Raw genomic sequence first — 55,750 nt, 5'->3', positions numbered from 1 at the left:
CGTGATCTACCGTGCGATGGGCTTCCCGACCCGCATGTTCACGGTGCTGTTCGCCATGGGCCGGCTGCCGGGCTGGATCGCGCACTGGCGCGAGATGCACGACGAGCCGGGCGGCAAGATCGGGCGGCCGCGACAGATCTACACGGGTTACGGCGAGCGGGACTACAAGTCGCTGGATAACCGCTGAACCGAACCGACTCGAGGAGTATTTCGATGACGAAGCCGGAAATCGAGTTCCAGGAGGGCCCGGCGCCCACGGACCTGGTGATCAAGGACCTGGTCGAGGGTGATGGCACCGAGGCTGTGCCGGGCGGCACCGTAGAGGTGCACTACGTGGGTGTCGAATACGACACCGGCGAGGAGTTCGACTCCTCCTGGAGCCGCGGCGAATCGATCGAGTTTCCGCTGCGCGGCCTGATCAAGGGTTGGCAGGACGGCATTCCCGGCATGAAGGTGGGCGGCCGTCGGCAGCTCACCATCCCGCCGGAACTGGCCTACGGCCCGGCCGGCACCGGACACCGCCTGTCCGGCCGGACGCTCGTTTTCGTCATCGACCTGCTCGACGCCAAGTAGGGCCCTTCGCTATTCGCCGCGTTCGCGTTGCCGCTTGCGGCGCTTGCCCTCGTGCATTGCCTGGACCCGGGCGACGGGGATCGTGTGCCCCTCGGCGAGCAGGTCCGCGGGCAGCGTCTGCGGCGCGGGCAGTTGCTCGGCCCATGGGTCGCGCTCACCCAGCGCGGCAGTGGCGGTGCGAATGGTGAAGTCGGACGGCGTGATTGCGTCGAGATCGGCCCAACTCACCGGAAACGACACGGGGACGCCGGGTCGCACGCGCGGGCTGTAGGCGGCGACCACGGTCGCGCCACCCGCGCGGGTCGAGTCGATGAAGACCTTGCCGTGCCGATCGTCCTTGACGAATGCCGTTGTCGCCAGAGCCGGGTCGAGTCGCTCTGCCCGCGCCGCGAGGGCGCGGGTCGCGGCCGCGGCGTCCTCGATGGAGTGCTCGGTGGTGATCGGCACGATCACGTGAATACCCTTCGCGCCACTGGTTTTCACTGCGCCCACGAGCCCGCTGTCGGTCAACGCGCGCCGCGCGAGCTGCGCCGCCCCCACCGCAAGCGCGAACTCGTCGTTGCCCGCCGGTGGATCGATGTCGAGCACCAGATGGGTGACCCGATCCGGGCGATCGACGCGCGTCAGCGTCGGGTGATACTCGACGGACCGCTGGTTGGCGAACCACAGCAGGGTTTTCCGGTCGTCGCACAGCGCGTAGGACACCTCGCGTTTGGACGCCGCCGCCCGAATCGGCACCGTCCGCACCCAAACCGGGGTGTACTTCGGCACGTTCTTCTGCATGAACGGTGCCTGTCCGGGCCGGACCCTGATCACCGAGAGCGGCCGCTCGCGCAGCTCGCCGATGATCCGGTCCGCGACCGCGTCGAGGTAGTCGACCAGGTCGCGTTTGGTCGCGTCCGCACCGTCGAACAGTGGTTGATCGAGGTGCGTGAGCGCGACGCCGGCCCGGCTCTCGCTTTCGTCGGCCATGGGTCCAACTTAGGCCGCACGCGCACCGGGCCAGGGTGATATCTCACGGCGCGAGTTGGAAGTCCGCGAAGTCGAAGCCAGGAATCACCACGCAACTCACCAGGCTCGCCTCGTCGCCGGCCGCGCGAGCGCGCTGCCAGTGCCCGGGTTCGACGACGATCTGCGGACTGTCCGGGCCGAGGAGCACGGTTGTCGGGTCGGTGGGCTCCACGCCGGGCGCGGCGAGTCCGAGTTCGACCGGGCTACCGCGGTGATACAGCCAGATCTCCGCGCCGCGCACGGTGTGCCAGGCGGACTGCTCGCCCGGCGGCAGCAGAAAAAGGATCGCGGTGCCCGCCGCCCGCTCGCCGATATACCCGGGCAGCGCCGTCTGGGGCAGCACGAGATCGCTGCGCCAGGTCTCGCGGTACCAGCCGCCCTCGGGATGCGGAGTGAGGTCGAATGCCTGCGCCCACTCGGGTAGTTGCGCCACTCGTCCACGGTAGGCGCTTGCACAGCCTCAATTCCGCGCCGACCATTCCTGGGATTCCACACCGGACACCGGCACCCGCAATCCGTCGAGCACGCGTGCGTACATCGTGGCCTTGATCTGGCCGAGTGAATCGCCACGCGTGCCGCTCAACGAGGATGCGCGTTCGATGGCCCGGTCCAGAAGGTCGTCCTGCTCGGCGATCTCGTCGACGAGTCCCAGATCGATTGCTTGGGCGCCACCGTATCGGCGGCCCGTGGTGAGCGCTTCGTGAAATGCCTTCGACGGTAGCCGTGCCCCCACCATGTCCACCGTGCCCGGACTGTATGCGGCGCCGATGTTGACTCCGGGGAAGCACAGATACCCGCGGTCGCGCCGCATGATCCGGTAGTCGTGCGTCATCACCCAGAAGGCAGCCGCGCCGAACGTGTGCCCCTGTATGGCCGCGATCGTCTGCATCGGCAGGCTCAACACGCGGGCGTACAACTCCTGCAGACCGTCGATAAAGGAATTGACCCGGTCGAGATTGTCCATGCCCCAGGACAGATCGGCGCCGGTCGAGTAGTACTTACCGGTGGCCGTGGTGACCAGCGCCGCCGGACCGGTCGACGCCGCCACCTCGTCGAGGAGATCCGCGACCTCGCTCACCCACTGCGGGTTGAATCGGTTCTCGGAATCGCGCTGCCCCTCGGATCCGAGATACAGCACGAACACCTCGTCGTGACGTTCGAGATAAGGCATCCGGTCAGGTTATCGGCGCTCGCCCGCCGATTCGGCCGTTTCGGCGACCCGGATCATCACATCGCCGCCCACGCATCCGGCTGCGAACCATCGAGGTCGGTGAACCCGTAAGCACGCGCGAGATCGGCGGCGGTGACCGAACGCTGATTCCACCGCGCCCGGTCGGGTTCGACCGCGAGCGCGGCGATGCCGCGACCGATGAACCGGGGAGATTCGGACGCCGCGAACCCTGGTGGCGCGCTGGGCAGACCATCGGCGCGATCGGGCACGAGCGCATCGCGCCAGTTAGCTTCGCCAACGCCGAACGCGTCGAGCATCATCTCCGACCGCAGCCAACCCGGTGTCACGGCGACCGCGGTGGCGGAATGCGGGCGCAGTTCGTGTCCGTGCGCGTACGCGAGGCGGTTGACCGCGTTCTTGACCAGGTCGTAGTAGACCGAAATCCGATAGTGCCCCGCGTTGTAGGCCGCGGTGCCGTCGGTGACCTCGACCAGCAGTCCGCCGGGACGTTCGATCAGCAGTGGCAGCAAGTAATGCGACGTGATGAGGTGGGTGTCGAGACCGAGCCGGAGAATGCGCAGACCGTCCTCGAGGTCCAGCTCCCAGATCGGCGTATCCCATTGCGCGGGGCCACCTTTGAGGACCTCCGCACCCCAGATGTCGTTGACCAGGACATCGACTGCGCCGTGCTCGCGCCGGACGCGGTCGGCGAGGGCGCCCACCTGTGCGGGATCGAGATGGTCGACCCGGGCCGCGACCCCGATGCCACCGAGCCTGCTCACCAGTTCCGCGGTTTCCTCGATGGTCTCCGGGCGGTCGTAGTCGGAGCCACCTGGGCTGTACGGACCTGGGCCGTGCACGCTGCTACGGCCGGTGCAGATGACCGTCGCACCGGCCTCACCGAGGCCGGCAGCGATCCCGCGGCCCGCGCCGCGGGTCGCGCCGGCCACCACCGCCACCTTCCCGCGCAGTGCGGCGGACCCAAGCGGTGGCGTCACGGGTCAGAAGTTGTGGCAGGTGTCGGCGATCTGCTGCGAGATCTGCTCGAACTCCGTGTAGCGCTGATCGTTGGTGATTTCTGCCGCGAGTCCGGGATTGTTGTCCAGATATCGCTGCGCTTCGGCGGCGCGATCCGCGGGCGCACGGTCGTAGACGCGTTGCAGGTCGGCCTTCGCCCGCGGGTACATGTCCAGTTGCGCCGCGAGTCGCGGTGAAGCGACGTGTGCCGCGGCGTCCACCTGCCCGAACGAACACGTGCTGTCCAGCAGCGGGTTGTCCAGCGGTCCCGCGGTGGCGGTACCGGAGGACAGGAACGCCCCGGTCGCGACGACGGCGCCGGCGATCAGGCCACTTCGCATGAGCCGGCTACGGGTTCGGGTGTTCCGCATGGTCTTCCTCCTCGAATGCGCGTGGTTCGGCACCGGGATACCCAGCCTCAGGAGCCGCGAATCTGTTCCGACAGCTGATCGAGGACGGCCGGATCCTCGATGGTGGACGGGATCGGGTAATCCTCGCCGTCCACGATCTGCCGCATCGTCTTGCGCAGAATCTTGCCCGAGCGGGTCTTCGGCAGTGCCGGGACGATAGTGACGTCGCGGAATGTCGCGACCGCGCCGATCTCCGCGCGCACCCGCTCGACGAGTTCGTCGCGCAGCCGCTCCGGCTCGATCTCGATTCCGGCCTTGAGCACGACATACCCGCTCGGCCGCTGCCCCTTGATCTCGTCGGCGATGCCGATCACGGCGCACTCGGCGACCGCTGGGTGCCCGGCGAGCACCGCCTCCATGCCGCCGGTGGACAGGCGGTGACCGGCGACATTGATGACGTCGTCGGAACGGCCGAGCACGAACACATAGCCGTCGGTATCGACGAATCCCGTGTCGCCGGAGAGGTAGTAGCCGGGGAAAGCGGTCAGATACGAGCGCACCAGCCGGTCCTCGTCGCCCCACAGCCCGGACAGGGTGCCCGGCGGCAACGGCAGTTCGAGCACGATGTTGCCTTCGGTGCCGGGCGGCACCTTTGCGCCGGTCGGGTCGAGGATGGCGAGCCGATAGCCGGGAACCGGGACCGAGGGCGAGCCCGGCTTGATCGGCAGCGCCTGCAGACCGCGCGGGTTGGCACAGATCGGCCAGCCGGTCTCGGTCTGCCACCAATGGTCGACCACTGGACACCCGAGCACCTGTGAGGCCCATTCGTAGGTGTCCGGGTCGAGCCGCTCGCCCGCCACGAACAGCGTCTCCATCAGCGAAACGTCGTATTTGCGCAGCTCACGCGCGGCCGGGTCCACCTTTTTGATGGCCCGCAACGCCGTCGGTGCGGTGAACAAGGCCTTCACCGCGTGCTCCTCGACGATCCGCCAGAACGCGCCGGCGTCCGGTGTACCCACCGGCTTGCCCTCGTAGAGCACCGTGGTCGCGCCGACGAGCAGTGGCGCGTAAACGATGTAGGAGTGCCCGACGACCCAGCCGACGTCGGACGCCGCCCACATCACCTCGCCGGGCCCGACGTTGTAGACATTGCGCATCGACCAGGCCAGCGCCACCGCGTGCCCGCCGTTGTCGCGCACGACGCCCTTGGGTTTGCCGGTGGTGCCCGAGGTGTAGAGCACGTACAGGGGATCGGTGGCCGCAACGGACACCGGCTCGGCGGGCTCGGCGTCGACCATCGCCTCGTCCCAGTCCCGCCACGGAATATCGGGCCCGCTGTGATCGGCTGCCGAGCCCGGTACCTGGGCGCGGCGCTTGACGATCACAGCCCTGGTCGCGGTCGACTCGGCGAGTTCGAGGGCGTTCGCCACGATCGGGAGGTAGGCGATCGTCCGGCCGGGTTCGAGCCCGCCGGAGGCGGTGATCACCAGCACCGGTTGGGCGTCATCGATCCGGCTGGCGAGTTCCTTGGCCGCGAACCCGCCGAACACCACCGAGTGCACCGCGCCGATCCGCGCGCAGGCGAGCATCGCGATCACGGCCTCGGGGATCATCGGCAGGTAGATGACGACGCGGTCGCCGGTCTGCACGCCGTAGGCGAGCAGCACGCCCGCAAACGTTGCGACCTCGTCGAGCAGTTGGTCGTAGGTGTAGGTGCGTTGGAGCCCGACCATCGCCGAGTCGTAGATCAGTGCGGTGCGCTCGCCGTGCCCGTCGGCGACGTGCCGGTCGAGGGCGTTGACGCAGGTGTTGAGCCGGCCGTCGGGAAACCACCGCGCAACCGGCGTGGCCGCGGAGTCGAGCGCCCGCTTCGGCGCAACGTCCCAGGCGATCGCCTCGGCGGCGGCGAGCCAGAACTGTTCGGGCTCATCGAGACTGGCGCGATAGGCCTCGGCGTACGGCCCTCTCGACTGCAGCGGTCTGCTCACGATGGTCCCCTCATTGATGTGGTAGTGATCACACTAGTGTGCCGGTGGCTACGCTCGGTTCGTGACAGCTTCCGCCCAGCGTGTTTCCGCCCGCGACCTGCTGGCGAGCCTGCTCGACCCGGGCAGCTTCGTCGGCTGGGATGCCCCGCCGATCGATCTCGACCCCGACGACGACTATCGCGCCGACCTCGACCGGGCGGCGGCGCGCGCGGGCACGGACGAAGCTGTGCTCACGGGGGAGGGACTACTGCGCGGGCGGCGCGTCGCGGTGCTCGCCTGTGAGTTCGGCTTCCTCGGCGGGTCGATCGGGGTAGCGGCGGCCGAACGGATCGTGACGGCGATCGAGCGCGCGACGACCGAAGGACTGCCGCTGGTCGCAACGCCGACCTCGGGCGGCACTCGGATGCAGGAGGGCACCGTCGCGTTCGTGCAGATGGTGAAGATCGCCGCGGCGGTGGCCGCGCACAAGGCGGCGCGCCTGCCCTACCTGGTCTACCTGCGCAATCCGACGATGGGTGGCGTGTTCGCGTCCTGGGGATCGCTCGGGCACCTGACGTTCGCCGAACCGGGCGCGCTGATCGGTTTCCTCGGGCCGCGGGTGTACGAGGCGCTGTACGGGCAGCCGTTCCCGGAGAACGTGCAGACGGCGGAAAACCTGTACCACAACGGTGTGATCGATGGTGTGCTGGCGCTCGCGCAGTTCCGGTTGCTTGCGCACCGCGCGCTGGTGGTGATGACCGGCGAGACGGCACAGCGCCCGATCGCGGATCCCGCGGCGGGCGCGGTACCCACCGACGACCCGGCGTGGGATGCGGTGCTGGCCTCGCGTCGGCCCGACCGGCCCGGTATCCGGGCGATCCTGCGGCACGCCACCGAGCGGGTGCCGCTGAGCGGCACCGGTCAGGGTGAGGCCGACCGAACGGTCCTGCACGCGCTCGCCCGGCTGCGCGGACGGCCGTGCGTGCTGTTCGGGCACGACCGTGACACGCACGCTGCCGACCCGGCCATGGGTCCGGCGGCGCTGCGGGAGGCTCGGCGAAGCATGAAACTCGCCGAGGAACTGGGGCTGCCGCTGGTCTTGGTGATCGATACCGCAGGTGCGTCGCTGTCACCCGAGGCGGAGGAAAGTGGGCTCGCCCCCGAGATTGCCCGCTGCATCGCCGATCTGGTCACGCTGGACACCCCGACGGTTGCGGTGCTGCTCGGGCAGGGCACCGGCGGTGGCGCGCTGGCGTTGCTGCCGGCCGACCGGGTGATCGCGGCGCAGCATGCCTGGCTGGCGCCGCTGCCGCCGGAGGGCGCGAGCGCGATCGTCTATCGCGACACCGACCATGCCCCAATGCTGGCCGCGAAGCAGCGCATCCGGGCAATGGACCTGCTCGCCGACGGCGTGGTGGATGGCGTGGTGCCGGAATACCCCGATGCCGCGGCGGAGCCGGTCGACTTCGCGCTGCGCGTCGTCGCGGCCATTGCCGCCGAAATCGACGGGCTCGCGGAAATGACTGCTGCGCAGCGGATCCAACGCCGGTCGCAGCGCTATCGGCGGCTCGGGCTGCCGCGGTAGCCGCGCGGCCTTTGGCGAAATCGAGCGACTTCAGCCATCGAGCAACTCCAGGTCCGCCTTGGTGACCAGGCGGGTGGACAGCGCGAACTCGACCAGCCGCACCCGCCTGTTCGACGCCAACTTGCCTGGGCCGCCGCGCAATCCGCTCACGCCGATTTGGGCGAACCGGTCGCAGATATTGTCGAGTTTGCGGTTGAACGTCGTCAGCGGCCAACCGAGGCGGGCTGCCGCGGCGCGTGAGCCGGGTATCGCGCCGGTGCTCGTGCCGTCCCGCTGCAGCAACGGTTCGGCGAGTGCCACGATGAGCGAGCGTTGCGTCTCGGTCAGCTGCGGTGGTTGTAGTGTCTGCTCGCCGGCCGGTGGCGTGAGTTCCGAAACGAGTTTGGGCCGCGCCGATTCGATGCACACCGCCAGTTCGTACGTGGTTGGTCCGGCGGTGAACACGACGGCGGCAGAGGAGAACAGCGGCAGTCGGGAGCCCGGCGGGAGGCTGGCCTGTAGCCCGGTGTCCGCGGTGATCACGAGCGCGGGCAACCGGTCGCCCTCGTTGATCAGCCACCAGAACCCGTCGATCGACTGCACGCTCAGGAATCGTCGATGCAGATACGGGTTGTCGTCGATGACGACGTCGGCGTCGCGGCCGATACGCAGCGGGGTCACGGGATCGAGTTCGTAGTGTTCGCCGCAGAACTCCAGGTACGCCTCGCACCGCTGCACGGTTGAACCTCGCTCGTCTCGCCTGTCCCGGTCGCTGCACGGACGCGGGCTGTCACTTGCTATATCGCGGTCCGCCGAGGAAGCGTTTACGGGGAGTTCTGCCCATGTACCAGGGCAGTTCACAGGCCCTACCGTCGCTGCGATCCCATTTCGCTCGACGGCATTGCGAGGCTCCCATGTACATACCAAACTCCCGCGGCGGTAGAGCCGTTGGCCGCGCCCTGCTCGGCGGGGCCGCGCTCGTGCTCATCGTGGGCAGCGCTGCCGCCTGCGGTTCGGACACGACCGGCACCGCCCGACCCGACCCGCTCGACCGCTTCGCGCATCAGCCGCTCATCTGGGGCTCGTGCGCCGACATGGGCGTCCCGGACGGCGATTACACGCGCGCTTTCGAGTGCACACGGGTGACCGTTCCCGTCGACTATGCCAATGCGGACGGCCCGACCGCGTCCATCGCGGTGTCGCGGGTACGTGCGACCGGCGCCAAAGTTGGTTCGCTGCTGGTGAATCCGGGCGGACCGGGTGGGTCCGGGCTGATCATGGCCGGCATCGGCGCGGATAGTGCGATCGGGGAACGCTTCGACGTGATCGGGTTCGACCCGCGCGGCATCGGTGCCTCGACCCCGTCGATCCGCTGCCTGACCGGGGCGGAGTGGGATGCCGAGCGAGCGGATGTCGACGTGGACAAGTCGCCGGCGGGCATCGCGGCCGCCGAACAGGAAAGTAGGGAACTCGCCGCGCGATGCGCCGACCGCACCGGAGCCGAATTCCTGAAGCATGTGGGCACCTACGAGGTCGTCCGGGACATGGACATCATCCGCGCCGCGCTCGGCGAAGAGAAGATGAACTACCTCGGGTACTCCTACGGCACCCGGATCGGCAGCACGTACGCCGAGACCTTCCCGACCCGCGTCCGGGCGATGGTTCTCGACGGTGCACTCGACCCGAACCAGGACTACATCGAGCAGGCAATCGCGCAGTCGGCCGGTTTCCAAAAGGCGTTCGACGCGTTCGTGGCCGAGTGCACCCAATACACCGAATGCCCGCTCGGGACCGATCCCGCCGCGGCCGACGAGCGCTATCAGGCGTTGGTTCGTCCACTCATCGCCACTCCCGTGCCGACCACCGATCCGCGTGGACTCGGGTACAACGACGCCACCACGGGAACCATTGCGGCACTGTACTCTCCGGGCGCATGGCCTACTCTTGCCGCCGGTTTGGAGGAACTGGCGCAGGGACGCGGTGACACGCTGCTCGCGCTCGCGGATCTGTACTCCGACCGGAGCGCGTCGGGCACCTACGGCAACCAGACCGACGCGCAGATCGCGGTCCGTTGCGTCGACGACCCGCGCGTGACCGACCCGGTCGTGCTCGGCCGTGCCGACACCGAGAGCCGCGCGGTGGCGCCGTTCCTCGACGACGGCTTCGGCACGGGCAGGGCTGCACAGGGCATCTGCGCGTTCTGGCCCGCGCCGGTCTCTGCGCCACCGGCACACGCCGTCGACGCGCCCGGACTGCCGAATGTCGTGGTCGTATCGACCACGGGCGATCCGGCCACGCCGCATGAAGCGGGTGTCGCGCTCGCCGATGAACTGCACGGCTCGCTGGTCACCTTCGAGGGCACTCAACACACCGTGGTCGCCGGCGGCACCTCGGCGTGCGTCGACGAAGCGGTCGATGCCTACCTGATCGAGGGCACGGCACCCGCGCCCGGGCTGACCTGCGGACCGGACGCGGCCTAGCGACGTCCGACTGCAGGATCACCGACGACCGACCGCGATCCGAGCGCGAATTGCGCAGTAATGCGCGGTAGACCGGTGCGGCGCTGCAGCGCCGCACCGGTCTTTCCCGCAACGACGCGGGCCGTCAGCGCGGTGACCAGGCTGCGGTCACCGCTCTCGTCGAGGTCGTCGGCGACGCGGTCGAGGAGGGCGGCGACACGCGCCGTGATCGGCACGGGTATCCCGGCGACCGGATCGACTGCCGGACCTGCCACACCATGGCGGGCAGCGCACCACACCGCTGCGCTGCCGATCTGGGCGTCGAAACGGGGGCCTTCCCTGCCTGCCGCGAGGTCGCGCAGCGCCGCGCCAACCAGCCCACGGGTGAGCGCCGCCTGTAGCAGCGCATGGTCGACGTCCAATCCGACGTCCGCTGCGCGTACCTCGATGGTCGGAAAGCGTGGGGAGGGGCGGGCCAACCAGAACGTCTGCCGCTCATCGACCAGGACACCACAGGCCACCAACCGGCCGGTCTGCTCGTCGAACTCGTGCGCGGACCCGAACCACGGTGGCAGCCCCCAGCCGGGGAAGCGCGATTGCTCGACCGCGCGCCAGCTCGCGTAACCGGAGTCGGCGCCGTCGTGGAACGGCGAATTGGCGCTCAATGCAAGCAAAGTCGGCAACCATGGGCGCAGATGGTTCGACACGGCGACGGCGATGTCGCGGTCGGGCACGCCGACATGAACGTGCAGCCCGCAGGCGTCGTAGTCGCGCACCACGCCGGCGTAGCGCTCCAGCACCAGGGCATGCCGGCCGCTGCGGGGCCGGGCGCCGTCATCGGCACGTCGGTGCAGTGGCGATCCGATCGGCAATATGCACAGCCCGCATTCGGCGCCCGCCGTCGCCAGCGCCGCTCGGGCGGCCGCGAGATCGTCGGACAGTTCGGCGAGCGTGGCGCGCGGCGGCGTGGCGGCCTCCACCTGCACCGGCTGCAGTTCCGGTTTCACCTCGGCGGCGGAAAGCGGTGCGATGCAGGCCAGCAGTGTTTGGGCGCGCGGCAGCGGGCGTCCGCTCGAGTCGGCGAGCAGAAACTCTTCCTCGATGCCGACCGTCGGGCCCGGCGCGGTCATGGTCGCGGGGTGCCCGCGCCGCCTGCTGCGAAAACGCGAGCCGGTTTCGAGTGCGCGGGTGCGGGGAACCTATCCGCCACAGCCCCCAGAGTCGAAAAGGTGAAGTACATGTCGACCGATGCCATTGTCCTTCTCAAGGACGACCACAAGGAAATCCGCAAGCTGTTCCGGCAGTTCCGCAACGCCGGCGACGATGCCAATGTCGAGAAGCAGCGCATCGTGGACAAGATCATCGAGCTGCTCACCGTGCACACCTACCTCGAGAACGAATGCATGTACCCGGAGGTCCGCAAACTGGTTCCCGACGTCGAGGACGACATCCTCGAGTCCTACGAGGAGCACCATGTCGCGGACCTGTTGGTCATGGAGCTCGTGGCGATGAAGGCGGGCGACGAGCGTTTCGACGCGAAGACGACGGTGCTCATCGAGAACGTCGAGCACCACATCGAGGAGGAAGAGGAGGAGTGGTTCCCCGACGTGCGGGAGGCACTGGGCCGCAAGCAATTACAGGAAATCGGCCAAAGGATGATCGATCTGAAGGAGAAGGCGCCGCGATCACCCGCCCAGCCGTCCGCGCTGAAGAAGGTGATCGACGCGGTCGTCTCCTGAGCGGACCGCTTATTGCTCCGGTTCGGGTTCGGAGTCGGGAAGCGCCCAGCCGAGAATCATGGTCGGGAGGGTCGTACCGAGCGAGAAGACAGCGAGCATCAGAATCCATCCCCCGTAGGTAAACGATCGACTGGTGTCGCCCCCGACGAGCTGGGTGTATAAGACGAAGAATCCTGGGATAAAGAAGCCCCACTGCAGGACTTGCAGACCCAGGCTGCGCGCTGAATCGCGCTGCGCAAGCTCGAATTCGTCGAGCAGCTCGGCGGGAGCGTCGGCCAGACGGTCTGTGACGATCCCCAACCGACCGTCGATGAGGGCGCTCATGATGAGCGGGTAGGTGACAAGTAGCGCCGTCCACTCGGAGTACGATACGAAGCACGCCACGATACCGAGGATGACCAACAGCACGATCGCCGCGGCGTTGGTGCCCACCAGGATTCGCCGACGCCGCCGAGTTCGCCACTTGGGCAACGAATGTGCCCGCCGTTCGATCTGGGCGGCGTATCTGGCGACGCGGCCGGCGCGGTAGCGCTCGTACCGGCCGGCCCTCGACGGTCTCGTGGTCATCGTGAGTTACCTTCCGATCAGGGCGAGCGGTCAGGGCGCGGAGGTCAATCGACGGCCTTGTCTTCCGGTTCGGGGTCGAGCCTGGTCCAGCCCAGGATCATGCCCGGCGTGCAGCCGCCGATGAGCAGCGTGGTCAGTGTCATCAGCCCGCCGGCGTAGGCCATGGACTCATCGGTGCCGCCGGTGATCACGGCACCGACGATCAGATAGAGCACCGGAATCATGACCAGCCATTGGGTGACGGCCAGCCCGACGGAGCGAGCGGCGTTGCGCTGGGCCACTTCCCATTCGTCGAGCGTGGCGACGGGCGCGTCGCCCTGGCGGCCGATCACTATCTGCAACCCGGTCCACAACGGGAAGAACGCCAGGCATGCGGGCAGCCACAGCAGCGGCGCCCTCTCGACGCCGAACGCGCAGACCACCCCGACCGCGAACATGAACACGAACGTGATCGCCAGTCCGGTCACCAGCATCCGGCGTCGACGGCGAGTTCGCCAGCCGGGCAGCATGGTCGACCATTTTTCCTCCATCGAGAGGAAGCGGCGGGTGCGATAGGCCTGATAGCGTTCGATCGGATTCGCTTGTGGCGATGCGGAAGTCATCGTCCGTCTCCTCCTTCGGCTCGGGTGAGTCCGTCGGTCCTGCCCGCGCCGTACCGGGGATGCAGCGATTCGGCGATTGGGGCGAATTTCGTCCGGGAGAACACCGCCTCCACCGGGAGGCCGAACACCGCACAGATCCGCATGGCCAGGTCCAGGCTCGGATAGTGGTCGCCGCGTTCGAGCGCGCCGACAGTCTGCGTGTTCACCTCGATGAGGGCGGCGAGCTGGGCCCTGGTCATCCCGCGGTCGGTGCGCAGCAGTCCGATCCGATTGTGAATGGGAAGTTTTTCCCCGCGCCTAACTGGACTCACCTATCCAATTGTTGTAAAAACCCAACAGAATGTCAACGATTCATTACTCTCGGCATGAAACTGCAGCCCATGGTGGTTGGCTACCTGCATGGCATTCACAGCAACGAGCGCTGTTCCCACCCTCGCGCTCAACGACGGGCACCGTATTCCGGCGATCGGCCTCGGCGTATGGCAGGTCCCCGACGACCAGGCCTACGACGCCGTCCGCGCCGCGCTCGACGCCGGCTACCGCAGCATCGACACGGCGGCCGCGTACCGCAACGAGCGCGCGGTGGGCCGGGCGGTGCGCGAGTCGGGTGTGCCGCGCGACGAGATCTTCGTGACAACCAAGCTGTGGAACGACGATCAGGGCTACGACTCCGCGCTGCGCGCCTTCGACGCCAGTATGGACCGGCTCGGTCTCGACTATCTCGATCTGTATCTCATTCACTGGCAGGCCGTCGGCCTGGGCAAATACATCGACACCTTCAAGGCGTTCCAGCAGCTGAAGGCCGACGGCCGGGTCGGCTCGATCGGCGTTTCCAACTTCACCGCGCCCACCCTCGACAAGCTCATCGACGCCTGCGGTGAGGTGCCCGCGATCAACCAGATCGAACTGCATCCGCGGCTGATCCAGACCGACATGCGTGCCTTCCACACCAAGCACGGCATCGCCACCGAGGCGTGGAGCCCGCTCGGTTCCGGCCTCGTCCTCGACGACCCGACCATCGGCGCGATCGCCGAGGAGCTCGACCATTCGCCGGCGCAGGTCATCGTCCGCTGGCACATCCAACTCGGCAACGTGGTGATCCCCAAATCGGTGACGCCGGACCGTATCCGCTCGAACCTCGAGGTGTTCGACTTCCAGCTCACCCCCGAACAGATGGCCCTGATCAGCGCCCTCGACGACGGCACCCGCACCGGACCGGACCCGGATACGTTCGGCAGCTGAGTTCGGCGCTTTCGGCAACCGACCTCGGTGTGCTCGTCGCACCCCTCCCGCCGGGCTGTGCTTTGCTCGAAGCGCCGCAACGTCCAAGGTGGGTGGAGGAGCCGATTTGTGGAGGAGCCGATGATCGGAATCAGCCGGGACGACGACGTGGTCACGATCGAACTGCAGCGACCGGAGCGGCGCAACGCGCTGAACCTTCAGTTGTGTGCCGCGCTGCAACAGGCGCTGCTCGACGCGGTTGCGACCGATGCCAGGGCCATCGTGCTCACCGGGCAGGGCACGGTGTTCTGCGCGGGCGCGGACCTGAACGAGGTGTACTCCGAGGACTTCAGCGGCGGACTGCTCGCGATGCTGCACACCATCGACTCGATCCCCGTTCCGGTGATCGCGGCGGTCAATGGCCCGGCATTCGGCGCGGGCACACAGCTTGCGATCGCGTCGGACCTGCGGGTGGTCGCACCGGAGGCGTCTTTCGCGATCCCGGCCGCGAAGCTGGGCATCAGCGTGGATCGGTGGACGGTGCACCGATTGTCGTCGTTGATCGGCTCGGGGCCGGCCCGGTCCATGCTGATCGGGGTCGAGCCGATCGCGGCGGAGGAGGCGTTTACGCGCGGGCTCGCGAACAAGATCGGGACGCCCGCCGATGCCAAGCAGTGGGCGAAGACCATCGCCGGGCTCGCGCCGTTGACCCTGCAGTACCTCAAGCTTGCGTTCAACGACGACGGCAGCACCCAGCCGGAGAGCGACGAGCTGCGGACCGCGCTGCACCGCGCGTGGCGCAGCGACGACGCTCAGGAGGGCCGGACCGCGCGCGAGGAGAAGCGGGCGCCGCGTTTTACGGGTCGCTGATCGGTTCACACAGCGCAATCCACGCTGGGCGCTACCTTGGACAGCGTGGATCTCGCCAAGTTGTCGCCCGCACACCGGTTCAGCAACACCGAGCCGGGCGGGCCCATCGTTCCCGGACCGTCCGTGTTGCGCGACGCGCTCACCGGTATGCGTCGCGGCCGGCCGAGCCGGCCCGTGCCGCTGGCGGCCTCGCCTGTTCCGGAACAGGTCGCCGATATCGCGTTGACCTGGTACGGGCATGCGAGCGCGATGATCGAGGTGGACGGCCATCGGGTCCTGGTCGATCCGGTGTGGAGCAATCGCGTATCCCCGTCTTCGCTGGTCGGCCCGGCGCGACTGCACCCGGTGCCGGTCCCGCTCGACGCGCTGCCGCCGGTGGACGCGGTGGTGATCTCGCACGACCACTACGACCATCTCGACAAGGCGACCATTCGCGCGCTCGCCCGCACCCGGCACATGCCTTTCCTGGTGCCGCTCGGGGTCGCCGCGCACCTGCGCGGCTGGGGGATCGCCGACGATCGAATCGTTGAACTCGATTGGGAGAAAGGCACTTCCATCGGTGCGCTTACCGTCACCTGCGCCGAGGCGCGGCATTTTTCGGGGCGTGCGCTGGTTCGTAACAACACGCTGTGGGCGTCCTGGGTGATCGCCGGTCCGGACCACAGCGTCTACTTCGGGGGTGACACCGGCTACAGCAAATGCTTCGCCGAGATCGCGGGCCGGCATGGGCCGTTCGACGCGACGGTGCTGCCGATCGGCGCATACGACCGGCACTGGCGCGATATCCACATGGACCCGGAGGAGGCCGTCGCCGCGCATGCCGACCTCAACCTCGGTGATCCGGCCCACGGCGTGCTGATGCCGATCCATTGGGCCACGTTCAACCTCGCGTTGCACGCCTGGGACGAGCCGGTGCGCCGGTTGGTGGCGGCGGCCGCGGCGGCAGGCACCCCGATCGCGGTCCCGCGCCCCGGTGAGCGGGTCGACTTGTCGGACCCCGCTGCGCTTTTCGACCCCGCGCATGCGCAGCCCTGGTGGGACGGAATCGGGTGAATCGGGCCTAGGCTGGTGCTGGTTACGGCGAAGCGAAGGAGGAGCGATGACGGTGTTCGACCAGCTCAAGGGTCTGCTGGACAAGGGCAAGAAGGCGGCCGCGGAACACAAGGATCAGATCGATTCCACGATCGACAAGGTCGGCGACACGGTCGACAAGCAGACCAAGGGCAAGTACTCCGACAAGGTCGGCAAGGCCAAGGACGCGGCCAAGAAGGCCATCAACGAGTGAGGTCGAGCAACCCGGCCGTCACCGACCGGGTTCGCGCGCTGTGTCTGGCGTTGCCCGAGGCCACCGAGCGGGTCAGCCATGGCGAGGCCGCCTGGTTCGTCCGGCGGTCACCGCAATTCGCGACGATGGCCGACCATCATCACGACGACCGGCTCGCGCTCTGGGTCGCCGCACCCGACGGCGCCCAGGACGGCTGGCTGTCCCGAGATCCCACGCGCTACTTCGTGCCGCCCTATGTCGGCACCCGTGGCTGGCTCGGGGTGTGGCTGGACGCCGAACCGGACTGGGATGACATTGCCGAGATCATCGAGGATGCCTACCGCACCGTCGCGCCCCGCACGCTCGTCGCACGGTTGGATGCCGCCGGCGGATAGCATGCGCGAGTGGCGAAACTGAACGTCTCCGGATATGTCCCGATCGCGCCCGAGCAGGCATGGGCAAGTGTCTCCGATCTGTCCGATCTCGGCTCCTGGCTCTCCCTGCACGAGACGTGGCGCAGCGAGGTACCGGCCGAGTTGACCAAGGGCACCCGGCTGGTCGGGATCGCGCGGGTCAAGGGCATGCGCAACCGGGTGACCTGGACCGTCACCGAAGCCGACCGCCCGCATCGGCTGGCGCTGTCCGGTGAAGGCAAGGGCGGCACGAAGATCGGGCTCGACCTGCGGGTGAGTCCGCAGGACTCCGGGTCCGCCGTCACGGTCGCGATCGAACTCGGTGGCCGTGCGCTGTTCGGGCCGATCGGTGCGGGTGTGGCGAAGGCGGTCAAGGGGGACGTGGAGAAGTCGATGCAGACCTTCGTCGCGCGCTACTCCGATCGGCCGTGAGCGCGGCGTGTTCCGCGGAGTCGTGCTCGCCGCTGTCACCGTGCTCGTCGGCGGGCTTGCGGTGCTCGGGGTCGGCAAGGTCCTGTCCGACCGGTGTACGGGGATCACCGAGTACCCGCTGATCGCGGATCCGAGTATCGCGCCCGCGGTGATCGCGTTGGTCGACAACGTCTCCGCCGAGCGCCTTGGTTGCGCGCACATCACGGTCACCGCCACCCCCTCGTCGGCTGCGCCTGCCGCGCTGGCGAATCCGGAGACCGCTGCGGCGCTGTGGATTCCGGCCTCGACCAGATGGATGCTGGAGGCGCGCCGGACGACCACCGTGCCGGTCGAGACGGTCGCCGAATCGGTCGCCGCCACGCCCGTGGTCATCGCCACCCGGCCCGCCGATGCAGGCGATCCCGACACCTGGATCGCCGGGCTGGGCGCGCCCGGAACGACGATGGCCGACCCGCTCGCCGATCCGGGCGCCTCTGCCGCAATCTCCGCCGCGGTGGCCGAGGTGGAGAAGGGGCGTAGCAAGGCCGGCGAGTTGGCCGACGCCCTCCTTCCGCTCGCGCAGGCATCGACCGCGCGGACGACGTCGCCCACCGCGCCGGACCGGCTCGCCGAGGTGGTCCGCTCCGGCGGCGCGACCGTGGTCACCGAGCAGGAGTTGGTGGCAGCGCAAGCCCAGGGCAGCGACCTCGTCGGCACAATGCCACGCTCGGGCAGCGCCCTGCTCGACTTTCCGCTCGTCGTCACCGAACCCGATGAGCAACGCCACGACGCGGCGCGCAAGGCCGGCGAACGCCTCGCCGCCGCGTTTGCCGACAACGAGGGCCGGCTGCAGCTGTCGGTTCGCGGACTGCGTTCGTCGGCAGGAGACCCGCTCGACGGTGGTCGCGGTACGGGCACGGTGTCCAAGCTCTGGGTCAGCGATCGCCGCCTCGTCGACGACGCGCTGCAGCAGTACGCGCTCGCCGCGCGCCCGATCCGCGCGCTCACCGTCGTCGACGTTTCCGGTTCGATGCGCTACGCCGCCGGGTCGGGCACCCGGCTCGACCTGACGGTCGAGGCGGCCGAAGCGGGACTGCGCATGTTTCCGGACAACTCCGCGGTCGGTTACTGGGCATTCGCCACCGACAAAGGTGGCCGCGGCCAGGACTGGACCGAGCTCGTCCCGATTCGGCCGCTCACCGACACGACCGATGGTGTCGATCAGCGGGACCGGCTGTTGCGCGCGAACGAGAATCTGGCCGCCCTCGTCGGCGGCGGCACCGGGCTGTACGACACCACGCTTGCGGCAGTGCGCCGGGTGCGGGAGAACTACGACCCGGCCGCGGTGAACAGCGTCATCATGCTCACCGACGGCGCGAACGACGACAAGCGCAGCATCACTTTGCAGAAGCTGCTCGACACCCTTCGCGCCGAGCGGGATCCGGCCCGGCCGATCGCGGTCGTGACGATTGGGATCACTGAGAATGCGGATGCCGATGTGCTGCAACAGATTGCGGACGCAACCGGGGGCAGTAGCTACGTCGCCCGGGATCCGGCGGAGATTCCAGCGGTGTTCACCAACGCGTTGCGCGCGCGACGGAACTGATCAGGCGAGCACGCGCACACCGGGCGCGGAGCATAGCCATCGCTCGGCGAGGCGATCTAGCGTGCCGTCGGAATACAGCTGTTCCACCGCGGCCGAGACGCACGGCGTGAGTGGGCTGTTCTTGGGCAGCAGCACGCCGAAGGCCTCGTCGGTGCCGGCCAGCCGAGGGAACTGACCCACGAGCACGCTGTCCGGAATCTGTTTTTCGGAGATCTGGACGCCGGTGGGGTAGTCCACGATCATGGCGTCGATTCGGCCCTCGGTCAACGCGAGCTTCGCGTCGTCGTTGGACGCGAACTGTGCGGGTGGCGTCGCTGGATGCAACGTCGACTCGATCGCAGCCAGGCTGCTGCTGCCCGCCATGGCGCCAAGGCGCAGGCCGCGGAGTTCGGCAAGGGTCTGCGCGTGCGCGGCCCGGTTTCCGGCCATCGCCACGACCGCCTGGGTCACCGCGTAGTAGGGCGCGGAGAAGTCGACGTTGGGGCGCCGGGAATCGAGGATGGTGAACTGGTTGATGTCGAAGTCGAATGGTTTCGGGCCGGCGGTCAGCGCGTCGTTGAAGGCGACCGAGACGAAGGTGGTCCTGTCCTTCGAGTAGCCGAGTCGCTCCCAGACCGCCTCTGCGACGGCTCCTTCGAAACCTTGGCCATTGGCCGGATCATTGTTGACGAACCACGGCGCGTAGGCCGGCGTATCGGTGGCGATCGTCAGGACGCCCGGATTGATCGTCTTGCCGCTGTCCGGTCCGCAGCCCGGCGCGGACGCGCTCGACATCCCCGCCGGTGCGACCGGAGCCGAAGTGCCGTCGCCCGCCGCTTCCGACGCAGACCCGCATCCGCTCAGTAGCAACACGGCGCCGGTTGCTACGGCGAGAAGTGGGCGTACATCGCCCGCGGGGCTGGACATTCGCCCATCTTGCCCGTGGGTGCGCTGTGCGGCAAGGTTTGCGCCATGCCGTCCCGAATGTTCGGTGACATCCAGGTGGAGCTGAGCAACCTGGACAAGGTGCTGTATCCGGCCACCGGGACGACGAAGCAGGCGGTTATCGACTACTACGTCGCAATCGCGCCGGCGATGATCCCGCACATCGCCGGGCGACCGGTGACGCGCAAGCGCTGGCCGAACGGAATCGAGTCGACACCCTTCTTCGAGAAGAACCTCGCCGACCACGCACCGGACTGGATCGAGCGTCGTGGGATCGAGCATCGCTCGCGCACAATCAACTACCCGGTGTTCGATACCGTCGCCGGACTGGCCTGGCTCGGTCAGCAGGCCTCGCTCGAGATTCACGTCCCGCAATGGCGCTTCGACGCCGACGGCGACGTCGGGCCTGCGACCCGCCTCGTGTTCGACCTCGATCCCGGCGAGGGGATCACCCTGGCGGAGTGCGCGCAGGTCGCGGTCGCGGTCCGCGACATGGTCGGCGAGATCGATCTGGTCGCTTTTCCGGTGACGAGCGGCAGCAAGGGGATTCACGTCTACGTGCCGCTCGATCGTGCGCTGAGCCCGGGCGGGGCATCCAAGGTTGCCCGGCAGGTGGCCGACAATCTGGAGAAGCTCCATCCCGATTTGGTTACGGCGACGATGGCGAAGGTCGCCAGGCGCGGCAAGGTGTTCCTGGACTGGAGCCAGAACAACCCGGCGAAGACGACCATCGCGCCGTACTCGATGCGCGGGCGCGCCGAGCCGACCGCCGCCGCGCCGCGCACCTGGGCGGAGCTGGAGAATCCGGCGGAGTTGCGGCACCTGCGGTTCGACGAGGTGCTCGATCGGTTCCGACGCTACGGCGACCTGCTGCACGACCTCGACCCGTCCGGCGCGGACAAGCTCGCCAGGTATCGGTCGATGCGCAACCCCGAGCTGACTCCGGAACCGGTGCCCGCGGCGGCGCCGAAACCGAGCGAAGGCAACGCCTTCGTCATCCACGAGCATCACGCCCGTCGGCTGCACTGGGACGTGCGCCTGGAACGCGACGGCGTGCTGGCCTGCTGGGCGGTGCCGAAGGGCGTTCCGGAAACGCCCGCCGAAAACCGCCTGGCCGTGCACACCGAGGACCATCCGATCGAGTACCTGGATTTCTCCGCGACAATCCCCAAGGGGCAGTACGGCGGCGGGGTGATGACGATCTGGGACACCGGCACCTACGAGACCGAGAAATGGCGCGACGACGAGGTGATCATCCGGCTGCACGGTCAGCAGGTGCAGGGCCGGTTCGCGCTGATCCGCACCGGCGGCAAGAACTGGCTCATGCACCGGATGAAGTCCGACTCCGAAACCGATAGCGGCACAGCGCTTCCACGTGGACTTGCGCCCATGCTTGCGACGACGGGCACGGTCGACGGGCTGGGCGAACAACAGTGGTGCTTCGAGGCGAAATGGGACGGCTACCGACTGATCGCCGAGATCGATCGCGGCGAGCTGAAACTGCGCAGCCGCGCCGGCAATGTCGTCACCGATCGCTATCCCGGGTTGCAGCAGCTGGCAACCGAACTTGCCGATCATCGCGTGGTGCTCGACGGCGAGGTGGTGGTCTTCGACGAGCGCGGCATACCCGATTTCGGCAAACTTCAGGTGGACGGGAAGAACGCGGAGTTCCTGGTCTTCGACATCCTGCACCTCGACGGAACATCGCTGCTGCGCAAGAAGTTCGAGGACCGCCGCAAGGTGCTCGAGGCACTTGCCGAAATTGTCCCGTCGATGCAGGTGCCACCGCTGCTCGACGGCTCCGGGGCCGAAGCGCTCGCGCAGAGCCGAGAGCAGGGCTGGGAGGGCGTGGTCGCAAAGCGGCGTGAATCGGTGTACTTGGTTGGCAAGCGCGGACATTCGTGGGTGAAGGCGAAGAACTGGCGCACTCAGGAGGTGGTGATCGGCGGGTGGAAGCGCGGCCAGGGGGGACGCAGCGGGCGTATCGGGTCGCTACTGCTCGGCGTCCCCGACGCCGACGGCGCGCTGCACTACGTCGGCAAGGTGGGCACCGGCTTCACCGAGCGGACGCTGGAATCCCTTGCCGAGCAATTGAAGCCGCTCGCACGCGACGACAGCCCCTTCGCGACCGCGCTGCCGGCCGCGGAGCGTCGCGACGCCGTCTGGGTGGCACCCGAACTCGTCGGCGAGGTCCGCTTCGGGGAGTGGACCGGCAGCGACCGGCTGCGGCACCCGGCCTGGCGCGGTCTGCGGGACGACAAGAAGCCCGACGAGGTGCGACGGGAAGGCTAGCTATGCTGTGAACCGGGGCACGGTTGGGGGCGCAACGTGACCGTGTTGCCCCACTCGCCCGGGCGCACGAACACCTTGTGACCGAACGGAACATCGGTCGCAAGCAACTCGATCAGTTCGGTGTCGCCGTCGTCGTTTTTGGCGAGGAACCGGCTGCCGTCGGGCAGGCGGCCGACCACGATCGCGGTCAGCTTGTCGCGGTCGTGCCGGATCGTGTACGTCTCGATCGTGCCCTCGCCGTCGGGCTGCTCGGTGGTTGCGACCGTGGGGGCGCCGTCGAGTTCGGCCTGCAGTTCGGTGCTGCGGTCCGGCCGCCAGGGTGCGGGCGTGGTCGAGTACACGCCCGCCGAATACTTGCTGAGCATGCCGCCGTTCGCGCCGACGAAGCCGAAGCTGCCGGGCATTTCGCGCAACCGCGCCACGACCTCGGCGATCGCGTGCATCGAGTAGTTGTTGCCCGCGCCGCCGAAATACGGCAGTCCGCCGGTGGCGGTGAGTCCGCGCGGGTCGTCGGCGGTGAGGCCGAGGCCGTCGGCCACGGTGGAAACCGCGATCGGGAAGCAGCTGTAGAGGTCGAGGACCCCGAGGTCGTCGGTGCCGATACCGGCCACGTCGAGCGCATGCTGCGCGGCGGCGACGGTCGCGGGGCTCGCACCGAGATCCGGGCGGTCCATGATGTCGTGCTCACGCAGGTCGGCGTGGCCGTGCAGAAACACCCAACGATCCTGCGGCACACCGAGTTCGGTTGCCGCACCGACGGACGTGAGCAGCACTGCCGCGCCCTGGTTCACCTGGTCCCGGGCCATGAGCAACCGCGGGTAGGGGTCGGCAATCATGCGGTTGCGATCGGTCACGGTCGCGAGTTCGTCGGCACCGTAAACCGCCGAAGAGGCCGAGTGCGGATTGGCCGAGGCGACCTTGGTGAACGGCGCGAAAAGCTCACCCATGCTCCGGGCGTAGGTCTCGCGGCGCATGCCCAACCGGTCCCGGCGGGCGTTCTCGAACAGTCCGTACTGGCTCGCCGGACTGACGAGTCCGTGGATCACCATGTATTTGGTGACGAGGCCCTCGAGGCCGTAGCCGCGATCGTCGAGTTGCCCACCGCGTACTTCGGTGAAGTCCGGCGCGTCCGGACGGCCCGCGAGATGGCGCGCGGTGGAGATCGCCTCGGCACCGAACAGCAGCACGGCATCGGTCGCACCCGCCGCGATGGCCGCGGCGAATTCGTTCACCAGCTTTTGCGGGGACTGCCCGCCGGTCACTTCCAGGGCGGCGTTGACCGGCGTGGCGCCCACGCGGTCGGCAACCGAGCGCGGGAAGTTGTCCGATCTGCCGAGCGGCACAGGCATTCCCGGCACCGACATCTCGAACTGGCGCACGCCGGCGACGGTGTGCACCCGGGCGGTGACGGCGGCCGGGTCTGCGCCGGTGTTCGCGATTGCCGCGCGGGCGGCATGGGCCGCGAGTTCGACCGCGGACAGTGCCCGGTAGTCCTCATCGTCGTAGCGCTCGGAAAACTGCCCGACGCCGATGACGACGGGGGTGCGTGGATCGATCATTCTTCCGCACCGAAAAGAACGCGCAGCATCAGATACTGCACGCGTCCCTCCGAAGCGGGACTCTTGTCGAAATGCAGCATACGGCCGAGGTCGACGACCAGGCCGAGTGCGGCGTGAACCAGGAAACGCGCTTGGCGCGAAGACAATTCGGGCCGAGATTCGGTGAGCAGACGGGCCCACTCCTCGACGTTGAGCCGCTGGATGTTGCGCAGCATGCTGCGTTCGTGTGGCGGCACATTGCCGATCTCCGCGTAGTAGACGAAGGTCAGCTCCTTCTCCGCGAAGGCGCCTGCGACGTACTTCTCGACGAGCCGAGTGAGGGCCTCGCGCGAGTTCGGCGACTGCGCGACCGCCACCGGGATCGCCGCCGACACCCGGTCGGCGGCACGACGGAACGCAGCGGCGAGCAGATCGGCCTTGCTGCGGTAGTACCGGTACACGCCCGACGGCGGAAGGCCCGCCGCCGCGGCGATGTCATCGATCCCGACCTCGTGGTAGCCGCGCTCGTGGAACAGCAGGATCGCCTGTTCGAGCAGCAGTTCGTGTTTGAACGTGTCGGGAATCTCGGTGGCCGGTTCCGTTCTCGCCGGTTCGCCTGTCGCACTGGGCAGATCGCACCGCAGTACGGTCCAGCAGGTCTCGCCGAGCAGCTGCTGGATCGCCTTCGGCGGCAGTGTCGCATGGTGATCGGTGATGCTGCCGAGGATCGCGAGGTTCGCGGCGACCAGCATTGCCCGGTCGGTGGGGTCGAGGGCGGGACGGAGCTCGGCCAGGCACTCGGCGAGCGCAAAGTGGATGACGCTGGCCTGCTCGAACAGCAGGCGTTGATCCGCGGAATGGAGGTAACGCCCCTCCCAGCGGTACAGCGCACCCGACTGTCGGTTGTTGATCGTCATCGTAGCGATCGACTGCAACAACCAGTCGATGCGCGCCTCCGGAGACCAGTCGGTGGCCTCGTCGGGCAGCACGGCGGACTCGCGCAGCTTGGCCCCGAGCGCGAGCACCGCCTCGCGGAAGAGGGCGTACTTGCTCGGATAGTGGCGGTAGAGCGCGGCGGCGGACACGTCCACCTTCGCGGCGATGTCTTCCATGCTCACGGCGTGATAACCGAGCGCGCCGAATTGCTCGGCAGCGACGCTGGCGATGGTCGACTTGCGGTTCTTCGGGCGCCGCTTGACGGGATTGTCGGCGACGACCTGGTCACCAGAACTGCGCGGTTGGCCGGAGGGCATGTTCGACATGCTAATGGAACAGGTTGCATTATTCTTCCTCGGCCTGCGAACACCGATTAACATTCCTGGCATGCGAGACAGTGGCCGGGGGGCATGATGTACGAGGTCAGAGTAGTGAAGACGATCGCCGCGCCGATCGAAGACGTCTTCGAATGGATGACGAATTCGGACAACTACCGCCGCGTTCCCGGCGTCTTCGCTGCCCGCGTCCTGCGGCCGGGAACACCGCCACCGCAGGGGCCGGGTGCGGTGCGCGAGGTGGTCACCGCGGGGATGAAACTGACCGAACGGATCGTAGAACTCGACCGCCCGGTGCTGATGCGCTACCGCGTGCTCACGTCGTTCCCGCCGATGCGGCACGAGAGCGGATCGATGTCCTTTCACGCCGAGAACGGCGGCACCACGGTCACCTGGGTGTCCCGGTTCGAATCCACCGCACCGATCCTGACCGGCCTGGCGAGCCGCGCGCTCGGCGCTGCTGTGGCGGTGGGGTTTCGTGGCGTGCTCCGGACGGCGGGCAAGGAGCTGGGCGGCGCGAAGTAGCGCCCTACAGCATGATGTGCAGCGCGATCGCCAGCGCTCCCGACGCCGCCACGATCAGTGCCGCGACCGCGTCGGCGCGACCCGGGCCGGCCGGGTAGGCGGTGAGCTGCCCGGTGCCGCCGCGTGCGGTGATCGCCTCGGCGAGCTCGCCCGCCCGCCGGGTCGCGATGGACATGACGGCGGTGATGATGTCGATCAGTCCGTTGTCGCGGGGGTTGTGCGGTGATCCGCCTTTCGGTCGGAGCCGGCGGCCCGCCCGCAGCACCCGCATCTCCTCCATCAGCAGCGGCAGACTGCGCAAGCTCAGCGCGATCGCAACGGCCCACTCGTCCACCGGCAGCCGCAGCTTGCGCAACGGGGCGCACAACGTGGCGACCGCGGGGGCGATCTCGTTGAGCGCGGTCGTCCACGCGATCACGAACGATGCGCCGAGCAGCACGAGGCCGAACACCGCGATCTGCACGTAGCGCAGCACCGCGGTCGTGCCGATCGGGGCGTTGATCAGCCCGCCGAGCACCATGAGCCCCCAGAACCACCACGGCGGTCGCGGCACCGCGGTCGGCGGAACGCGTGCGATGAGCGCGACAGCGAGCAGGAACACGGTGACGACGCCGAGCACCGGCCAGGACGGGACGAACATCAGCAGCACACTGATCGCGACGACCGCGAGCATCTTCGTGCCGGCCCACAGCCGGTGAACGGCGCTGTTGCCGGGAACGCGACGAAGGACGACGGTGCTCATCGCACACCCCCGGCCAGCGAATCCGATGCCGCAGTGACGATGCGGCCCGCGTCGAGCCGGACCGTACGGTTGCACACCGCCGACAGTTCCTCGACGTCGTGCGAGATGACGACCAGCGTGAGACCGGAACGCCGAAGCGAGACGAGCAGTTCCACGATGCCGCGACGGCCGTCCGGGTCGAGACCGGCCAGCGGTTCGTCCAGCACGACGAGCTTCGGATGGCTCACCAGGATGCCGGCGAGGACCACCCGCCTGGCCTGTCCGCCGCTGAGCTCGTCGATCGACCGGCCCGCCATCATCCGGTCGAGGCCGACCGCATCGAGCGCGCGACCGACACCGGCCGATCCGGTGCCCGGGCCGCCCCAGGACTCGATTTCGGCGCTCACCGTGCGTCGCTGCAACTGCAATCGCGCGTGCTGGAACGCAAGCGCGACCCGGCCGACCTGATCGGTGGTCGGTTTGCCGTCGAGTTCGCACCGACCCGAGGTCGGCGCGATCAGACCGGCGATCACCCACGCGAGCGTTGACTTGCCCGAGCCGTTTCCGCCGACGATGAGTACGCCTTCGCCGCGCGCGACGGTGAGGTCGACACCGTGCAGCGCTTCGGTCGCCCACGGCGTGCGCGCAAGGTAGGTGTGCGCCACATCGTCGAGGCGCAGCAGCGGCCGGTGTGCGAACGCGGGGGTCGCCGGAAGCGGCAGCGCCCGGGCCGGCGACCAGTCGGGCAGCCGCTCCACCATCGCGCCCCCGGCCAGGTGGATGACCCGGTCGGCGGCGGCAGCCTCGGACTCCTGGTGGGTGACCAGCACGACCGCCATCCGGTGCCGGGCGGGCAGGCTCGCGAGCAGCGCGACGAGTTCCGTGCGGCCGGCGGGATCGACCATCGCGGTCGCCTCGTCGGCGATGAGCAGGCTCGGCCGCCGGGCCAATGCCGCCGCGACGGCGAGTCGCTGCATCTGTCCACCGGACAGCGATCCGGTTTCCCGATCACCGAGACCGTCCAGTCCCACCTCGCGCAGCAGACCGTCGATATCGACCTCGGCACCGGGCGGCAGACCCCACACCACGTCGTCGGCGACGAGTACGCCGAGGGTCTGTGTCTCCGGACGCTGCAGCACCACCGCTGTGCCGCCGAACCGGCCGAGCCCCGCCGCGCCGGGCCGGGTCACCGTGCCCGAGGTGGGCGGGCGGCCGGCGAGGATCCGGGTGAGCGTGGACTTTCCGCTGCCGTTGTGGCCGACGACCGCGACGAACTCGCCAATGTCGACGCTCAGGTCTATTCCGCTCAGCGCGTCCGATTTCGCGCCGGGATAGCGGAACGACACCGCGTCCAGGCGCACGGGCAGCGGGTCCACCGGGCGGACGTCGTCGGGGGCGTCGAGCCGGTCCGTTCCGGGCAGCCACGCGAGCCGGTCGAGAACGGCGCCGAGCACGAACCACGCGATGATCGCGCCGGTCACGACGCCGAACGCCACCGAGCCCCCGACCCAGAGCCACCACCAGGCGATGATCGCGTCGGCGAGACCGGCGAAGAAATCGGCCAGCGGTTGCAGCGCCGGCTGCCTGCCGGCCAGGTTGGACAACCCGCGCATGGTGTCGCGGATGGTGTCGAGGAAAAGCGTGCGCGTATTGGCGAAAATCAGCAGCGTCGCGATCGCGAAGAGCGCGGACCCCGCAGCGGCGACCATCGACCAGCCGAGCAGCATCGCCATGCCGCGCCCACGCCGTTTGACCTGGCCGACGATGCCGCCAAGCACAGCGCAGGAGACCAAGGTGAGCGCGGAACTCAGCCCGCCGGCCACGAAGGCGACCGCGACGGCGGCGAACGTAGCGGCGATCAAGGCGCGCAGGCGATGCCGTTGCGCGACCATCCCCATCGGGACGGCGGCGAGCAGGTTCAGTGCGGCGGCGAACGGTACCAGGGAGGCGATCACGGCGAGCGTCACCGACACGGCGCCGAGCACCGCTCCGGTGGCGAGCTCGAGCGGGCGCAGCGGACCGCTGATCGCGGCTCCGTCCGGCGCTTCGTTCGCTGCCTTCGTTCTCACCCGACCAGTGTGCCAGCAGGCTCGGACGGGAAGATATTGCATTCATGCGCAGCCGCGCATATGTTACGTCTGTGGGTCACGATCACTCGCACGCCCGTGCCGCGCACAGCGCATCGGGCCGGCATCTGCGCAGCCTCGCACTGGCCTTCGCGATCGGGCTGGTATTCATGCTGGCCGAGTTCGGCGTCGCGGCCGCGACCTCCTCGCTCGCGCTGCTCTCCGATGCGGCGCACACGCTGACCGACGTGGTGGCGCTCGCGATGGCGCTCGGCGCGGTGCTGCTCGCCAAGCGCAGTCCGCCGACGCACACCCGGACATTCGGCTACTACCGCGCCGAGGTGTTCGCCGCGCTGCTCAACGCCGTGCTGCTGTTCGTGGTCGCCGGTTACGTGCTCTTCGAGGCGGTGCAGCGGTTCTCCGACCCGCCGGACGTGCCCGGCTGGCCGGTGCTGATCATCGGCGTCGCCGGTATCGCCGCGAACCTCGTCGCGTTCCTGCTGCTCCGCGCCGGCGCCCAGGAGAGCATCAACGTGCAGGGCGCCTACCTCGAGGTGCTCGCCGATCTCGTCGGGTCGGTGGGTGTGCTCATCTCCGCCGCGATCACGATCGGCACCGGTTGGAACTACGCCGACCCGATCATGGGTGTCGCGATCGGCCTGTGGGTACTGCCGCGGGCGTTCGTGCTCGGCCGGCGATCGCTGCGAATCCTGTTCCAGCACAGCCCGGAAGCCGTCGACGTCGAAAGCGTCTCGCACCGGCTGCAGGAACTGCCCGGGGTGGCGGACGTGCACGATCTGCATGTCTGGACGCTGACCTCGGGTATGGAGGTCGCCTCCGCCCACCTCACCGTGTCGCCCGGCGTGAGCCAGGACGGCGTGCTGCGGTCCGCGCAGGAAGTTCTTGCGCACGAATTCGAGATCACCCACGCCACCTTGCAGATCGAGAATCCCGACTCGGCGATGCGGTGCAACGAACTGTCCTGGTGAACCCGCTCAGGCGCTCGCGCTCCGGGTGACGGGGGTGATCGACAGCCGCAACGCGCCGGGCGCACTTTCCGGCACCACGGGCGTGCGCGGCGCGATCGGATCGATCCGCTGATACGGCGCGCCGAGCGGCGGACGCCGATCCGCCTCGCCCTTGTTCGGCCACATCGCGATGGCCCGCTCGGACTGCGCGGTGATGGTCAGCGACGGGTTCACCCCGAGGTTCGCGGTGATCGTCGAGCCGTCGATGACGTGCAGGCCGTCGTAGCCGTACAACCGCTGGTACGGGTCGACGACCCCGGTCGCGGGGGAGTCGCCGATCGGGCAGCCACCGATGAAGTGGCCGGTGATCGGGATGTTCGCCAGTTCGGTGATGGAGCCCTGCGGCAGGCCGCCGATCTTCTCGGCGACCCGGCGGGTCACCTCGTTGCCCTCGGGGATCCACACCGGATTCGGTTCGCCCACACCCTGTTTGGTGGTCATCTTGCGGCCGAGTACGCCACGTTTGGTGTACGTGGTGATCGAGTTGTCCACGTTCTGCATGACGAGAAGGCCGATCATGCGCTCCGACCAGTGCCGCGGGTTGTGCAGCTTGTGCAGCTTGTTCCAGTTGCGGCCCAGTTCGCGCGCCCCGAGCACCCAGCGCTTCTTCCCCTCCTGGGCGTCGACCAGCACGGTGGTCATCAGGCCCATGAAGTTGCTGCCCTTGCCATAGCGCACCGGCTCGACGTGGGTGACCGCATCGGGGTGGATCGATGACGTGATCGCCACACCCTTGGTGAAATCGGTGTCGTCGCGCAGCGAGCGCGCCGCGAGCACCGCCTCCGAGTTGGTGCGGGTCAGTTCGCCCAGACGCGACGAAATGTTGGGCAGCACACCGCGATCGCGCTGGCTGTGCAGCAGTCGCTGGGTACCCAGCGACGCTGCCGCGAAGATCACCTGATCGGCGGTGAACGTCTGCTTGCGCTTGCGCACCCAGCGTCCGGTCCGGACGGTTTCGACGGCGAACCCGCCACCGGTCAGCGGTCGCACAGTGGTGACGGTGGTGAGCGGATGCACCTGCGCACCGGCCTTTTCGGCCAGGTACAGATAGTTCTTCACCAAGGTGTTCTTCGCATTGTGCCGGCAGCCGGTCATGCATTCGCCGCAGTGCGTACAGGTACGCCGGGCTGGGCCGACACCACCGAAGTACGGGTCCTCCACCTCGCCTCCGGGACGAGTTCCATTGCCCGCAAACAGAACTCCGACCGGGGTCGGGTGGTAGGTGTCCGAGATGCCCAGGTCCGCTGCGACTTCCTGCAGCACGCGGTCGGCCGGGGTGGTGGCCGGGTTGGTGACCACTCCGAGCATCCGGGTCGCCTGGTCGTAATGCGGCGCGAGCTCGGACTGCCAGTCGGTGATGTGCGACCACTGCTTGTCGGCGAAAAACTTGTCCGGCGGCTGGTAGAGCGTGTTGGCATAGACCAGCGAGCCGCCGCCGACGCCGGTGCCGCTCATGATGAAGGTGTTCTTCAGCAGCGTCATGCGCTGGATGCCGAAGCAACCGAACTTCGGCGCCCACAGGTACTCGCGCAGATGCCAGTTGTTCTTGGCGAACTCGTCATCGGCGAAGCGGCGGCCCTGCTCGAGCACGCCGACCCGGTAACCCTTCTCGGTCAGTCGGAGCGCGGAAACGCTTCCGCCGAAACCGGATCCGATCACCAACACGTCGTAGTGCGGCATGGTCAGCTTGCCTTTCGTTCTTCGTAATCGGCCGCGTCGAACTTGCGGGTGCGCAGGCGGTATTGCGTCACCGTGCCAGGCCAGTTGTTGGTGATTCGCCCGGATGCGTTGCGGTACCAGCTCGCGCAGAAGTTCCATGGGCTGCGATCGAGCCGGGCCTGCAATTTGCGATCGAAGCGCTGCTCCACGTCGGGTCGCACCGCCAGCGCTCGGTCGGGGCGGTCGGCGATGGCCTGCACGGCCTGGCGGATGTAACGTGCCTGCGACTCGAGCATGTAGACGATCGATCCGACACCGAGATTGGTGTTCGGCCCGTACATCATGAACAGGTTCGGGAAGTCCGGCACTGCCATGCCCAGGTAGGCGCGACCGCCCGCGGGATTCCACACATCGGCGAGTTTGCGGCCGCCACGGCCGTAAAGGTTCATCGGCCAGAGGAATTCGGTGGCCTTGAATCCGGTGCCGTAGACGATTACGTCGGCGGGGTGCTCGACGCCGTCGGTGGTACGGACCCCGTTCGGGGTGACGGCCTCGATGGCGGTGGTTTCCACGGTGACGTTGGGCTGGGTCAGCGCGGGGTAGTACGCGTTCGAGAAAAGGCCTCGCTTACAGCCCGCGGGGTAGTCGGGCGTGAGCTTGGCGCGCAGCTCCGGATCGGTGACCTCTTCGCTCAGCTTGTTGGTCGCCATCCGGATCACCAGCGGCTGAATGGCTTTGATGTCGACCAGGCCGAGCGAGAGGAACTCGACCAGCAGCCAGATCGAGAAGCGCTCGGCCAGCCGGACCGGCGGGACCCACTTGAAGAGCCAGTGGTGGAACTTCGTGTACTCGACGTCCTTTTTGCCGACCACCCACGCGGCCGAGCGCTGGAACACGGTCATGTGCTCGACCTGCGGCTGGATCGCGGGCACGAACTGTACTGCGCTTGCGCCGGTGCCGACCACGGCGACCGTCTTGCCCGTCAGGTCGACATCGTGATCCCACTCGGCGGAGTGGAAGGCCGGGCCGGTGAAGGTCTCGATACCGGGGATGGCGGGCAGCGACGGCCGGGAGAGCTGGCCCACCGCGGTCACCAGCACGTCGGCGGTCCGCGTCGCGCCGTCGGCGGTGCGCACGGTCCAGGAGCGGGTCGGCTCGTCGTACTCGGCATCGGTGACCTCGCTGCCGAACCGGATTCGCTCCGTGAGTCCGCGTCGGTCGGCGACGTCGCGCATGTACTCGAGGATGTCGCTCTGCATCGAGAACCGGCGCGGCCAGTCGGTGCGCGGCTCGTAGGAGTACGAGTACAGCGGTGACGGGATGTCGCAGCCGGCGCCGGGGTAGGTGTTCTCCCGCCAGACGCCGCCGAGGTCGGCCGCGCGCTCCAGGATCGTGAACTCGCCGAAGCCGTGCTTCTGCAGCTCCATGGCCATGCCCAGGCCACCGAAACCGGCGCCGATAATGAGCACGGATGGCTGCTTCGTCGGGGACATCCGTCCACCTCCACTTCCTTGATCGCGGTCGATGCTATGGCGCGAGCCGCGCCGCGCGAGAGAGAACGCGGGACAGGAAATCGAGATTTTCGGCCATAATTGCGGGATGGCGCTCGATGTTGTTCCCCCCGGCGTGCTGGACTGGCATTTCCCGCGCAGCGTGGCGAGCGTTGCCCTGATGGTGCGATTCGCCGCCGAACACGGTGTGGACGAGCGGACCGCGCTGGCCGGAACCGGGCTGACCGGGGCGATTCTTGCCGACCCGGACGCGCAGATCGATGCCGGCCTGGAGCTGGCTGTGGTGCGCAATCTGGTCCGCACGCTCGGCGGGGAACCGGCGGTCGGATTGCAGCTGGGCGCCCGGTACCGGGTCACCACGTTCGGCATCTTCGGCTTCGCGTGCGTTTCCAGCCCGACGCTGTGGGACGCGATCACGCTCGCACTGCGCTACCTGGAACTGAGCTTCACCTTCTGTATCCCGACCGTGGAACAGCGCCCGGGGGAGACCGCGGGCAACCTGCACGACGAAGGTGTGCCCTCCGACGTGCGGCAGTTCCTGGTCGAACGCGACCTGACCGCGATGTATGTCGTGATGACCGATCTACTCGGCGACGGATTGCCCTTGCGGCGAATGGAATTCAAGTTCGATCGGCCTCGGTATACGGACCGGTTCACGGAGATATTCGGGGTCGAGCCGCAGTTCGGGCGGCCGGCGAACCTGTTCGTGTTCGATCCGGCCGAGTTGGAACGGCCACTGCCGCAGTCGAACTCGCACACGCTGTCGATGTGCGAGGCGCAGTGCCGCGATCTGGTGACGCGCCGGCGGGAACGCACCGGTATTGCGCACGAGGTGCGGGACCGGCTCATTCGGGTGAGTGGCGCGCCCGCCGGTATCGAGGAGGTCGCGCACGCGCTCAACGTCAGCGTCCGAACGCTGCGGCGCCGGCTTTCCGACGCCGGGACCAGCTATCGCGACCTGCTCGACGAGGTGCGCCAGGCGCTCGCCGAGGAGATGCTCGGCACGACACCGTTGAGCGTGTCCGATGTCGCGGTGCGGCTCGGCTATGCGGAGGCGTCGAGTTTCATCTATGCGTTCAAGCGCTGGACCGGGACCACGCCCGCGGCGTTCCAGCGCGGCCGCCGCGCGGAGGCGCTGGGAGTCAGGCGATTACGCGAAGGTGGGTGATCAGGCGCCGGCCGTCGAGGACGTGCATCGCGATGGTCGGCGGCGGCGCGTAGTCCACGACCGGCATGTCGCGGGCCCCGACCTCCCAGACGGGCCCGATGACCGATGCGACGCTCGGCGCCACGACCAGCGGCTTGCCGGCGAATGTCGTCGTGGCGGCCGTGTGCGCGTGGCCGCACAGCGTGCCGATGATGCGGTCGTCGCCGCGCAGGATCTCGGCCAGGGCTTCGGTGCGGCCGAGCCGGATCGGATCGACGAGCGGACTGAACAGCTCCACCGGTGGGTGATGGAAGGCGAGCAGGATCCGGTCGTCCGGTGCGCTCTCGTCGAGCAGGTCGCGCACCCAGGCGATGGTGCTGTCGTCGAGTTCGCCCTCGGGACGGCCGGGGATCGACGAGTCGCACATCGCGATGAGTACGTCGCCGACGCGCAGCTGCTGATTGATCGGCGCATCGCTGGGCGCGCTGCCGAGTAGCCCGGCCCGGAATGCGCGCCGGTCGTCGTGGTTGCCCGGCCCGATACAGAGCGGGACGGTCGAGGTGAGCACCTCGGCGGCCTGCGCGTATTCGGCCGCGGTGCCGAGATCGGCGACGTCGCCGGTGACGATGATCGCGTCGGCCGGGCGCGGCAGGGCGTCCAGGAACCGCATGACGGCCGCGGCGCGCTCGTAGTTCCGCGTTCCGCCGTCGAAATGCGGGTCGCTGATCTGCGCGAGTACGAACATGCAAAACCGCTCTCTCGTTGCCCCTCTGGCGCCCCACTGCCCTTGCCTGCAGCCCCCGTTGCCTCCAGCTATTGAACACGCTGACCGATGCCGGGCAGAGTTCGGGCAGTACCGCATGCACGCAATACCGACGAAAGGGATCGACGCACCATGACACAACCGAACGGGCCGGAACCCAAGGAGCAGCGCCGAGGCCGCAAGATCGCCATGACGGCGCAGGAGCGCGACGAATTCCTCGCAGGGGAGCACACCTGCCGGGTTGCGACCGTCGGCGCGGACGGGCGTCCGCACGTCGGCCCGCTCTGGTTCGTCTGGGACGGGACCGCGCTGTGGCTGAACTCCATCGTCAAGAGCCAGCGCTGGACCGACGTGATCCGCGATCCGCGGGTGAGCATCGTCGTCGATGCGGGCGAACAGTTCCACGAGTTGCGTGGGGTCGAGTTGCTCGGTCGCGCGGAGCCGGTGGCCGACGTGCCGCGCGGCAGCGACCCGGACGAGCAGGTCGCGCGGCCGGAGTTGCTGTTCGCGCGCAAATATCTAGGCGGTGACACCTTCTTCGCCGATGGCAGGCATGCGTGGCTGCGGGTGGTCCCGGAGAAAGTGGTGAGCTGGGATTTCCGCAAGAATCCGCTGTTGCAGCCGTCTTGACCGCAGAGCGCGTCGCGCCTACTCTTAACCCATCGGTTAATTAACTAGGTGGTTAAGGATGCAGGCCGAAGACCGGTTGAACGTCACGTTCGCCGCACTGGCCGACCCGACGAGACGGGCGATCCTCGCCCGTCTCGCGGACGGCGAGGCGACCGTGACGCAATTGGCCGAGCCGTTCGAGATGAGCCTGCCGGCGATTTCGAAGCACCTGAAGGTGCTCGAGCGTGCCGGGCTCATCTCGCGCGGCCGCGACGCGCAATGGCGACCGTGCCGACTCGAAGCCAGACCGCTCGGTGAAGCGACCGGCTGGCTCGACGACTACCGCCGCTTCTGGGAGTCGAAGTTCGACCTTCTCGATGACCATCTCCGGGAGATCCAGCAGAAGGGACGGCAATCATGACCGAACTTGCTCAGGGCGACGTTGCGTTGCTCGAAACGGACACGGCCCAGGATTTGCTCGCGGCGAACCTGCCCGCGCGCCTGGCGTTCACGGCAGCGGACGGGACGCCGCGGGTGGTTCCGATCAATTTCGTGTGGAATGGCGACGAACTCGTAATGAGCGGCTTCGCGCCCTCGCACAAGGCCCGCGCGATCCGTTCGCACCCGGACGTCGCGGTCACCATCGACACCAACGAGGCGCCGCCGCATGTACTGCTCCTGCGTGGGCGGGCGGACGTGACCGAATCCGACGGCCTGCTGCCCGAATACGCGCAGGCCATGCGCAAGGGCGGTGCCGAGCCGGTGGCCGAGTATCTGGCCGCGGTTGCCGAGCGAGCGCCGCGAATGGAGCGAATCGCGTTGCGGCCCAGCTGGGTTGGTGTGCTCGACTTCGAGACCCGATTCCCCGGCGGGGCGCCGGCGTGGATGCGCGGCGAGGAGGAGGGCGAGTCATGAGCGATCGCGAATTCACCATCGTCCGCGAGTTCGACGCGCCCCGCGAGCTGGTCTTCCGGGCCTGGACCGATCCCGAACAGATGGCCAAATGGGCTGGTCCGCGCGGTTTCACGACACCTGTGTCGTCCATCGTGCTCGGCACCGAACCGGGCGACCCGCAACGCATGACGATGATCAACGACGCGGACGGCACGGAGTACGTCTCGGCCGGGCACTTCGTCGAGATGGTCGAGCCCGAACGCCTCGTGTTCACCTGGGGTGACCCGACACTCGACAGTGACGAGGATCACGAATCGCTCATCACCGTGACTTTCGTCGAACTCGACGGCAAGACGACCATGACTTTTCATCTGCTGGCACCCGGTCCGCTGAGCTTCGAGGACGGTGCGAGGGAAGGGTGGTCGCAGAGCCTCGACCGACTTGTGAGCATTCTAACAACGTCGCCGCGTTAACGGCTGCTCCTGCGTTCCCGACACTTGGTCAAACGTTCAAGTTGATCGGTGGGTTGCGCTGCACATGCCGAGGAATGGGGTTCAGGTATGGGCAGGAGCATTCATCAGGGCCGTTCGGAGGGTAGTGCCTCCGACGGTGCAGGTCGCAGACGGAAGTGGGCGCGGCCGGCGATTCTCGTGCCGGGGGCCATGGGGCTCGCTGTCCTCGCGGCCGCACCCTTCCTGAGCCAGCCTGTGCACGACGGATACGAGTCCGTCCTCACCGGCGCCGGTGCACCCGGTTGCTACGACATGGTCAGCATCGCGATCGCTGGGAAGGGCGATACGCCGAGCTCGAATGCGAACAACCAGTTCATCGTGGCCGCGGACGGCACGGTCCTCCCCGCGGCGAAAGCGGGTGATTTCGACAGCGGCTGGCTGAAGCCCGTGGTCAACGCGCCGAACGGAGCGGTTGGATCGGATTCGTACGCCGCGATCTACGTCGACTATCCGGCGAACTTGGCCACGTACGAGGAGGCGGTCAACGCCGGCGTGGACAACGCCGAGACGGTGATGAAGTCGATTGCCAAGGAATGCCCGGACACCAAGTTCGCCGTCGTTGGATACAGCGAAGGTGCCGACGTTGCTCGGCGTGTTGCGATGGAGATTGGCAACCAGCCCGCCGACGACATCACCATCGTCGACCCGAACTCGGTGGTCGGAGTGGTAATTCTCGCCGATGCGGGGCGTTCGGCCGGCGAAGGTCCGTTCCCGGGCGCAGCGAACGAATTCGGCCACCCGGACAACTTCGACGTTGCGTACCAGGACGGCGGCAACGCAGCCGGCGGCCATGGTTTGGTGTCGGGGGGTAGCTTCGGCGCCCTCAACGGCAAGGTGGCCGCGTTCTGCTCGGAAGGCGACTTCACCTGCTCGGCTTCGGAAGACATCGCGCTACTTCGGCTGCTGCTGAACGTGGCGCGCCAGGTCAACGTCGATGCCATCGATGAGGACGGGCTGACGCTTGCGACCGGCGCGGACGTCGCCATCGCCTTCGGTCGAGTTGCCCTCCTTGCGTTCAATGATATTGCGAAGCAAGACAACTGGATGAAGAGCGACGAAACCTTCCTCGACGTGCTGGTCAAGGTGTCGGACCCGTCGTACCAGCCGGGCGCGATCGTCACTCCGGTCGAGCTCGTGCAGTTCACCACCAACCAACTGCTCTACGTGGCCTACCTGCCGGCAAAGTTGGTCAATGAGGTCGTCGGGCTTATCGAGGACAATCGGAACCTCATCCAGGTCGTCCAGAGCGATCCGTACAACCAGACCCTCGAACAGGGTGTGGGCCACCACTTCGACTACTGGCGCGACGCCGATGCCGCGAACGGCAAGCCGCTGACATCGGCCGAGTACGCGGCGGCATGGTTGACGCAGCTGGCCCAGGAGGCCGAGCAGGGGCAACCGAGCACCACCGAGGTGCCGGACGCGGTCGAGCTTGCGGCATCCAGCGAGTCTGCGGCCTCCAGCGAGACTGCGGCCTCGACCGAGACCGAGACCGCGACACCGACTGCCATCCCGACGACGCAAGCGAGCGACGCCCTGTCGGCCGATTCCGCCGCGGAGGCCGGGACAACGTCTACGGCAGCTGCCGAGGCCACCGTCGAAGCTGTGGAGACGACCACGACCACCACGGCGGCGGCTCCGGCCACCGCGACCAAGCAGTCGGCGGTCACCACCACCACCACAACCACCAGGCAGTCGGCGGCCACCGCCGAGGAAGTGATTCCTGCCGACAGTCAGCCGACCGAGGACGCCGCCGCAGCGGCGGTGCCTTCGCCCTGACCGCAGCCTCACCAGCGCCGACCCAGCCGGAAACCCGGTTGGGTCGGCGTTCGTTCGCTGTGCAGCGTCGCGAGATAGACTCGTCACCGTCGCGGCTGTAACAGTGGCCTCTCCTGCCCCGACAAGTTGATCATTGGTCGGGGAACCGACGGACGGCGTGATGCGTCCGTCGAGAGAATGGGGAACTGTTATGGCACTGCGAATTTTCCGGGATCGCGCGGCGGATGAAAACGCCGAATCGGCCGGTCGGAAGCGTAAGTGGACGAAGCCGGCAATCTTGGTCCCGGGAGCGATGGGCGTCGCGGTTCTCGTCGCGACTCCGTTCCTGAGCCAGTCCACTCCCGATGCATTCGAGTCCGTGCTCACCGGCGCGGGTGCCCCCGGCTGCTACGACATGGTCAGCATCGCGATCGGCGGCCGCGGTGACGTGCCGAGCTCGAATGCGAACAACCAGTACATTGTGGCCGCGGACGGCACGGTCCTCCCGGCGGCGAAGGCGGGCAACTACAGCAGCAACTGGGTCGACCCGGTCGTCAACGCGCCCACCGCGGCGGTCGGATCGGATTCGTACGCCGCGATCTACGTCGACTACCCGGCGAACATGGCCTCCTACGAGGATGCCGTCGACGCCGGTGTCGCGAACTCGAAGACCGTGATGAAGTCCATCGCCAAGGAATGCCCGAACACCAAATTCTCGGTGGTCGGCTACAGCGAGGGCGCAGACGTCGCCCGCCGGCTCGCGATGGACGTCGGCAACCAGGAAGCCGGCGACATCACGATCGTCGATCCGAACTCCGTCGTCGGCGTCGTCATCCTCGCGGACGCGGGCCGCGCGGCCGGTGAGGGGCCATTCCCCGGCGCGAAGGACCCGTACGCGAACCCGGACGGGTTCAATGTCGCGTACCAGAATGGGACGACGGTCGCGCCGGGCCAGGGCGCGCTGCAGGGCACCGGGGGCAGTTTCGGTGCGCTGAACGGCAAGGTCGCGTCGTTCTGCTCGGAGGGTGATCTCACCTGCTCATTGCCCGAGAGCACCTCGGTGCTGCAGCTCGCCGTCAACGTGGCCCGGCAGGTCAATGTGGACTCCCTGCAGAAGGATGGGCTGACTGTCGCGAACGGTCCGCAGGTCGCTGCTGTGATCGGTCGCATTGCGCTCGCCGCGCTGAACGAGATCGCGACTCAGGACGACTGGATGAAGAGTGACCAGACCTTCCTCGACGTGCTGATCAAGGTGTCCGATCCTTACTACGAGCCGAAGGCCACCGCGACCGCCGGTGAGCTCGTGCAGTTCACCACCGGCGAACTCCTGAACGTCGCCTATCTGCCGAAGAAGATGGCCAACGAGGTCATCGGTGCGATCGAAGACAACAAGAACACCATCGCGGTGGTGCAGAGTGATCCCTACAACTTGACGCTGGGCCCGGACACCGGTCACCACTTCGATTACTGGCACGACACCAACGCCGCCGACGGCAAGAACATGACCTCGGCGCAGTACGCGGCCACGTGGCTGACCCAGCTTGCCGAGCAGGCACAGAACGGGCAGCCGAGCACCACCGAGGTCCCCGACGCCGTTGGGCTCGCCGCGACGATGACCGCCTCGGCGACCGCGACGCCGACCACGGCTCCGAAGTCCGCGAGCACGACCGCCTCCTCGGCGCAGAAGGTGGCCTCGACCAAGTCGAGCGAGCAGGCCACCACGACGGGTGCGCCCACGACGACCGATACCACGCAGGCGACGAGCACGAGCGAGGCAACGGCCACCACCACGACGGAGCAGGCGAGCACAACGGATGCCACGACCGAAGCTCCGGCCGAGGTCGCCGGCCCGGTGGATGTCGTCCCGTCCGTCAAGCAGGTCGCGGCCGGCGAGCAGCAGGCAGTGCGGTCCGAGGGTGAGGGCGCCGAGGTGACCACCACGACGCCGGTTCCCGCGCGCTGACGTTTTCACCTGTCCGGCCGGGTGTGGGGATTCCCGCACCCGGCCGGATTTGTGTGTGTGTGGTGTGAAGGTTCCGGGTCGGTTGCGGTAGTTTGTGGCGGGATAGCCCCCGTAGCTCAGGGGATAGAGCATTCCTCTCCTAAAGGAAGGGTCGCAGGTTCGAATCCTGCCGGGGGCACCACAACCACGCAGTTCAGAGCGTTTTTCGAAAAGCCCGTGCAATTATCGTGCAATCTTGGGCGCTAACCGCTCGTTCGGCAGTAGACCGCCGAGTGCCGTGGTCGGCACTGTCATGGCCCAGGAACGGCATGGGGCGAGCGCTGGACAGACCGCGCAGATCTCGCGCGCTCGTTCGTATCGGCGACGCGATGGGGCGATGCCTTCGTCGGCGCGACGGGGGTCGAACAGGTGTGGCGTCGTTCGGCACGAGATCTCGTCGCCGAAGTCGGACCTGACCGACGTCGCCGAGTGTGGCCGTCACGAAGTCGAGCAGTAGGCGATCGAACGATCGCCGACGCTCGGTCGTCGAAGTCCGCTGGCGGGTCCGACGGCAACGGCACCGGCTCGCGTACGCGCTGCCGCACGGCCGGCATGACGTCAGCATCGCACCGATCAGTCGCCGGTCAAGGCCTCGCCGCGAGATCCCACGCGATCCGGTCGCCGTTGCCGTTCTGCATCGCGAGCAAGATTCTCGGCGCGGGAACCGAGTCGAGATCGATACCTGCCGCGCTCGCCGCAGCGACGACCCGAGCGCGATCGTTCTCCAGTCTCGCCGCCGTCGCGTCGTCGGATCTTCTCACGGGACACGACGAGCAACACGACGCGCCCGTCGGCGAGCGTGAACCCCGTCGACGGGTATCGCGCCGCGAAGATCGGTGAACATGTCGTTCGGCGTCGCGACGACGACGTGCATCCCGACGGCGAATCCGTCCGGTTGTGCTGGCACCCAGACGATCTCGGTGTTCTTCGTTTCTCGTCGTCGGGAACGTCGATGACGTCTTCGTGTCGCACCCAGACCGAGATGCCGCGCGTCCATCCCGTGTCGCCCATGGGCGCGGGTTGGTCCCACTGATCGATGATGCGTTGTCCCGTCACGGCGACACGTTCACGGTTGACCCATTGGTGCCGCCAGTCTCCGGTCTCGTGCAGGCTCCACTTCTGTTCGCCGAGCAGATCACGCACGCCGACGTAGACGTCGCTCTTGCCCTCGTTCGCCCAGACTCGCCAGACCGCCGCGCGTTGTCCCGGCTCGCCGATGCCGAATCGGATTGTTCCACCGGGGCCGGGTAGCTCGACGGTCTGCTGATTGCTGTCGCGGTCGGCGAGAACCATCGTCACGATCGGCGCTGCGCTGTTGGTCATGTCCGAAGGCTACGGTCGCGCACCGACGGGTACCCGGAAACGCACGCTCGTCTGCGCTCGATCGTCAGTGCCTGCCATGGGCATCCTGGGACCGTTCGGCCCTCGTGGGAAGGTGCACTATGACGTGAGAGAGCGCGTCGTCGGGTTAGGGGTCGACCCCCTCTGCGCCTAATATCCACGAAAGTAGTTGTTGGCGTTGAATTTACGTGTTCTGGAACGAGTTATGCACAGGCCTTGCTGTCGCACGTACGTTCGACTAGCGTGGTGGTATGACGCTCGGGGGGAGCTCAACTGTTGGTCTTGTCGATGCCGCTGTGCTCGATGATGGTGCTGTGCTCGACGAGTTGGCTGCTGCCGCGGTGGCGGAGAATTGTGGGGCGTACCGGAAGGTGGTGCTGGCCGGGCGATTGTGGGAGACCTGGGTCGAACGCGACGCCGAGCTGGGCCGAGACTGCTTCGTGGATTGCGGCAACAATGCTCTGGCCGAGATCGCGGTCCGGTTGGGGTGTTCGAAGACGGTCGCCGAGGGTTTCGCGGTGGTCGGGATGGAGCTGCGCCTGCGGTTACCGTTGGTGCGAGCGGCTTTCGCCGCGGGTGAGCTGGATTTCGCGCGGGTGCGTCGCGTCGTGCACGACACTCTCGGGTTCACACCCGGCACGGTGGCGTTGGCGGAGCCTGACATGCTTGCCGCGGCGCGGGTGCTTTCGCCCGGGCCGTTGGCAGCCGAGATCGACACCATTCTGATCCGGATCGCGCCCGCGGAGGTCGCCGCCCGCCGCGAGGAGGCCGAACGCGATCGCCGCATCCGCAAACGCCGGGTCGGTCCGCTTGCGCGGCTCGAAGTGGATCTGTCCCCGGTGGAGGCCGAGGCGGCGTGGCAGCGCGTCACCGAGGTTGCGGGCACGGTGTGCGGACAGGACCGGCGCAACCGGCAGTACCGGATGGTGGATGCATTCCTGGCCCTCGTGCACGGAGAGAATCGGCTGGGCTGCGAGTGCGGCCGCTCGGACTGCACCGCGGCGCTCGGGCCCGCATCGCTGCGTCGACGGACTCCGTTGGTGCAGATCGGGATCGACGTCGCCACCCTGATTGGTTTGCGTTCGGAGCCGGCCTACTTGCCCGGGCATGGGCCGATCGATCCGGAATTGGCGCGACAGCTCGCCACGGATGCAACGTGGCAGGGGATGCTCACCGAGCTGCACGAGATCGCCTCGGATGAAGGGCTCATTGCTGATCCCGCACCGGGCAGCGTGAGCGACTCCATGAGCGGGCGGACGCCGACGCAGGACCGCTTGTGCACCAGCACCTTCCGTGCCCGCGGCTCCCGGCGCCCCGGTGGGGTTGTGCCCGCGCCCCGGACGCCGGCCCCACCCGCACGGCCGCCGTTCGGCACCGTCGCCGCCGCCACCCACGGCGTCGCTGAACTCGACCGGCATTTCCACGCCGCGCCCCGCAACGGGCACGGCGGACACCATCATCCACCATCGGGCGCGCTCGAATACCGCCCCGACGCCGCCACCACCGCGGTGGTGCGCGCCCGTGACCGGCACTGCCGGTTTCCGGGCTGTCGTACGCCCGCGGCCACTTGCCAACTCGACCATGTCGTCGAGTTCGATCACCACCGCCCCGACCGCGGTGGCTGGACGGCGCCGTCGAACCTGCAGTGCGTCTGCGCGTTTCACCATCAACTCAAAACGATGAAACTCTGGCACGCCCAGATGACACCGGGCGGGCACGTGGCCTGGCGCAGCAGCTACGGCCGCAACCTCGTCACCACACCAACGGCCGGGCTCACCAGCGCACCCGCCGCGACACTCGCGGCGCGGGTCGGCTCCGGCCCGCTGGCTTGGCAGCAAAGACCCGACCCCACCGACGACGAGGAGCCCCCGTTCTGAACACTCACTTCTCGTCGAACACGAGCCCGATCGGGTTGGGCTGCGGCAGGATTCCTGCATGGGCGACCCGGGCAACCATCGGCCGCAGCAATGCCGCGAGCCGGTCGGTCTTCTCGGCGCCGAGGCGGTCCCAGGGACTACTTGCCGCGCGGTCGGTCGATACCTCCACGGCGTCGCGAATTGCCGCGCCGCGCTCGGTGAGTCGGCCGGTGGTGTCGATCCAGCCTCGCTCGCGCAGCGCGACCACCTCGGCGTTCCACTCGTCGTCGGGCCAGCCGCGCGCGGCGCGCAGCAGGTCGGAGTCCGCCTCGCCGGCCGCGATCTTCAGGATGTGCCCGCCCGCCGGTGACACGTCCGCGGCGATCAGGCAGGCCACATGACCGTCGCCGCGCTGTTCGCGCAGAGTTGTCGTCGCCTGCCACAGTGCCTCGAGCGGATCCGCCGGGCGGGGGAGCGCCTGGTTCGCCGCGCCGAGCACCCGGCCGGACGTGTCGGCGGATTGTGCTGCGGTCCAGAGCAAATCGGCGGCCTCGGCGAGCGCGCCCGGCTCGGTCGGCGTCAGCAGCCGGCGCAGCGCGGCCGTGGCGCCGTCGGTCCGCGCGCGCAGCACATTCTCAACGGGGGCGAATCCCCACGCATCGGGCAGTGCGCGCTGCGCCCGACCGCGATGAAAACCGTAGAACGTCGAGACCGCGATCGCCGGCCCGACGGCGCCGAGCGGAGCCACGCGACTCGCGAAGTAGCCCATCCAGAAGCCGCGCAATCCGACGCCATCGGTCGCGCTCCGTCCCTCAGGCGTGAAATAGACGACCGCGTGCAGGGGTTCGGTCAACTGCCACATCCGCCGCGAGATATGTGTCATGGCACCACTGTGCCAGCGTTTGCTCAGGTTCCGAAGATCCCAACCGAAACCCACAGCGCGGCAACGGTCACAACTATCCCCGGCACGACCGTCCGCAGCCCCAGTCGGACGAACTCCGACAGCGGCGCCGCTGCCCCGTGCGCGGTGAGCACCCGACGCCACAACAGTGTTGCCAACGAGCCCGCATGCGTGAGGTTCGGTCCGATATTCACCCCGAGCAGCACCGCAAGGGCCGGCGCCGGACCGCCCGCCGCGGCCAGCGGAATCAGCACGAGCGCGGCGGGCAGATTGTTGATCAGATTTGCCAGCGCTGCGGCGAGGGCGGCGAGCGCGAGCAACTCGACGAACCCGGATCCGGTGGGGACGACATCGGACAACACGTCACCGAGTCCGTTGTCGAGCACCGCTCGAACCACCACACCCAGCGCGAGGACGAACAGCAGAAACGGAACGCTCGTCGACGCCGCCAACTCGCGTGCCGTGATCCGCTTGCGCGCCAGCGAATACCCGCCCAACACCAGCGCACCTGCCGCGGCGGCCCAGATCGGCTCCAGCCCGAAACCCGATGTCACCACGAACCCGGCGAGGGTCAGCACGAGCACCACCAGCGGGAACCGTGGAATATGCGGTTGCCCGGCGAACTCGGGCACAGCGGCCGTCTCGGCGAGGTCGGGGGCGAAGAACCGCCGGAACACCACATATTCGACTGCGATGATCGCCACGCTGGGCAGCGCCATCAGCAGCGCGAACTTGCCGAACGAAATGTCGAGCGCGGAGAACGCGAGCAGATTGGTCAGATTCGACACCGGCAACAACAGCGAGGCCGAATTCGCCAGATGCGTGCATGCGTACACGTGCGGGCGCGGCGGCAAGGCCAGCCGTGCCGCGGTCGCGAACACGACAGGGGTAAGGAGAACGACGGTCGCGTCCAGACTCAGCACGATCGTGGTCGCCGCGGCGAGGGCGAACACCGCGGTGAGCAGGCGGCGCGGGGCCGCCGCCAGGCCCGCCCGACTGGATCGCCGCGCCGTCAATGCGCCCGCCGCACGAAACAAGCCCTCCGCTCCGCATAGCTGGGCGAGCACGAGGACCGCGCACAAAAACCCGACGACCGGCGCGAGGTCGGTGATCTCGTCCCACGCTGCGCTCGGTCCAACCGCGCCGACCGCGATCAGGATCAGCGCCGCCGGGACCGCGACCACCGCCTCGGGGAGCCCGCGCGGACGCAGACTTGCGAACCCGATGACGATGGCGAGTAGGCCGACCGACAGTGCCTCGGCAGCCGCGGACGACACCCGACTAGGACTGCTCGACGAGCGTGGTGATCCGGAACGTGGCGCCCATCGGGTCGGCCACGTGCGCCAGCCTCCCGAACGGACTATCCTCGGCGGGGCGCAGCACCTGCCCGCCGAGCGCGACGACCCGCTCGCACGCGGCGTCGGTGTCGGCAACACCGAGATAGAGCTGCCAGAACGAGGGAACCCCATCGGGGAACACGCGATCGGTGTCCATCACGCCCGCAACGACCCGGTCGTCCACCCTGGCTTGGGAGTACCGGAACTCTTCGGTGTCGCTGAGCGGCGTGCAGTTCCAGCCGAACACCTCGGTGTAGAACTGCAGCGCAGCGGAGTAATTGCGCGACATCGTCTCGAACCACACGGGCGTGCCCGGTTCGTCGGCGAGTTCGAACCCGCGATGCTGCTCGGCCTGCCAGAGCCCGGCGACCGCGCCCGCCGGATCGCCGATCATGGCGAGCGTGCCCATCCCGGGCACCCGGACGGGCGGGAGCAGCACCGTCCCCCCGGCTGCTGCGGCTTTATCCGCCGACGCCGCGGCGTCCGGCGTGGACATATAGACGGTCCAGACGTTGCCGTACGGATTGCCCTCCTGCTGTGCGCTCAGCCCGGCGATCGCCTTCTCGTCCTTGCGCAGCATCGTGTACTCACCGAGTTCGGGATCGCCGCCGGTGTCCGCCGTCCAGCCGAACAACGCCGTGTAGAAGGCCGCGGCGCGCGCCGGCTCGGAACTGATCAGATCGATCCAGCACGGCGCGCCGATCGGCGTTGTGGGTTCGGGCACGTCCAACACCCTACATCGTCCCGCGACCCCCGCTGGCAGTCCATAAGCCGCTGTCCAGCAACGGAATTCGTCAGTCGGATGCGGATATCGGTTCCGACTCCGAGCGCAGCGCCGAGGCGAGTACGTGGACCGCATCGTGCAGATCGCGATGCACATCGGGTGTGTCCGTGGCCAGCACGTGGGAGAGATCGGGGATGGTGAGCGTCCGGTAGTACGCGAGCACAACCGCGCGCCGAACGTTTCGCGGCAATGCCTCGAGCGCCGCCGCCACCCGCGCCGCATCGCCGTCCCGGCCCGCTGTCATGGGCGCCGCTCGAATCCCGAAACGCACGTCATTTTCGAATTCTCGGACGTGCGCAGTCCCGTCGATAGGCACCCAGGGGTGAGAGATCGTCACCCCCCGACGCGTACCCGCCGAACGTGACGTGGCTTACATTCGGATTTGTTGCGAAAAGGTCACAGACCGGTATGGTATCGGCAACGATACCGAATCGTTATTATTTGCCCATTGCATTGCCGAGGAATTCGACTTGTCGCAGCACCGCCCCAACGCCACCTCCATTCCCGCCGTCGTTCTCGCGCCGCTCGGAACCACCCTCACCCGCCATGCCGCGCCGTCTCGCGCGCGTCGGCCGAAGGTGACGGTGGCCGCCGCGGCGGTGGCAATGGGCGCGGTCGTCGCGACCGGCTTCCAGGTCACGAGCCCCGTCTCCGCCGCTGCGGACCCGGTCGTCGACGCCCATGACGCAGCACTGAAAGCCGCGCGGGACGCTGCGCCGACGCTGTCGCCCGAGGTGAACGGTGCGATCGACGGTGTCGAGCACGCCTACCAGGACTACATGAAGCAGTTCGCGCCGCCACCGCCGCCGCGTCCGGCCGTCGTGCGTCCGGTCGCGGGCCCGGTCAGCTCGGGCTTCGGCTCGCGCTGGGGCACGAAACACAACGGCGTCGACTTTGCCGACCCGATCGGTACCCCGATCCACTCCGTCTCGAGCGGCACCGTTATCGAGGCGGGACCTGCGTCCGGCTTCGGGCTCTGGGTCCGGGTCAAGCAGGACGACGACACCACCGCCGTATACGGCCACGTGAACGAGATCCGCAGCCAGGTCGGCCAGCGCGTCGACGCCGGCGACGTCATCGCTACGGTCGGAAACCGCGGCCAATCCACCGGGCCGCACCTGCACCTCGAGATCTGGGACGCGGCGGGTCGCAAGACCGACCCCGCCCCCTACCTCGCCGAGCACGGCGTTGCGGTGCCCTACGGCCCAGATCACTGACCTTCGCTCCACGGGATTCTCCGCCAGGCACACCTGCGGCGAGAGTAACGAGGGTTACTCTCGCGGCATGGATTTCGCACCCTCGGCAAAGGCCACCGAATTGCACGAGCGGGTCTCCGAGTTCATCGCCACCGAGATCGATCCGGTGGAGGCGGACTACCACCGTGAGCTCCGATCCCAGAGCAATCCGTGGCAGGTGCTCCCCATCATCTCCGAGCTCAAGGCCAAGGCCCGCGCCGCCGGACTGTGGAACCTCTTCCTGCCCGAGACGTTGTCGAACACCGACTACGCGCCGCTCGCCGAGCTGATGGGCCGCTCCGCCATCGCGCCGGAGATCTTCAATTGCAACGCCCCCGACACGGGCAACATGGAAGTGCTGGCCAAGTACGGCTCGCCCGAGCAGCAGCAGACCTGGCTCACCCCTTTGCTGGAGGGACGCATCCGCTCCGCGTTCGGCATGACCGAACCGGCGGTCGCCTCCTCGGACGCGACCAACATGGAATCGCGGGTCATCGCGGACGGCGCCGATGTGGTGATCAACGGCCGCAAATGGTTCTCCACCGGCGTCGGGCACCCGAACTGCGCCTTCATCATCTTCATGGGGCTCACTGACCCCGAGGCGGACCGGCACCGCCGGCACACGATGGTGATTGTTCCGACCGACGCGCCGGGCGTGACCATCGAGCGGATGCTGCCGGTGTTCGGGCTGTACGACGAGCCCTACGGGCACGGCGAGGTCAGCTTCACCGACGTGCGGGTGCCCGCGGAGAACGTCATCGCCGGGCTCGGCCGCGGCTTCGAGATCGCGCAAGGCCGGCTCGGCCCCGGTCGCATCCACCACTGCATGCGCGCCATCGGGCTTGCCGAGCGCGCCCTCGAGTTGGCCTGCCAACGGGCCACCAGCCGCACCGCGTTCGGTAAGCCGATCGTCAACCTGGGCGGAAATCGGGAGCGAATTGCCAAGGCACGCATCGCAATCGACCAAGCACGCCTGCTGGTGCTCTACACCGCGTGGTTGCTCGACACGCAGGGGGTGGGCGCGGCGCTCTCGCAGGTGTCGCAGATCAAGGCGCTCGTGCCCGCAATGGCGATCGACGTGATCGACATGGCGATCCAGCTGCACGGCGGCGCCGGTCTCACCGACGACTACCCGCTCGCCGCGGCCTACGCCGGCGCCCGCTCTTTGCGCCTGGCCGACGGTCCGGACGAGGTGCACCTCGGCGTGGTGTCGCGAATCGAGTTGGCGAAGTACAAGGTGGGACGGTGACGCGGGCGAACATCCTCATCACCGGCGCGAGTTCCGGGCTCGGCGAGGGCATGGCGCGGTTGTTCGCGGCGCAGGGGCGCAACCTCGCGCTGTGCGCGCGCCGCCTCGACCGGCTGGAAAAACTCGCCGCCGAGTTGCGCGCCGAGCACCCCGGCATCACCGTCGTCATCCGCGAACTCGACGTGAACGACCACGACGCCGTCTTCCGGGTGTTCTCCGAATGCGATGCCGAGCTCGGCGGGCTCGACCGAGTGATCGCCAACGCCGGGCTCGGCAAGGGCCAGCCCATCGGCACCGGCAAGTTTTACGCCAACAAACAGACCGCCGAAACCAACTTCGTCGGCCTGCTCGCCCAGTGCGAGGCGGCGATGGGCATCTTCCGCGCGCGCAACGCCGGCCACCTCGTGGTCATTTCGTCGTTCGCTTCGGTACGCGGTGCGCGCGGCAACATCACCACCTATGCCGCGAGCAAGGCGGCCGCGGCGAGCCTCGCCGAGGGCATCCGGCTCGATGTCGCGAACACTCCGATCGCGGTCAGCACGATAAAACCCGGCTATATCGAGTCTGAGATGGTGGCCAAGTCCGGCGGCGGATCGATGACCACGCCCGCCGAGAAGGGGCACCGCGACTTGGTCGCCGCAATCGAGAAGGAACCCGCGAACGCGTTCGTGCCCTGGTGGCCCTGGACGCCGCTGGCCAAGGTTCTCGCGGTCAGCCCGCTGACCCTGCTGCGCCGTCTGATGTGAGCCTCAGAGCTTGACGCGCCAGTGCTGGTCCAGGGCCGCGCCGATCTCCGGCAGCACCGTGGTTGGCACGCCATGCTCGTGCAGCGTTGCGAGGATGCGCTTCACCTGCTGCCGTTTGCGCAGCTCGTACGGGTTGGCGACCTCGCGCTGCACGGGCGGGACGGCGAGCAGGGTCAGCTCGCCGCCCGCGGGTTCGCTCAGATCGAGGGTGAGCGACCACCGCCCGTCGGTGTCCTTCGCGAACCGCGCCGCGAGCACCGTCGACCAGGGGGTGGTCTGCCGCGACCACGGCGTGCTCACGACGATGCCGTCGGCGGTCAGCCAGATCGCATCGCGAGCGAACAGCGCCAGCGCCGCCGCGACCCCGAGTGCGGCGCCGATGAGCAGACCGGTGAACAACCGGTCGCCATCGAATGCCGCCACCACGACCCCGCAGGTGATCGCCACGACAAGCAGCCCGACGGCGAGATAGGCCGCGCCGCGGGCCGGTGCGACGACGCCGGCGCGCGCCTGGGTCACGACGAGCCGAGCGCCACGGCCGCTTCTGCCGTGTACACCAGGAAGGTCAGCGTCTCCTGGAAGCACAGCTGCACGGTATCGGTGTCGTGCGACAGGTAGCCGATGGACAGGTCCTGGCCGATCTGCAGGTCGAAGTCGCCACCGCGGGTGGTCAGCACGAACGCCCCGTCGATTGCCGGCGCCCAGATGATGTCGCCTTCGATCAACCGCTTGATGTGTTCGCGGATCGGGTAGCCGTGCTCGGTGGTTTCGCTGACCTTCGTGTACTCGTCGGCGGCGAGCAGCACCGAGTACGGACCGCCGACGCCGGCGAGGCGCAGTTCGCTGAGGGCCTGGCTGATCGCCTCGGTCACCAACCGCGGATCGGACGGCAGCTTGATCGGGTCGTTCGACGCGCCGTCGCGGATACCGGTGATCCCGGCCGCTGGGTATCCCTCGAAGATCGCGCGGTCCTCGGCGAACGCGATCTTGCGCGCCGCTTCCTTGACCGGTTCCCAATCCGAATCCTGGGCGCCGCGTTCGACGTTGTCGATCTCCTCGCGCGACAACGTGAACGGCACCTTCAGCTCGACGAGCGGTGCCACCGTGCGCGTCCAGGCGAGCACGCCGTCGGCGGGCGCGTCGATCGCGTGGGTGCGGCCGAGACCGACCGCGGAGTAGTCCGTGCCGTGCGGGCCGGACAGGTCGACGACGCGGCGACCGGCACTGTGCCGCTTGAAGGTTCGGCTCGCCTCCTCTTCGATCGACGCCCAGGCGACGTCGGTGATCGGCGCGAGTTCGCGATAGAGGTTGTTCATTGGTTAGTTGCTCCCCTTCAGGCTTCCGATGTGCAGCGATTGGTCGAGATGCACTGGTTTCGCATCGGTTTCGGCGTCCGCGGTCGGTGCGGGCGGTGGGTTGTCGAGGAAATCGACGGTCGGTGTGAAGAAAAGACAACCGGTTTCGGCGGTCGAGAAATCCAGGATCCGGTCGTGTGCCGCATCGCCCGTGCCGAGAAACATCCGCTCCAGCATGGTCTCGGTGACGGTCGGTGTGGCGGCGTAGCCGATGAAGTAGGTGCCGTAGACATCATCCTTGATACTGCCGAACGGCATGTTGTGCCGCAGGATCTCGAGTTCCGCGCCGTCGTCGTCGGTCACCTGGGTCAGCGCGACATGCGAATCGGCGGGTTGCACATCCTCGGGCAGTTCGTAGTCGCCGAGCTTCGTGCGGCCGACAATGGCCTCCTGCTCCTCGGTCTTCAGCGCGTTCCACCTCATGATCGGATGGACGTAACGCTGAATGATCACGTAACTGCCGCCGCTGAACTCGGCATCGTCGTCGCCGATGAGCACGGCCGCCGCGGCGCCGGCGCCGGTCGGGTTCTCGGTGCCGTCCACGAAACCGAGCAGGTCGCGCTGTTCGAAATAGCGGAAGCCCTGGGTGTCGTCGATCACCGTGACCGCCTCGCCCAACGTCTGCGCGATCCGCCCGGCCAATTCGAAACACGCATCCATCGACTCGGAGCGAATATGGAACAGGATGTCGCCGGGTGTGGCCGGGGCATGGTGACGTTCGCCGGTCAGCTCCCGAAACGGGTGCAGTTCGGCCGGTTTCGGGCCGTCGAACAGCCGGTCCCAGGCCCGCGACCCGATGCTGGTGACGCAGGACAGATCCGCGCCGGGCACACGGAAACCGATGGCGCGTTGCAGCCCGGACACCTCGGTGAGCAGGTCGCGCACTGCGCCCTCGCCGCCCTCGTTGATGGTGACGACGAGGAAGATCGCGGCAGGGGTGAGTGGCGCGAGGATCGGCTGCGATTCGGCCATGCGCACAACCCTAGAACACCGTCGGTGGCGACCGGACGTGGCTGTCCCGGCTGCGGCGCACGGCAAGTCCCGCGCTAGGTTGAGGCCATGCGTATCGGGCTGAGCATCAACTATGCGGGCGAGTTCGCCCAGGCGGCCGCCGAGGTGGCCGACCTCGAGCGGGCCGGCATCGACGTGGTCTTCGTCCCGGAGGCGTACTCCTTCGATGCGGTCAGCGCGCTCGGCTATCTCGCGGCGAAGACGACGCGAGTGCAGTTGGCCTCCGGCATCCTGCAGCTCTACACTCGCACCCCGACACTGACCGCGATGACCGCGGCGGGCCTGGACTTCGTCTCGGATGGCCGGTTCCTGCTCGGGCTCGGTGCCTCCGGGCCGCAGGTCATCGAAGGATTTCACGGCGTGCGCTACGACGCGCCGATCGGGCGCACTCGCGAAACCGTCGAGATCTGCCGGAAGGTGTGGCGCCGCGAACGTGTCGAGCATCAGGGCCGCTACTACCAGATTCCGCTGCCTGCCGAGCAGGGCACCGGCCTTGGCAAGCCGCTCAAGATCATCAACAAGCCTGTGCGCGAACGGATTCCGATGCTGCTCGCGGCCCTGGGGCCGAAGAACGTGGAGCTGGCCGCGGAACTATTCGAGGGCTGGCAGCCGATCTTCTTCCTGCCCGAGAAGGCAAACGACGTCTGGGGTGAATCGCTCGCGAGCGGCAAGGCCAAGCGGGACCCGGCACTCGGCGAGCTCGAGGTGTACGCCGGTCCCGCGGTGGCGATCGGCGAGAACGTCGAGCACATGCTCGACTGGGTGAAGCCGCACCTCGCCCTCTACATCGGCGGAATGGGTGCGCGCGGCAAGAACTTTTACCACGAACTCGCCACCCGCTACGGCTACGGCGAGCAGGCCGACCGAATCCAGGATCTCTATCTCGACGGCCGCAAGGAAGAGGCGATCAAGGCGGTGCCGGACGAGCTCGTCCGCGCCGTCTCGTTGATCGGGCCGGCCGGCTACGTCAAGGAGCGAATCGCGGCGTTCGCCGCGGCCGGGGCGACGACGCTGAACATCGTCCCGCTCGCCGAAGACGCCGCGGGACGGCTGAAGGTCGTCGAGGAACTGCGCGCGCTCACCGACTGACGAGCGGCCGATATACCGCAGCTACATCGCGACGGTCAGCAGGAAGGCGACGTCCTCTAGCGCCTCGACACTGTGCCGAGCGTTGGGGACCACGAGCAAATCGCCCGCCGAACCCTTCCAGGTGTCGGTGCCACTCACGAGCTGCAGTGTTCCGTTCAGCACGAGCAGCGTCGCCTCGCCGGGACCGTCGTGTTCGGCGAGGCTCTTTCCAGCGGCGAGACCGATCACCGTCTGCCGCAGGCTGCGGGAGTGCCCGCCGTAGATCGTCTGCGAGCTGCGACCGGAATTGGTGCCTGCGGCGATTTTGAGCTGTTGGCGCGCCACTGCGGTGAGCGACTTCTTGTCCATGTACTGCCACTCCTGGGGCTGTGCGGAAAGGACGTGCCCTTCGATTATGGCCCCTCGGGATCGGCCGGGCAGACGAATCGCTGGAGCCGCGAAACCCGCAGGTCGAGGCGATCTCAGGCGCTATTCGTGCGGCGGTAGCGACGGATCCGGAACGCGGTCCCGCCGGCCTGCGAACGCTGCCAGTCCCCGTCGTCGAAAAGACTCCAGTCCGACCCGATGGCGGGCGCGAACGCATCCCCGTCGATGGCGAGGTCGACCTCGGTGACCACCAGTTCGGTCGCGGCGGGCATGGCGGCGGCGTAGACCGCGCTGCCGCCGATCACGCACACCGGCTCCGGCAGCACCAGCGCGATTGCGGCGGACACCGATGGCGCCGGTTCACCGCCGTAGCCGTACCAGTCCGGCTGTCGGGTGACGACGATGTTGCGCCGTCCCGGCAGCGGGCGGTTTCGCTCCGGCAGTGAATCCCACGTCTTGCGGCCCATCACCACCGCGTGGCCCATCGTCGCGCGCTTGAAGTGCGCGAGGTCCTCGGGCAGGTGCCAGGGGATGGTGTTGTCCGCGCCGATCACACCGGACGGGGTCTGTGCCCAGACGAGCACGACAGGGGAGACGGTCACGAGCGAATCAGACCGCCACCGGCGCCTTGATGGCCGGGTGATGGCGGTAGTCGGTGATCTCGATGTCTTCGTAGGTGTAGTCGAAGATCGAATCGGCCTGGCGCAGAACCAGATTAGGGAACGGATACGGTTCGCGGCCCAGCTGTTCGCGGACCTGTTCGTGGTGGTTGTCGTAGATGTGGCAGTCACCGCCGGTCCAGATGAATTCACCCGGCGCCAACCCGGCCTGTTGGGCGACCATGTGGGTGAGCAGCGCGTAGCTGGCGATGTTGAACGGCACACCGAGGAACAGGTCGGCACTGCGCTGGTACAGCTGGCAGGACAGCTTGCCGTCGGCGACATAGAACTGGAAGAACGCGTGGCACGGCGCGAGCGCCATCTGCGGAATGTCGGCGACGTTCCAGGCCGAGACGATCATCCGGCGCGAGTCGGGGTCGCGGCGCAACGTGTCGAGGACCTGGGTGATCTGGTCGATGTGCGCACCGGACGGAGTGGGCCAGGACCGCCACTGCACGCCGTAGACGGGGCCGAGGTCACCGGACTCGTCGGCCCATTCGTCCCAGATGGTGACGCCGTTCTCGCGCAGCCACTTGACATTCGACTCGCCGCGCAAGAACCACAGCAGCTCGTAGACGATCGACTTGAGGTGCACTTTCTTGGTGGTGATCAGCGGAAAACCCGCCGCGAGGTCGTAGCGCAGCTGGTGGCCGAACACGCTGCGGGTGCCGGTGCCGGTGCGGTCGGACTTGGCGGATCCGGTGTCCAGAACGCGTCGAAGCAGGTCTTCGTACTGGCTGTCGATTGGCACGGGGCCGAGTCTACGGTGAGCGCGGTCGGGTAGGTCAGGGCTCGGGGGTGTGTGTCTCGCGCGACCGGGCTGCCGAGTAGTACCACCCGAGGGCGCCGAGGATGGGAACCAACCACGTTGTAGCGATCCAGATCAGGCGCCGCATGGTGTCCTGTGGCGAGGCGGCGATCGAGAACGTGGCCGTGATTGCCAGCGGAATCCCGATGAGTACGGCGGCAGCGCCCAGCCCGATCGTGAGCAGGAAGGCTCCGAACCCCGGCATGCAGTCGATCTGAGCGTCGACGCAATCGCTCAGGCCGGCTTCGGCGAGGTTGCGCGTCATCACAGCTCGTGAGCGTATGCGAACCGAGCGGCGCGGCGATGTTGGTGCTCGATTTCGGTGCTTCGTTTGTGTCAGCGGGTTGCGATATTGTTCGAATATGCTTTCGAACATGATCGCTCGAATTATGTGACCGTGGTTCTCAGTCGAGGAGCAGACGTATGGCGTGTTCGACGACATTCCCCCGGGTTTGGCCGGGGTGATCGGCGACGACGAGCCGATTGGCGATCACGAGCGAGAACAGCAGCAGGGCCACCGCTTCGACGTCGTCGGGTGCGACCTTCATTGACCGCAGCAATCCGCGCACATATTCCATCCTGGCGTTGTCCACCCTCTGCAAGCGCGCGGAAACGGCGGGATCTCTGTGCGCCCAGCTGCGGACGACGAGGTCGAGCGGCATGAGTCCTTCGGTGAATGTGAGCGTGCCCGCCCGGCGAATCTTCTGTTCGGCGTCACCTCCCTCGTTCTCAACTTGCTCGAGCACGTCATCGACGCAGCGGCGCTCCCAGGCGTCGAGCATCGCCTCGAGCAACTCGTCGCGAGAGCGGAACTGTCGATAGAAGCCGCCGCGGGTAACGCCGAGCTCGGCGGCAAGCGTTTCGATCCGAACGGCATCGGGGCCCGATCGCGCCAAGAGGGCAAGACCTGCCTCGACCCACGCGTGGCGCGGGGTGCGTACGGGTGGCGCCATCACTGCTCTCCGGCTCGTCGCTTCTCGAAGAAACT

The 55,750-nt window shown here is 67.9% G+C and carries 60 protein-coding genes and 1 tRNA gene (1 of these 61 running past the window's edge); 28 read left to right on the top strand and 33 right to left on the bottom strand.

Going from position 1 to position 55,750, the window contains the following annotated elements; translation table 11 throughout:
- Together OG921_RS21140 and OG921_RS21135 are read left to right on the top strand one after the other, a co-directional pair.
- Positions 1-187 carry the 3' portion of a citrate synthase gene (locus OG921_RS21140; protein WP_266114490.1) on the top strand. Its footprint begins 1,109 nt before the window's first position, so 187 of the gene's 1,296 nt are visible here — the last part of the coding sequence; its start codon lies off the left edge, out of view; its stop codon occupies positions 185-187.
- Between the two features lie 26 nt (positions 188-213).
- Entirely contained in the window at positions 214-573 is a 360-nt protein-coding gene (locus OG921_RS21135) for an FKBP-type peptidyl-prolyl cis-trans isomerase (RefSeq protein WP_266114489.1), read from the top strand.
- Between the two features lie 9 nt (positions 574-582).
- Here OG921_RS21135 and OG921_RS21130 read toward each other — a convergent pair whose 3' ends face one another.
- Genes OG921_RS21130 through OG921_RS21105 form a run of 6 tightly spaced genes read right to left on the bottom strand, consistent with a single transcriptional unit; the run spans position 583 to position 6,110 of the window.
- Positions 583-1,545, bottom strand: a complete 963-nt coding sequence (locus OG921_RS21130) for a DNA polymerase domain-containing protein (RefSeq protein WP_266114488.1) — start codon at positions 1,543-1,545, stop codon at positions 583-585.
- A gap of 43 nt (positions 1,546-1,588) precedes the next feature.
- Positions 1,589-2,017 carry a cupin domain-containing protein gene (locus tag OG921_RS21125; protein WP_266114487.1) on the bottom strand — a complete coding sequence of 143 codons (429 nt, stop codon included), beginning with the start codon at positions 2,015-2,017 and terminating at the stop codon, positions 1,589-1,591.
- A 27-nt stretch (positions 2,018-2,044) separates the two neighbouring features.
- Positions 2,045-2,755, bottom strand: coding sequence for an enoyl-CoA hydratase/isomerase family protein (locus OG921_RS21120; RefSeq protein ID WP_266114486.1), 711 nt, complete (start codon positions 2,753-2,755; stop codon positions 2,045-2,047).
- Between the two features lie 56 nt (positions 2,756-2,811).
- Positions 2,812-3,753: an SDR family oxidoreductase gene (locus OG921_RS21115; RefSeq protein WP_266114485.1), complete on the bottom strand. Its 942-nt coding sequence runs from the start codon at positions 3,751-3,753 to the stop codon at positions 2,812-2,814.
- Between the two features lie 3 nt (positions 3,754-3,756).
- Positions 3,757-4,143 carry a hemophore-related protein gene (locus OG921_RS21110; RefSeq protein WP_266114484.1) on the bottom strand — a complete coding sequence of 129 codons (387 nt, stop codon included), beginning with the start codon at positions 4,141-4,143 and terminating at the stop codon, positions 3,757-3,759.
- A 47-nt stretch (positions 4,144-4,190) separates the two neighbouring features.
- Positions 4,191-6,110: a propionyl-CoA synthetase gene (locus tag OG921_RS21105; protein WP_266114483.1), complete on the bottom strand. Its 1,920-nt coding sequence runs from the start codon at positions 6,108-6,110 to the stop codon at positions 4,191-4,193.
- Positions 6,111-6,171: 61 nt separating this feature from the next.
- Between OG921_RS21105 and OG921_RS21100 the strand changes: the two genes are divergently transcribed.
- On the top strand, positions 6,172-7,674 hold the full coding sequence (locus tag OG921_RS21100; RefSeq protein ID WP_266114482.1) for a carboxyl transferase domain-containing protein: 1,503 nt from the start codon (positions 6,172-6,174) through the stop codon (positions 7,672-7,674).
- A 30-nt stretch (positions 7,675-7,704) separates the two neighbouring features.
- On the opposite strand, the gene OG921_RS21095 is transcribed toward OG921_RS21100, so the two are convergent.
- Entirely contained in the window at positions 7,705-8,391 is a 687-nt protein-coding gene (locus OG921_RS21095) for a hypothetical protein (protein ID WP_266114481.1), read from the bottom strand.
- A 176-nt stretch (positions 8,392-8,567) separates the two neighbouring features.
- Here OG921_RS21095 and OG921_RS21090 point away from each other — a divergent pair, with 176 nt between their 5' ends.
- Positions 8,568-10,133: an alpha/beta hydrolase gene (locus tag OG921_RS21090; RefSeq protein WP_266114480.1), complete on the top strand. Its 1,566-nt coding sequence runs from the start codon at positions 8,568-8,570 to the stop codon at positions 10,131-10,133.
- Here the strand turns inward: OG921_RS21090 and OG921_RS21085 are convergent.
- Complete coding sequence (locus OG921_RS21085; protein ID WP_266114479.1) at positions 10,130-11,242, bottom strand: YbdK family carboxylate-amine ligase; 1,113 nt, start codon at positions 11,240-11,242, stop codon at positions 10,130-10,132. The two genes, OG921_RS21090 and OG921_RS21085, sit on opposite strands and share 4 nt — an antisense overlap.
- A gap of 108 nt (positions 11,243-11,350) precedes the next feature.
- On the opposite strand from OG921_RS21085, the gene OG921_RS21080 reads away from it, so the two are divergent.
- A complete protein-coding gene (locus OG921_RS21080) occupies positions 11,351-11,851 on the top strand; it encodes a hemerythrin domain-containing protein (RefSeq protein ID WP_266114478.1) in 501 nt (166 codons plus the stop codon).
- Between the two features lie 9 nt (positions 11,852-11,860).
- Here the strand turns inward: OG921_RS21080 and OG921_RS21075 are convergent, their stop codons facing one another.
- The 3 genes from OG921_RS21075 to OG921_RS21065 are packed head-to-tail and all read right to left on the bottom strand — an operon-like array spanning position 11,861 to position 13,331.
- A complete protein-coding gene (locus OG921_RS21075; protein WP_266114477.1) occupies positions 11,861-12,418 on the bottom strand; it encodes a hypothetical protein in 558 nt (185 codons plus the stop codon).
- 44 nt (positions 12,419-12,462) lie between these two features.
- Positions 12,463-13,020: a hypothetical protein gene (locus tag OG921_RS21070; RefSeq protein ID WP_266114476.1), complete on the bottom strand. Its 558-nt coding sequence runs from the start codon at positions 13,018-13,020 to the stop codon at positions 12,463-12,465.
- Positions 13,017-13,331: a helix-turn-helix transcriptional regulator gene (locus OG921_RS21065; RefSeq protein WP_266114475.1), complete on the bottom strand. Its 315-nt coding sequence runs from the start codon at positions 13,329-13,331 to the stop codon at positions 13,017-13,019. The genes OG921_RS21070 and OG921_RS21065 overlap by 4 nt, the downstream gene beginning before the upstream one ends.
- Before the next feature lie 88 nt (positions 13,332-13,419).
- On the opposite strand from OG921_RS21065, the gene OG921_RS21060 reads away from it, so the two are divergent.
- From OG921_RS21060 to OG921_RS21030, 7 genes are all read left to right on the top strand, one after another.
- On the top strand, positions 13,420-14,262 hold the full coding sequence (locus OG921_RS21060; RefSeq protein ID WP_266114474.1) for an aldo/keto reductase: 843 nt from the start codon (positions 13,420-13,422) through the stop codon (positions 14,260-14,262).
- A 120-nt stretch (positions 14,263-14,382) separates the two neighbouring features.
- Complete coding sequence (locus OG921_RS21055) at positions 14,383-15,111, top strand: enoyl-CoA hydratase (protein WP_266114473.1); 729 nt, start codon at positions 14,383-14,385, stop codon at positions 15,109-15,111.
- Positions 15,112-15,156: 45 nt separating this feature from the next.
- Positions 15,157-16,164, top strand: a complete 1,008-nt coding sequence (locus OG921_RS21050; protein WP_323182836.1) for an MBL fold metallo-hydrolase — start codon at positions 15,157-15,159, stop codon at positions 16,162-16,164.
- Between the two features lie 46 nt (positions 16,165-16,210).
- Positions 16,211-16,396, top strand: coding sequence for an antitoxin (locus OG921_RS21045; protein WP_266114472.1), 186 nt, complete (start codon positions 16,211-16,213; stop codon positions 16,394-16,396).
- The gene (locus tag OG921_RS21040; RefSeq protein WP_266114471.1) at positions 16,393-16,770 is read left to right on the top strand and encodes an MmcQ/YjbR family DNA-binding protein; all 378 of its coding nucleotides are present in this window, start codon (positions 16,393-16,395) and stop codon (positions 16,768-16,770) included. The genes OG921_RS21045 and OG921_RS21040 overlap by 4 nt, the downstream gene beginning before the upstream one ends.
- A 9-nt stretch (positions 16,771-16,779) precedes the next feature.
- A complete protein-coding gene (locus OG921_RS21035; RefSeq protein ID WP_266114470.1) occupies positions 16,780-17,220 on the top strand; it encodes an SRPBCC family protein in 441 nt (146 codons plus the stop codon).
- Positions 17,221-17,227: 7 nt separating this feature from the next.
- On the top strand, positions 17,228-18,805 hold the full coding sequence (locus tag OG921_RS21030; protein WP_266114469.1) for a VWA domain-containing protein: 1,578 nt from the start codon (positions 17,228-17,230) through the stop codon (positions 18,803-18,805).
- Here OG921_RS21030 and OG921_RS21025 read toward each other — a convergent pair whose 3' ends face one another.
- The gene (locus OG921_RS21025) at positions 18,806-19,711 is read right to left on the bottom strand and encodes a transporter substrate-binding domain-containing protein (RefSeq protein ID WP_266114468.1); all 906 of its coding nucleotides are present in this window, start codon (positions 19,709-19,711) and stop codon (positions 18,806-18,808) included.
- Between the two features lie 45 nt (positions 19,712-19,756).
- Here OG921_RS21025 and OG921_RS21020 point away from each other — a divergent pair, with 45 nt between their 5' ends.
- Positions 19,757-22,021, top strand: a complete 2,265-nt coding sequence (locus tag OG921_RS21020) for an ATP-dependent DNA ligase (protein WP_266114467.1) — start codon at positions 19,757-19,759, stop codon at positions 22,019-22,021.
- Here OG921_RS21020 and OG921_RS21015 read toward each other — a convergent pair.
- Both OG921_RS21015 and OG921_RS21010 read right to left on the bottom strand, forming a co-directional pair.
- Positions 22,018-23,580, bottom strand: coding sequence for an acetyl-CoA acetyltransferase (locus tag OG921_RS21015; protein WP_266114466.1), 1,563 nt, complete (start codon positions 23,578-23,580; stop codon positions 22,018-22,020). The two genes, OG921_RS21020 and OG921_RS21015, sit on opposite strands and share 4 nt — an antisense overlap.
- Positions 23,577-24,812: a TetR/AcrR family transcriptional regulator gene (locus OG921_RS21010; RefSeq protein ID WP_266114465.1), complete on the bottom strand. Its 1,236-nt coding sequence runs from the start codon at positions 24,810-24,812 to the stop codon at positions 23,577-23,579. The genes OG921_RS21015 and OG921_RS21010 overlap by 4 nt, the downstream gene beginning before the upstream one ends.
- A 93-nt stretch (positions 24,813-24,905) precedes the next feature.
- On the opposite strand from OG921_RS21010, the gene OG921_RS21005 reads away from it, so the two are divergent.
- A complete protein-coding gene (locus OG921_RS21005) occupies positions 24,906-25,355 on the top strand; it encodes an SRPBCC family protein (protein ID WP_323182835.1) in 450 nt (149 codons plus the stop codon).
- Between the two features lie 4 nt (positions 25,356-25,359).
- Here OG921_RS21005 and OG921_RS21000 read toward each other — a convergent pair whose 3' ends face one another.
- A complete protein-coding gene (locus OG921_RS21000) occupies positions 25,360-26,097 on the bottom strand; it encodes an energy-coupling factor transporter transmembrane protein EcfT (protein ID WP_266114464.1) in 738 nt (245 codons plus the stop codon).
- Positions 26,094-28,145 carry an ABC transporter ATP-binding protein gene (locus OG921_RS20995; protein WP_266114463.1) on the bottom strand — a complete coding sequence of 684 codons (2,052 nt, stop codon included), beginning with the start codon at positions 28,143-28,145 and terminating at the stop codon, positions 26,094-26,096. Before OG921_RS20995 ends, OG921_RS21000 begins: the two co-directional genes overlap by 4 nt.
- A 44-nt stretch (positions 28,146-28,189) precedes the next feature.
- Between OG921_RS20995 and OG921_RS20990 the strand changes: the two genes are divergently transcribed.
- Positions 28,190-29,131, top strand: coding sequence for a cation diffusion facilitator family transporter (locus tag OG921_RS20990; RefSeq protein WP_266114462.1), 942 nt, complete (start codon positions 28,190-28,192; stop codon positions 29,129-29,131).
- 6 nt (positions 29,132-29,137) lie between these two features.
- On the opposite strand, the gene OG921_RS20985 is transcribed toward OG921_RS20990, so the two are convergent.
- Positions 29,138-30,850, bottom strand: coding sequence for a GMC oxidoreductase (locus OG921_RS20985; RefSeq protein ID WP_266114461.1), 1,713 nt, complete (start codon positions 30,848-30,850; stop codon positions 29,138-29,140).
- A gap of 2 nt (positions 30,851-30,852) precedes the next feature.
- Entirely contained in the window at positions 30,853-32,322 is a 1,470-nt protein-coding gene (locus OG921_RS20980) for an NAD(P)/FAD-dependent oxidoreductase (protein ID WP_266114460.1), read from the bottom strand.
- Positions 32,323-32,428: 106 nt separating this feature from the next.
- Between OG921_RS20980 and OG921_RS20975 the strand changes: the two genes are divergently transcribed.
- Positions 32,429-33,508, top strand: a complete 1,080-nt coding sequence (locus OG921_RS20975) for an AraC family transcriptional regulator (RefSeq protein WP_266114459.1) — start codon at positions 32,429-32,431, stop codon at positions 33,506-33,508.
- Here OG921_RS20975 and OG921_RS20970 read toward each other — a convergent pair.
- Positions 33,483-34,232 carry a metallophosphoesterase gene (locus OG921_RS20970; RefSeq protein WP_266114458.1) on the bottom strand — a complete coding sequence of 250 codons (750 nt, stop codon included), beginning with the start codon at positions 34,230-34,232 and terminating at the stop codon, positions 33,483-33,485. The genes OG921_RS20975 and OG921_RS20970 overlap by 26 nt on opposite strands.
- A 150-nt stretch (positions 34,233-34,382) precedes the next feature.
- Between OG921_RS20970 and OG921_RS20965 the strand changes: the two genes are divergently transcribed.
- The 7 genes from OG921_RS20965 to OG921_RS20935 all read left to right on the top strand — a co-directional run bounded on the left by OG921_RS20965 (position 34,383) and on the right by OG921_RS20935 (position 40,167).
- Positions 34,383-34,880: a pyridoxamine 5'-phosphate oxidase family protein gene (locus OG921_RS20965; protein ID WP_266114457.1), complete on the top strand. Its 498-nt coding sequence runs from the start codon at positions 34,383-34,385 to the stop codon at positions 34,878-34,880.
- Between the two features lie 58 nt (positions 34,881-34,938).
- On the top strand, positions 34,939-35,280 hold the full coding sequence (locus OG921_RS20960) for a helix-turn-helix transcriptional regulator (protein ID WP_266114456.1): 342 nt from the start codon (positions 34,939-34,941) through the stop codon (positions 35,278-35,280).
- A complete protein-coding gene (locus tag OG921_RS20955; RefSeq protein ID WP_266114455.1) occupies positions 35,277-35,774 on the top strand; it encodes a pyridoxamine 5'-phosphate oxidase family protein in 498 nt (165 codons plus the stop codon). The genes OG921_RS20960 and OG921_RS20955 overlap by 4 nt, the downstream gene beginning before the upstream one ends.
- Positions 35,771-36,226 (top strand): SRPBCC domain-containing protein, encoded by a 456-nt coding sequence (locus OG921_RS20950; RefSeq protein WP_266114454.1) that lies wholly within the window; start codon positions 35,771-35,773, stop codon positions 36,224-36,226. The genes OG921_RS20955 and OG921_RS20950 overlap by 4 nt, the downstream gene beginning before the upstream one ends.
- A 189-nt stretch (positions 36,227-36,415) precedes the next feature.
- The gene (locus OG921_RS20945; RefSeq protein WP_266114453.1) at positions 36,416-38,044 is read left to right on the top strand and encodes a cutinase family protein; all 1,629 of its coding nucleotides are present in this window, start codon (positions 36,416-36,418) and stop codon (positions 38,042-38,044) included.
- Between the two features lie 292 nt (positions 38,045-38,336).
- Positions 38,337-39,986 (top strand): cutinase family protein, encoded by a 1,650-nt coding sequence (locus OG921_RS20940; RefSeq protein ID WP_266114452.1) that lies wholly within the window; start codon positions 38,337-38,339, stop codon positions 39,984-39,986.
- A 105-nt stretch (positions 39,987-40,091) separates the two neighbouring features.
- Positions 40,092-40,167, top strand: a tRNA-Arg gene (locus OG921_RS20935).
- A gap of 41 nt (positions 40,168-40,208) precedes the next feature.
- Here OG921_RS20935 and OG921_RS26740 read toward each other — a convergent pair.
- The gene (locus tag OG921_RS26740; protein WP_353962102.1) at positions 40,209-40,418 is read right to left on the bottom strand and encodes a WhiB family transcriptional regulator; all 210 of its coding nucleotides are present in this window, start codon (positions 40,416-40,418) and stop codon (positions 40,209-40,211) included.
- Between the two features lie 180 nt (positions 40,419-40,598).
- Entirely contained in the window at positions 40,599-41,348 is a 750-nt protein-coding gene (locus OG921_RS20930) for a hypothetical protein (protein WP_266114451.1), read from the bottom strand.
- Between the two features lie 269 nt (positions 41,349-41,617).
- Here OG921_RS20930 and OG921_RS20925 point away from each other — a divergent pair, with 269 nt between their 5' ends.
- Entirely contained in the window at positions 41,618-43,243 is a 1,626-nt protein-coding gene (locus OG921_RS20925; RefSeq protein ID WP_266114450.1) for an HNH endonuclease signature motif containing protein, read from the top strand.
- Between the two features lie 4 nt (positions 43,244-43,247).
- On the opposite strand, the gene OG921_RS20920 is transcribed toward OG921_RS20925, so the two are convergent.
- From OG921_RS20920 to OG921_RS20905, 4 genes are all read right to left on the bottom strand, one after another.
- A complete protein-coding gene (locus tag OG921_RS20920) occupies positions 43,248-44,105 on the bottom strand; it encodes a hypothetical protein (protein ID WP_266114449.1) in 858 nt (285 codons plus the stop codon).
- A 23-nt stretch (positions 44,106-44,128) separates the two neighbouring features.
- Complete coding sequence (locus OG921_RS20915; protein WP_266114448.1) at positions 44,129-45,400, bottom strand: SLC13 family permease; 1,272 nt, start codon at positions 45,398-45,400, stop codon at positions 44,129-44,131.
- A 4-nt stretch (positions 45,401-45,404) separates the two neighbouring features.
- Positions 45,405-46,184 carry a VOC family protein gene (locus OG921_RS20910; RefSeq protein WP_266114447.1) on the bottom strand — a complete coding sequence of 260 codons (780 nt, stop codon included), beginning with the start codon at positions 46,182-46,184 and terminating at the stop codon, positions 45,405-45,407.
- 70 nt (positions 46,185-46,254) lie between these two features.
- A complete protein-coding gene (locus tag OG921_RS20905; protein ID WP_266114446.1) occupies positions 46,255-46,488 on the bottom strand; it encodes a hypothetical protein in 234 nt (77 codons plus the stop codon).
- 226 nt (positions 46,489-46,714) lie between these two features.
- Between OG921_RS20905 and OG921_RS20900 the strand changes: the two genes are divergently transcribed.
- The 3 genes from OG921_RS20900 to OG921_RS20890 all read left to right on the top strand — a co-directional run bounded on the left by OG921_RS20900 (position 46,715) and on the right by OG921_RS20890 (position 49,474).
- The gene (locus tag OG921_RS20900; RefSeq protein WP_266114445.1) at positions 46,715-47,461 is read left to right on the top strand and encodes a M23 family metallopeptidase; all 747 of its coding nucleotides are present in this window, start codon (positions 46,715-46,717) and stop codon (positions 47,459-47,461) included.
- Between the two features lie 67 nt (positions 47,462-47,528).
- Positions 47,529-48,728, top strand: coding sequence for an acyl-CoA dehydrogenase family protein (locus OG921_RS20895; RefSeq protein ID WP_266114444.1), 1,200 nt, complete (start codon positions 47,529-47,531; stop codon positions 48,726-48,728).
- Positions 48,725-49,474 (top strand): SDR family oxidoreductase, encoded by a 750-nt coding sequence (locus OG921_RS20890; RefSeq protein WP_266114443.1) that lies wholly within the window; start codon positions 48,725-48,727, stop codon positions 49,472-49,474. The genes OG921_RS20895 and OG921_RS20890 overlap by 4 nt, the downstream gene beginning before the upstream one ends.
- A 3-nt stretch (positions 49,475-49,477) precedes the next feature.
- On the opposite strand, the gene OG921_RS20885 is transcribed toward OG921_RS20890, so the two are convergent.
- Genes OG921_RS20885 through OG921_RS20875 form a run of 3 tightly spaced genes read right to left on the bottom strand, consistent with a single transcriptional unit; the run spans position 49,478 to position 51,801 of the window.
- Positions 49,478-49,993, bottom strand: a complete 516-nt coding sequence (locus OG921_RS20885; RefSeq protein WP_266114442.1) for a hypothetical protein — start codon at positions 49,991-49,993, stop codon at positions 49,478-49,480.
- Positions 49,990-50,790 carry a family 1 encapsulin nanocompartment shell protein gene (locus tag OG921_RS20880; protein ID WP_266114441.1) on the bottom strand — a complete coding sequence of 267 codons (801 nt, stop codon included), beginning with the start codon at positions 50,788-50,790 and terminating at the stop codon, positions 49,990-49,992. Before OG921_RS20880 ends, OG921_RS20885 begins: the two co-directional genes overlap by 4 nt.
- A 3-nt stretch (positions 50,791-50,793) precedes the next feature.
- A complete protein-coding gene (locus OG921_RS20875) occupies positions 50,794-51,801 on the bottom strand; it encodes a Dyp-type peroxidase (protein WP_266114440.1) in 1,008 nt (335 codons plus the stop codon).
- An 87-nt stretch (positions 51,802-51,888) separates the two neighbouring features.
- Between OG921_RS20875 and OG921_RS20870 the strand changes: the two genes are divergently transcribed.
- Positions 51,889-52,929 (top strand): LLM class F420-dependent oxidoreductase, encoded by a 1,041-nt coding sequence (locus OG921_RS20870; protein ID WP_266114439.1) that lies wholly within the window; start codon positions 51,889-51,891, stop codon positions 52,927-52,929.
- A 21-nt stretch (positions 52,930-52,950) separates the two neighbouring features.
- Here OG921_RS20870 and OG921_RS20865 read toward each other — a convergent pair whose 3' ends face one another.
- The 5 genes from OG921_RS20865 to OG921_RS20845 all read right to left on the bottom strand — a co-directional run bounded on the left by OG921_RS20865 (position 52,951) and on the right by OG921_RS20845 (position 55,715).
- Positions 52,951-53,277, bottom strand: a complete 327-nt coding sequence (locus tag OG921_RS20865; protein WP_266114438.1) for a cupin domain-containing protein — start codon at positions 53,275-53,277, stop codon at positions 52,951-52,953.
- A 113-nt stretch (positions 53,278-53,390) separates the two neighbouring features.
- Positions 53,391-53,897 (bottom strand): dihydrofolate reductase, encoded by a 507-nt coding sequence (locus OG921_RS20860; RefSeq protein ID WP_266114437.1) that lies wholly within the window; start codon positions 53,895-53,897, stop codon positions 53,391-53,393.
- Between the two features lie 7 nt (positions 53,898-53,904).
- Positions 53,905-54,705: a thymidylate synthase gene (locus OG921_RS20855; RefSeq protein ID WP_266114436.1), complete on the bottom strand. Its 801-nt coding sequence runs from the start codon at positions 54,703-54,705 to the stop codon at positions 53,905-53,907.
- Positions 54,706-54,739: 34 nt separating this feature from the next.
- Complete coding sequence (locus OG921_RS20850; protein ID WP_266114435.1) at positions 54,740-55,027, bottom strand: hypothetical protein; 288 nt, start codon at positions 55,025-55,027, stop codon at positions 54,740-54,742.
- Between the two features lie 139 nt (positions 55,028-55,166).
- A complete protein-coding gene (locus OG921_RS20845; RefSeq protein ID WP_266114434.1) occupies positions 55,167-55,715 on the bottom strand; it encodes a TetR/AcrR family transcriptional regulator in 549 nt (182 codons plus the stop codon).
- Between the last annotated feature and the right edge of the window lie 35 nt (positions 55,716-55,750).

Source organism: Aldersonia sp. NBC_00410 (assembly GCF_026342035.1).
In the GTDB taxonomy this organism is placed as follows: Bacteria; Actinomycetota; Actinomycetes; order Mycobacteriales; family Mycobacteriaceae; genus Aldersonia.
This window is presented reverse-complemented; position numbering and strand designations above follow the sequence as displayed.

Bases quoted from the DNA above. Each gene is read 5' to 3' on its own strand.
- OG921_RS21070 (WP_266114476.1), bottom strand. From the start codon at position 13,020: ATGACTTCCGCATCGCCACAAGCGAATCCGATCGAACGCTATCAGGCC.
- OG921_RS20925 (WP_266114450.1), top strand. From the start codon at position 41,618: ATGACGCTCGGGGGGAGCTCAACTGTTGGTCTTGTCGATGCCGCTGTG.
- OG921_RS21010 (WP_266114465.1), bottom strand. From the start codon at position 24,812: ATGCCCTCCGGCCAACCGCGCAGTTCTGGTGACCAGGTCGTCGCCGAC.
- OG921_RS20945 (WP_266114453.1), top strand. From the start codon at position 36,416: ATGGGGCTCGCTGTCCTCGCGGCCGCACCCTTCCTGAGCCAGCCTGTG.
- OG921_RS21005 (WP_323182835.1), top strand. From the start codon at position 24,906: ATGATGTACGAGGTCAGAGTAGTGAAGACGATCGCCGCGCCGATCGAA.
- OG921_RS21080 (WP_266114478.1), top strand. From the start codon at position 11,351: ATGTCGACCGATGCCATTGTCCTTCTCAAGGACGACCACAAGGAAATC.
- OG921_RS20930 (WP_266114451.1), bottom strand. From the start codon at position 41,348: ATGACCAACAGCGCAGCGCCGATCGTGACGATGGTTCTCGCCGACCGC.
- OG921_RS21130 (WP_266114488.1), bottom strand. From the start codon at position 1,545: ATGGCCGACGAAAGCGAGAGCCGGGCCGGCGTCGCGCTCACGCACCTC.
- OG921_RS20975 (WP_266114459.1), top strand. From the start codon at position 32,429: ATGGCGCTCGATGTTGTTCCCCCCGGCGTGCTGGACTGGCATTTCCCG.
- OG921_RS20865 (WP_266114438.1), bottom strand. From the start codon at position 53,277: ATGGACAAGAAGTCGCTCACCGCAGTGGCGCGCCAACAGCTCAAAATC.
- OG921_RS20980 (WP_266114460.1), bottom strand. From the start codon at position 32,322: ATGTCCCCGACGAAGCAGCCATCCGTGCTCATTATCGGCGCCGGTTTC.
- OG921_RS21120 (WP_266114486.1), bottom strand. From the start codon at position 2,755: ATGCCTTATCTCGAACGTCACGACGAGGTGTTCGTGCTGTATCTCGGA.
- OG921_RS21085 (WP_266114479.1), bottom strand. From the start codon at position 11,242: ATGACCGCGCCGGGCCCGACGGTCGGCATCGAGGAAGAGTTTCTGCTC.
- OG921_RS21055 (WP_266114473.1), top strand. From the start codon at position 14,383: ATGATCGGAATCAGCCGGGACGACGACGTGGTCACGATCGAACTGCAG.
- OG921_RS20850 (WP_266114435.1), bottom strand. From the start codon at position 55,027: ATGACGCGCAACCTCGCCGAAGCCGGCCTGAGCGATTGCGTCGACGCT.
- OG921_RS21090 (WP_266114480.1), top strand. From the start codon at position 8,568: ATGTACATACCAAACTCCCGCGGCGGTAGAGCCGTTGGCCGCGCCCTG.
- OG921_RS20990 (WP_266114462.1), top strand. From the start codon at position 28,190: ATGCGCAGCCGCGCATATGTTACGTCTGTGGGTCACGATCACTCGCAC.
- OG921_RS21025 (WP_266114468.1), bottom strand. From the start codon at position 19,711: ATGTCCAGCCCCGCGGGCGATGTACGCCCACTTCTCGCCGTAGCAACC.
- OG921_RS21020 (WP_266114467.1), top strand. From the start codon at position 19,757: ATGCCGTCCCGAATGTTCGGTGACATCCAGGTGGAGCTGAGCAACCTG.
- OG921_RS20960 (WP_266114456.1), top strand. From the start codon at position 34,939: ATGCAGGCCGAAGACCGGTTGAACGTCACGTTCGCCGCACTGGCCGAC.
- OG921_RS21110 (WP_266114484.1), bottom strand. From the start codon at position 4,143: ATGCGGAACACCCGAACCCGTAGCCGGCTCATGCGAAGTGGCCTGATC.
- OG921_RS20955 (WP_266114455.1), top strand. From the start codon at position 35,277: ATGACCGAACTTGCTCAGGGCGACGTTGCGTTGCTCGAAACGGACACG.
- OG921_RS20940 (WP_266114452.1), top strand. From the start codon at position 38,337: ATGGGCGTCGCGGTTCTCGTCGCGACTCCGTTCCTGAGCCAGTCCACT.
- OG921_RS20875 (WP_266114440.1), bottom strand. From the start codon at position 51,801: ATGGCCGAATCGCAGCCGATCCTCGCGCCACTCACCCCTGCCGCGATC.
- OG921_RS21045 (WP_266114472.1), top strand. From the start codon at position 16,211: ATGACGGTGTTCGACCAGCTCAAGGGTCTGCTGGACAAGGGCAAGAAG.
- OG921_RS21060 (WP_266114474.1), top strand. From the start codon at position 13,420: ATGGCATTCACAGCAACGAGCGCTGTTCCCACCCTCGCGCTCAACGAC.
- OG921_RS21135 (WP_266114489.1), top strand. From the start codon at position 214: ATGACGAAGCCGGAAATCGAGTTCCAGGAGGGCCCGGCGCCCACGGAC.
- OG921_RS20985 (WP_266114461.1), bottom strand. From the start codon at position 30,850: ATGCCGCACTACGACGTGTTGGTGATCGGATCCGGTTTCGGCGGAAGC.
- OG921_RS20965 (WP_266114457.1), top strand. From the start codon at position 34,383: ATGACACAACCGAACGGGCCGGAACCCAAGGAGCAGCGCCGAGGCCGC.
- OG921_RS20895 (WP_266114444.1), top strand. From the start codon at position 47,529: ATGGATTTCGCACCCTCGGCAAAGGCCACCGAATTGCACGAGCGGGTC.
- OG921_RS21000 (WP_266114464.1), bottom strand. From the start codon at position 26,097: ATGAGCACCGTCGTCCTTCGTCGCGTTCCCGGCAACAGCGCCGTTCAC.
- OG921_RS20950 (WP_266114454.1), top strand. From the start codon at position 35,771: ATGAGCGATCGCGAATTCACCATCGTCCGCGAGTTCGACGCGCCCCGC.
- OG921_RS20880 (WP_266114441.1), bottom strand. From the start codon at position 50,790: ATGAACAACCTCTATCGCGAACTCGCGCCGATCACCGACGTCGCCTGG.
- OG921_RS20905 (WP_266114446.1), bottom strand. From the start codon at position 46,488: ATGACAGCGGGCCGGGACGGCGATGCGGCGCGGGTGGCGGCGGCGCTC.
- OG921_RS20920 (WP_266114449.1), bottom strand. From the start codon at position 44,105: ATGACACATATCTCGCGGCGGATGTGGCAGTTGACCGAACCCCTGCAC.
- OG921_RS20845 (WP_266114434.1), bottom strand. From the start codon at position 55,715: ATGGCGCCACCCGTACGCACCCCGCGCCACGCGTGGGTCGAGGCAGGT.
- OG921_RS21015 (WP_266114466.1), bottom strand. From the start codon at position 23,580: ATGATCGATCCACGCACCCCCGTCGTCATCGGCGTCGGGCAGTTTTCC.
- OG921_RS20970 (WP_266114458.1), bottom strand. From the start codon at position 34,232: ATGTTCGTACTCGCGCAGATCAGCGACCCGCATTTCGACGGCGGAACG.
- OG921_RS20870 (WP_266114439.1), top strand. From the start codon at position 51,889: ATGCGTATCGGGCTGAGCATCAACTATGCGGGCGAGTTCGCCCAGGCG.
- OG921_RS21075 (WP_266114477.1), bottom strand. From the start codon at position 12,418: ATGACCACGAGACCGTCGAGGGCCGGCCGGTACGAGCGCTACCGCGCC.